This is a genomic window from Actinomycetospora sp. TBRC 11914 (genome assembly GCF_012933465.1).
Taxonomy (GTDB): domain Bacteria; phylum Actinomycetota; class Actinomycetes; order Mycobacteriales; family Pseudonocardiaceae; genus Actinomycetospora.
In genome coordinates this window covers 1-54179 of sequence record NZ_JABBND010000008.1, presented here as the reverse complement: position 1 = coordinate 54179, position 54179 = coordinate 1, and the positions used below count along the sequence as shown (strand labels likewise).

The 54179-nt window shown below is 74.6% G+C and carries 62 protein-coding genes; 31 read left to right on the top strand and 31 right to left on the bottom strand.

Annotated features, from left to right (window positions below; all coding sequences use genetic code 11):
- The first annotated feature begins 195 nt into the window (after positions 1 to 195).
- The 4 genes from HH311_RS14315 to HH311_RS14300 all read left to right on the top strand — a co-directional run bounded on the left by HH311_RS14315 (position 196) and on the right by HH311_RS14300 (position 5857).
- Entirely contained in the window at positions 196 to 1662 is a 1467-nt protein-coding gene (locus HH311_RS14315; RefSeq protein ID WP_169184346.1) for an APC family permease, read from the top strand.
- A 13-nt stretch (positions 1663 to 1675) separates the two neighbouring features.
- Positions 1676 to 3586 (top strand): primary-amine oxidase, encoded by a 1911-nt coding sequence (locus HH311_RS14310; protein ID WP_169184345.1) that lies wholly within the window; start codon positions 1676 to 1678, stop codon positions 3584 to 3586.
- A 287-nt stretch (positions 3587 to 3873) separates the two neighbouring features.
- Positions 3874 to 4872: a helix-turn-helix domain-containing protein gene (locus tag HH311_RS14305; RefSeq protein WP_169184344.1), complete on the top strand. Its 999-nt coding sequence runs from the start codon at positions 3874 to 3876 to the stop codon at positions 4870 to 4872.
- Between the two features lie 22 nt (positions 4873 to 4894).
- Complete coding sequence (locus tag HH311_RS14300; protein WP_169184343.1) at positions 4895 to 5857, top strand: TIGR03557 family F420-dependent LLM class oxidoreductase; 963 nt, start codon at positions 4895 to 4897, stop codon at positions 5855 to 5857.
- 63 nt (positions 5858 to 5920) lie between these two features.
- On the opposite strand, the gene HH311_RS14295 is transcribed toward HH311_RS14300, so the two are convergent.
- From HH311_RS14295 to HH311_RS14280, 4 genes are all read right to left on the bottom strand, one after another.
- Positions 5921 to 6724, bottom strand: a complete 804-nt coding sequence (locus HH311_RS14295; RefSeq protein WP_312030147.1) for an MBL fold metallo-hydrolase — start codon at positions 6722 to 6724, stop codon at positions 5921 to 5923.
- Positions 6725 to 6753: 29 nt separating this feature from the next.
- Positions 6754 to 7056, bottom strand: coding sequence for a hypothetical protein (locus HH311_RS14290; protein WP_169184342.1), 303 nt, complete (start codon positions 7054 to 7056; stop codon positions 6754 to 6756).
- 92 nt (positions 7057 to 7148) lie between these two features.
- Positions 7149 to 7442: a hypothetical protein gene (locus HH311_RS14285; protein ID WP_169184341.1), complete on the bottom strand. Its 294-nt coding sequence runs from the start codon at positions 7440 to 7442 to the stop codon at positions 7149 to 7151.
- Positions 7439 to 7762, bottom strand: coding sequence for a WhiB family transcriptional regulator (locus tag HH311_RS14280; RefSeq protein WP_169184340.1), 324 nt, complete (start codon positions 7760 to 7762; stop codon positions 7439 to 7441). The genes HH311_RS14285 and HH311_RS14280 overlap by 4 nt, the downstream gene beginning before the upstream one ends.
- A 221-nt stretch (positions 7763 to 7983) precedes the next feature.
- On the opposite strand from HH311_RS14280, the gene HH311_RS14275 reads away from it, so the two are divergent.
- Complete coding sequence (locus HH311_RS14275; RefSeq protein ID WP_169184339.1) at positions 7984 to 8865, top strand: Rieske (2Fe-2S) protein; 882 nt, start codon at positions 7984 to 7986, stop codon at positions 8863 to 8865.
- A gap of 96 nt (positions 8866 to 8961) precedes the next feature.
- The gene (locus HH311_RS14270) at positions 8962 to 9474 is read left to right on the top strand and encodes a nuclear transport factor 2 family protein (protein ID WP_169184338.1); all 513 of its coding nucleotides are present in this window, start codon (positions 8962 to 8964) and stop codon (positions 9472 to 9474) included.
- Positions 9475 to 9540: 66 nt separating this feature from the next.
- On the opposite strand, the gene HH311_RS14265 is transcribed toward HH311_RS14270, so the two are convergent.
- A complete protein-coding gene (locus HH311_RS14265) occupies positions 9541 to 9996 on the bottom strand; it encodes a nuclear transport factor 2 family protein (RefSeq protein WP_169184337.1) in 456 nt (151 codons plus the stop codon).
- A 94-nt stretch (positions 9997 to 10090) separates the two neighbouring features.
- Between HH311_RS14265 and HH311_RS14260 the strand changes: the two genes are divergently transcribed.
- Positions 10091 to 10642 (top strand): TetR/AcrR family transcriptional regulator, encoded by a 552-nt coding sequence (locus tag HH311_RS14260; RefSeq protein ID WP_169184336.1) that lies wholly within the window; start codon positions 10091 to 10093, stop codon positions 10640 to 10642.
- Between the two features lie 9 nt (positions 10643 to 10651).
- On the opposite strand, the gene HH311_RS14255 is transcribed toward HH311_RS14260, so the two are convergent.
- From HH311_RS14255 to HH311_RS14245, 3 genes are all read right to left on the bottom strand, one after another.
- The gene (locus HH311_RS14255) at positions 10652 to 10951 is read right to left on the bottom strand and encodes a hypothetical protein (protein WP_169184335.1); all 300 of its coding nucleotides are present in this window, start codon (positions 10949 to 10951) and stop codon (positions 10652 to 10654) included.
- Between the two features lie 29 nt (positions 10952 to 10980).
- A complete protein-coding gene (locus HH311_RS14250; RefSeq protein ID WP_169184334.1) occupies positions 10981 to 11628 on the bottom strand; it encodes a class I SAM-dependent methyltransferase in 648 nt (215 codons plus the stop codon).
- A gap of 62 nt (positions 11629 to 11690) precedes the next feature.
- Positions 11691 to 12746 (bottom strand): cation diffusion facilitator family transporter, encoded by a 1056-nt coding sequence (locus HH311_RS14245; RefSeq protein ID WP_169184333.1) that lies wholly within the window; start codon positions 12744 to 12746, stop codon positions 11691 to 11693.
- 230 nt (positions 12747 to 12976) lie between these two features.
- On the opposite strand from HH311_RS14245, the gene HH311_RS14240 reads away from it, so the two are divergent.
- Positions 12977 to 14188 (top strand): AI-2E family transporter, encoded by a 1212-nt coding sequence (locus tag HH311_RS14240; RefSeq protein WP_169184332.1) that lies wholly within the window; start codon positions 12977 to 12979, stop codon positions 14186 to 14188.
- Here HH311_RS14240 and HH311_RS14235 read toward each other — a convergent pair.
- Both HH311_RS14235 and HH311_RS32660 read right to left on the bottom strand, forming a co-directional pair.
- On the bottom strand, positions 14185 to 15711 hold the full coding sequence (locus HH311_RS14235) for an MFS transporter (RefSeq protein ID WP_169184331.1): 1527 nt from the start codon (positions 15709 to 15711) through the stop codon (positions 14185 to 14187). The two genes, HH311_RS14240 and HH311_RS14235, sit on opposite strands and share 4 nt — an antisense overlap.
- A gap of 76 nt (positions 15712 to 15787) precedes the next feature.
- Positions 15788 to 16168: a VOC family protein gene (locus HH311_RS32660; RefSeq protein ID WP_169184330.1), complete on the bottom strand. Its 381-nt coding sequence runs from the start codon at positions 16166 to 16168 to the stop codon at positions 15788 to 15790.
- Positions 16169 to 16284: 116 nt separating this feature from the next.
- On the opposite strand from HH311_RS32660, the gene HH311_RS14225 reads away from it, so the two are divergent.
- The 3 genes from HH311_RS14225 to HH311_RS14215 all read left to right on the top strand — a co-directional run bounded on the left by HH311_RS14225 (position 16285) and on the right by HH311_RS14215 (position 20201).
- Positions 16285 to 16479 carry an Lsr2 family protein gene (locus HH311_RS14225; RefSeq protein ID WP_169184329.1) on the top strand — a complete coding sequence of 65 codons (195 nt, stop codon included), beginning with the start codon at positions 16285 to 16287 and terminating at the stop codon, positions 16477 to 16479.
- A 146-nt stretch (positions 16480 to 16625) separates the two neighbouring features.
- Positions 16626 to 19403: a LuxR family transcriptional regulator gene (locus HH311_RS14220; protein ID WP_169184328.1), complete on the top strand. Its 2778-nt coding sequence runs from the start codon at positions 16626 to 16628 to the stop codon at positions 19401 to 19403.
- An 81-nt stretch (positions 19404 to 19484) separates the two neighbouring features.
- On the top strand, positions 19485 to 20201 hold the full coding sequence (locus HH311_RS14215; RefSeq protein ID WP_169184327.1) for an alpha/beta fold hydrolase: 717 nt from the start codon (positions 19485 to 19487) through the stop codon (positions 20199 to 20201).
- On the opposite strand, the gene HH311_RS14210 is transcribed toward HH311_RS14215, so the two are convergent.
- Positions 20188 to 21162 (bottom strand): alpha/beta hydrolase, encoded by a 975-nt coding sequence (locus HH311_RS14210; RefSeq protein ID WP_169184326.1) that lies wholly within the window; start codon positions 21160 to 21162, stop codon positions 20188 to 20190. The genes HH311_RS14215 and HH311_RS14210 overlap by 14 nt on opposite strands.
- A 203-nt stretch (positions 21163 to 21365) precedes the next feature.
- On the opposite strand from HH311_RS14210, the gene HH311_RS14205 reads away from it, so the two are divergent.
- Genes HH311_RS14205 through HH311_RS14195 form a run of 3 tightly spaced genes read left to right on the top strand, consistent with a single transcriptional unit; the run spans position 21366 to position 23995 of the window.
- Positions 21366 to 22253 (top strand): DMT family transporter, encoded by an 888-nt coding sequence (locus HH311_RS14205; RefSeq protein WP_169184325.1) that lies wholly within the window; start codon positions 21366 to 21368, stop codon positions 22251 to 22253.
- 41 nt (positions 22254 to 22294) lie between these two features.
- Positions 22295 to 22780: a hypothetical protein gene (locus HH311_RS14200; protein WP_169184324.1), complete on the top strand. Its 486-nt coding sequence runs from the start codon at positions 22295 to 22297 to the stop codon at positions 22778 to 22780.
- A gap of 54 nt (positions 22781 to 22834) precedes the next feature.
- Positions 22835 to 23995 carry a hypothetical protein gene (locus tag HH311_RS14195; RefSeq protein ID WP_169184323.1) on the top strand — a complete coding sequence of 387 codons (1161 nt, stop codon included), beginning with the start codon at positions 22835 to 22837 and terminating at the stop codon, positions 23993 to 23995.
- 15 nt (positions 23996 to 24010) lie between these two features.
- Here the strand turns inward: HH311_RS14195 and HH311_RS14190 are convergent, their stop codons facing one another.
- The 3 genes from HH311_RS14190 to HH311_RS14180 all read right to left on the bottom strand — a co-directional run bounded on the left by HH311_RS14190 (position 24011) and on the right by HH311_RS14180 (position 26926).
- Positions 24011 to 24250, bottom strand: a complete 240-nt coding sequence (locus tag HH311_RS14190) for a hypothetical protein (RefSeq protein ID WP_169184322.1) — start codon at positions 24248 to 24250, stop codon at positions 24011 to 24013.
- Between the two features lie 106 nt (positions 24251 to 24356).
- Positions 24357 to 26498, bottom strand: coding sequence for a DNA polymerase ligase N-terminal domain-containing protein (locus HH311_RS14185; RefSeq protein ID WP_169184321.1), 2142 nt, complete (start codon positions 26496 to 26498; stop codon positions 24357 to 24359).
- 20 nt (positions 26499 to 26518) lie between these two features.
- Complete coding sequence (locus HH311_RS14180) at positions 26519 to 26926, bottom strand: SRPBCC family protein (protein WP_169184320.1); 408 nt, start codon at positions 26924 to 26926, stop codon at positions 26519 to 26521.
- A 53-nt stretch (positions 26927 to 26979) separates the two neighbouring features.
- Here HH311_RS14180 and HH311_RS14175 point away from each other — a divergent pair, with 53 nt between their 5' ends.
- On the top strand, positions 26980 to 27765 hold the full coding sequence (locus tag HH311_RS14175; RefSeq protein WP_169184319.1) for an NAD(P)-dependent oxidoreductase: 786 nt from the start codon (positions 26980 to 26982) through the stop codon (positions 27763 to 27765).
- A 106-nt stretch (positions 27766 to 27871) separates the two neighbouring features.
- Here HH311_RS14175 and HH311_RS14170 read toward each other — a convergent pair whose 3' ends face one another.
- On the bottom strand, positions 27872 to 28276 hold the full coding sequence (locus tag HH311_RS14170; RefSeq protein ID WP_169184318.1) for a PPOX class F420-dependent oxidoreductase: 405 nt from the start codon (positions 28274 to 28276) through the stop codon (positions 27872 to 27874).
- Positions 28277 to 28324: 48 nt separating this feature from the next.
- Between HH311_RS14170 and HH311_RS14165 the strand changes: the two genes are divergently transcribed.
- The 6 genes from HH311_RS14165 (at position 28325) to HH311_RS14140 (ending at position 34672) form a co-directional block, all read left to right on the top strand.
- A complete protein-coding gene (locus HH311_RS14165) occupies positions 28325 to 28978 on the top strand; it encodes a DUF899 family protein (RefSeq protein ID WP_169184317.1) in 654 nt (217 codons plus the stop codon).
- 68 nt (positions 28979 to 29046) lie between these two features.
- The gene (locus HH311_RS14160) at positions 29047 to 29934 is read left to right on the top strand and encodes an acyl-ACP thioesterase domain-containing protein (RefSeq protein ID WP_169184316.1); all 888 of its coding nucleotides are present in this window, start codon (positions 29047 to 29049) and stop codon (positions 29932 to 29934) included.
- Positions 29935 to 29958: 24 nt separating this feature from the next.
- A complete protein-coding gene (locus HH311_RS14155) occupies positions 29959 to 30429 on the top strand; it encodes an SRPBCC family protein (protein WP_169184315.1) in 471 nt (156 codons plus the stop codon).
- A 106-nt stretch (positions 30430 to 30535) separates the two neighbouring features.
- A complete protein-coding gene (locus HH311_RS14150) occupies positions 30536 to 32020 on the top strand; it encodes an efflux RND transporter periplasmic adaptor subunit (RefSeq protein WP_169184314.1) in 1485 nt (494 codons plus the stop codon).
- Positions 32017 to 32778, top strand: a complete 762-nt coding sequence (locus HH311_RS14145) for an efflux RND transporter periplasmic adaptor subunit (RefSeq protein ID WP_169184313.1) — start codon at positions 32017 to 32019, stop codon at positions 32776 to 32778. Before HH311_RS14150 ends, HH311_RS14145 begins: the two co-directional genes overlap by 4 nt.
- Positions 32779 to 32947: 169 nt before the next feature.
- Positions 32948 to 34672, top strand: coding sequence for a DHA2 family efflux MFS transporter permease subunit (locus HH311_RS14140; protein WP_169184312.1), 1725 nt, complete (start codon positions 32948 to 32950; stop codon positions 34670 to 34672).
- Between the two features lie 50 nt (positions 34673 to 34722).
- Here the strand turns inward: HH311_RS14140 and HH311_RS14135 are convergent, their stop codons facing one another.
- Positions 34723 to 35163 (bottom strand): DUF5655 domain-containing protein, encoded by a 441-nt coding sequence (locus tag HH311_RS14135; protein ID WP_169184311.1) that lies wholly within the window; start codon positions 35161 to 35163, stop codon positions 34723 to 34725.
- 57 nt (positions 35164 to 35220) lie between these two features.
- Between HH311_RS14135 and HH311_RS14130 the strand changes: the two genes are divergently transcribed.
- From HH311_RS14130 to HH311_RS14120, 3 genes are all read left to right on the top strand, one after another.
- Entirely contained in the window at positions 35221 to 35547 is a 327-nt protein-coding gene (locus HH311_RS14130) for a YnfA family protein (protein WP_169184310.1), read from the top strand.
- Positions 35548 to 35639: 92 nt separating this feature from the next.
- Positions 35640 to 36053: a helix-turn-helix transcriptional regulator gene (locus HH311_RS14125; protein WP_169184500.1), complete on the top strand. Its 414-nt coding sequence runs from the start codon at positions 35640 to 35642 to the stop codon at positions 36051 to 36053.
- Positions 36050 to 36454 (top strand): VOC family protein, encoded by a 405-nt coding sequence (locus tag HH311_RS14120; RefSeq protein ID WP_169184309.1) that lies wholly within the window; start codon positions 36050 to 36052, stop codon positions 36452 to 36454. The genes HH311_RS14125 and HH311_RS14120 overlap by 4 nt, the downstream gene beginning before the upstream one ends.
- 16 nt (positions 36455 to 36470) lie before the next feature.
- On the opposite strand, the gene HH311_RS14115 is transcribed toward HH311_RS14120, so the two are convergent.
- Complete coding sequence (locus tag HH311_RS14115) at positions 36471 to 36653, bottom strand: hypothetical protein (protein ID WP_169184308.1); 183 nt, start codon at positions 36651 to 36653, stop codon at positions 36471 to 36473.
- A gap of 165 nt (positions 36654 to 36818) precedes the next feature.
- Here HH311_RS14115 and HH311_RS14110 point away from each other — a divergent pair, with 165 nt between their 5' ends.
- Positions 36819 to 37322, top strand: a complete 504-nt coding sequence (locus HH311_RS14110; RefSeq protein WP_169184307.1) for a MaoC family dehydratase — start codon at positions 36819 to 36821, stop codon at positions 37320 to 37322.
- An 8-nt stretch (positions 37323 to 37330) separates the two neighbouring features.
- On the opposite strand, the gene HH311_RS14105 is transcribed toward HH311_RS14110, so the two are convergent.
- Complete coding sequence (locus HH311_RS14105; protein ID WP_169184306.1) at positions 37331 to 37768, bottom strand: MarR family winged helix-turn-helix transcriptional regulator; 438 nt, start codon at positions 37766 to 37768, stop codon at positions 37331 to 37333.
- A gap of 78 nt (positions 37769 to 37846) precedes the next feature.
- Here HH311_RS14105 and HH311_RS14100 point away from each other — a divergent pair, with 78 nt between their 5' ends.
- On the top strand, positions 37847 to 38182 hold the full coding sequence (locus HH311_RS14100) for an antibiotic biosynthesis monooxygenase family protein (protein WP_169184305.1): 336 nt from the start codon (positions 37847 to 37849) through the stop codon (positions 38180 to 38182).
- A 116-nt stretch (positions 38183 to 38298) separates the two neighbouring features.
- Here HH311_RS14100 and HH311_RS14095 read toward each other — a convergent pair whose 3' ends face one another.
- On the bottom strand, positions 38299 to 40428 hold the full coding sequence (locus HH311_RS14095) for an HNH endonuclease signature motif containing protein (RefSeq protein WP_169184304.1): 2130 nt from the start codon (positions 40426 to 40428) through the stop codon (positions 38299 to 38301).
- A gap of 88 nt (positions 40429 to 40516) precedes the next feature.
- A complete protein-coding gene (locus tag HH311_RS14090) occupies positions 40517 to 41569 on the bottom strand; it encodes an aldo/keto reductase (RefSeq protein ID WP_169184499.1) in 1053 nt (350 codons plus the stop codon).
- A 90-nt stretch (positions 41570 to 41659) separates the two neighbouring features.
- Here HH311_RS14090 and HH311_RS14085 point away from each other — a divergent pair, with 90 nt between their 5' ends.
- The gene (locus HH311_RS14085; RefSeq protein ID WP_169184303.1) at positions 41660 to 42208 is read left to right on the top strand and encodes a TetR/AcrR family transcriptional regulator; all 549 of its coding nucleotides are present in this window, start codon (positions 41660 to 41662) and stop codon (positions 42206 to 42208) included.
- On the opposite strand, the gene HH311_RS14080 is transcribed toward HH311_RS14085, so the two are convergent.
- The gene (locus HH311_RS14080) at positions 42198 to 43406 is read right to left on the bottom strand and encodes a cytochrome P450 (protein WP_312030146.1); all 1209 of its coding nucleotides are present in this window, start codon (positions 43404 to 43406) and stop codon (positions 42198 to 42200) included. The two genes, HH311_RS14085 and HH311_RS14080, sit on opposite strands and share 11 nt — an antisense overlap.
- A gap of 136 nt (positions 43407 to 43542) precedes the next feature.
- Complete coding sequence (locus HH311_RS33310; protein ID WP_169184302.1) at positions 43543 to 44130, bottom strand: TMEM165/GDT1 family protein; 588 nt, start codon at positions 44128 to 44130, stop codon at positions 43543 to 43545.
- A gap of 90 nt (positions 44131 to 44220) precedes the next feature.
- Here HH311_RS33310 and HH311_RS14070 point away from each other — a divergent pair, with 90 nt between their 5' ends.
- Both HH311_RS14070 and HH311_RS14065 read left to right on the top strand, forming a co-directional pair.
- Positions 44221 to 44877, top strand: coding sequence for an HAD family hydrolase (locus HH311_RS14070; protein WP_169184301.1), 657 nt, complete (start codon positions 44221 to 44223; stop codon positions 44875 to 44877).
- Positions 44874 to 45215 (top strand): PadR family transcriptional regulator, encoded by a 342-nt coding sequence (locus HH311_RS14065; RefSeq protein ID WP_169184300.1) that lies wholly within the window; start codon positions 44874 to 44876, stop codon positions 45213 to 45215. The genes HH311_RS14070 and HH311_RS14065 overlap by 4 nt, the downstream gene beginning before the upstream one ends.
- 26 nt (positions 45216 to 45241) lie before the next feature.
- On the opposite strand, the gene HH311_RS14060 is transcribed toward HH311_RS14065, so the two are convergent.
- Positions 45242 to 46297 (bottom strand): YihY/virulence factor BrkB family protein, encoded by a 1056-nt coding sequence (locus HH311_RS14060; protein WP_312030145.1) that lies wholly within the window; start codon positions 46295 to 46297, stop codon positions 45242 to 45244.
- A gap of 95 nt (positions 46298 to 46392) precedes the next feature.
- Here HH311_RS14060 and HH311_RS14055 point away from each other — a divergent pair, with 95 nt between their 5' ends.
- Positions 46393 to 47067: a hypothetical protein gene (locus tag HH311_RS14055; RefSeq protein ID WP_169184299.1), complete on the top strand. Its 675-nt coding sequence runs from the start codon at positions 46393 to 46395 to the stop codon at positions 47065 to 47067.
- A gap of 21 nt (positions 47068 to 47088) precedes the next feature.
- Here the strand turns inward: HH311_RS14055 and HH311_RS14050 are convergent, their stop codons facing one another.
- The 6 genes from HH311_RS14050 to HH311_RS14025 form a co-directional block, all read right to left on the bottom strand.
- Positions 47089 to 47370 (bottom strand): hypothetical protein, encoded by a 282-nt coding sequence (locus tag HH311_RS14050; RefSeq protein ID WP_169184298.1) that lies wholly within the window; start codon positions 47368 to 47370, stop codon positions 47089 to 47091.
- 45 nt (positions 47371 to 47415) lie between these two features.
- Positions 47416 to 48180: a ribonucleotide-diphosphate reductase subunit beta gene (locus tag HH311_RS14045; protein ID WP_169184297.1), complete on the bottom strand. Its 765-nt coding sequence runs from the start codon at positions 48178 to 48180 to the stop codon at positions 47416 to 47418.
- Positions 48181 to 48193: 13 nt separating this feature from the next.
- Positions 48194 to 48409: a rubredoxin gene (gene rd, locus HH311_RS14040; RefSeq protein WP_169184296.1), complete on the bottom strand. Its 216-nt coding sequence runs from the start codon at positions 48407 to 48409 to the stop codon at positions 48194 to 48196.
- Between the two features lie 104 nt (positions 48410 to 48513).
- Complete coding sequence (pqqA, locus tag HH311_RS14035; RefSeq protein WP_133825024.1) at positions 48514 to 48603, bottom strand: pyrroloquinoline quinone precursor peptide PqqA; 90 nt, start codon at positions 48601 to 48603, stop codon at positions 48514 to 48516.
- A gap of 54 nt (positions 48604 to 48657) precedes the next feature.
- Positions 48658 to 50346 (bottom strand): PQQ-dependent dehydrogenase, methanol/ethanol family, encoded by a 1689-nt coding sequence (locus tag HH311_RS14030; RefSeq protein WP_169184295.1) that lies wholly within the window; start codon positions 50344 to 50346, stop codon positions 48658 to 48660.
- A gap of 12 nt (positions 50347 to 50358) precedes the next feature.
- Complete coding sequence (locus HH311_RS14025) at positions 50359 to 50823, bottom strand: MSMEG_3727 family PQQ-associated protein (protein WP_169184294.1); 465 nt, start codon at positions 50821 to 50823, stop codon at positions 50359 to 50361.
- Positions 50824 to 51349: 526 nt separating this feature from the next.
- Here HH311_RS14025 and HH311_RS14020 point away from each other — a divergent pair.
- Positions 51350 to 52093 (top strand): hypothetical protein, encoded by a 744-nt coding sequence (locus HH311_RS14020; RefSeq protein ID WP_169184293.1) that lies wholly within the window; start codon positions 51350 to 51352, stop codon positions 52091 to 52093.
- Between the two features lie 7 nt (positions 52094 to 52100).
- On the opposite strand, the gene HH311_RS14015 is transcribed toward HH311_RS14020, so the two are convergent.
- Both HH311_RS14015 and HH311_RS14010 read right to left on the bottom strand, forming a co-directional pair.
- Positions 52101 to 52958, bottom strand: a complete 858-nt coding sequence (locus HH311_RS14015) for an SMP-30/gluconolactonase/LRE family protein (protein WP_169184292.1) — start codon at positions 52956 to 52958, stop codon at positions 52101 to 52103.
- A gap of 55 nt (positions 52959 to 53013) precedes the next feature.
- On the bottom strand, positions 53014 to 53763 hold the full coding sequence (locus HH311_RS14010; RefSeq protein ID WP_169184291.1) for a hypothetical protein: 750 nt from the start codon (positions 53761 to 53763) through the stop codon (positions 53014 to 53016).
- Positions 53764 to 54179 lie beyond the last annotated feature (416 nt).

Here is a 54179-nt window from a genome sequence, read left to right as displayed (position 1 = left end):
ATCTCCCGGCGTTTCTCGTTCGACCACGGATTCCCCGCCCCGATTCTCCGTTCCGGGAACGACCCGCCGACGGGACCGCTTTCCGCGAGAACGGGTGGAGATCCGGCTCCCGCGACCGGGAACGGTCCCTTGACCGGGCGGGAATGGCGCCGCGACGGTGAGCCGCGTCATCCACCGCCCTTTCCGGGAGCCCCCATGACCCTCGCCTCCGACACCGGAGCACCGCCCCGGACGCTGTCCGGGAAACTCGGCGCCGGTTCCATCGTGTTCATGGTCGTCGCCGCGGCCGCGCCCCTGACCGTCATCGCCGGGGCGGTGCCGCTCGGGATCGGCGCCGGCAACGGCGCGGCGTTCCCCGCGATGTTCGTGCTCTGCGCGGTGGTGCTGCTGTTCTTCGCGGTCGGGTTCTGCGCGATGAGCCCGCACGTGCCCGACGCCGGGGCGTTCTTCACCTACATCCGCCACGGGCTCGGCCGCCCGCTCGGGCTCGGGGCGGCGTTCCTCGCGCTCGCCACCTACGCCGCGGTGCAGGCCGCCGTGTACGGCTACGTCGGCGCCGCGATCGACGAGCTCGTCACCGGCTTCGGCGGCCCGAGCCTGCCGTGGTGGGTCTGGACCGGGATCCTCATGGCTCTCGTCGCCGTGCTCGGCTACCGGCACATCGAGCTCTCCAGCCGGGTGCTCGGGGTGCTGCTGTGCGCCGAGATCGCGATCGTGCTCGTCCTCGACGCGGTGGTGACCGTCCGCGGGGGCGCGCAGGGCCTCTCCACGGCGTTCCTCTCGCCCGGCCGGATCACCTCGGGCGCGGTCGGGATCGCGGTGATGTTCGCCGTCGCGAGCTTCATCGGCTTCGAGGCCACCGCGGTGTTCCGCGACGAGGCCCGCGACCCGCAGCGCACCATCCCGCGCGCCACCTACCTCGCGCTGGGCATCGTCGGCGTCTTCTACGCGATCTCCACCTGGGCGGTGGTCTCCGCGTGGGGCGACGACGCCGCAGTCACCGAGGCGGCCGCGAACCCCGGGACGATGCTGCTGACGACCGTGGAGACCTGGCTCGGGCCGGTCGCCGGGCACGTCGTCAGCGTCCTGCTCGTGACCAGCATCTTCGCGGCGATCCTGTCCTTCCACAACGTCGCCGCCCGGTACTGGTACGCCCTGGGCGGGCACCGCGCGGTGCCGGCCCGCCTCGCCGCCACCCACCCGCGGCACGGCTCGCCCCACGCCGCCTCGCTGGCGCAGACCGCGCTCTCGTTCGTGATCATCGCGGTCTGCGTGCTCGCCGGGCTGGACCCGGTGGCGCAGGTCTTCGCCTGGGCCGCGGGCACCGCGACGCTCGGCGTGCTGGTGCTGCTCGTGCTGACCTGCCTCGCCGTCATCGTGTTCTTCGCCCGCAGCGGCCTCGACCGGCGTGTCTGGCACACCCGCGTCGCCCCCGCGCTGGGCTTCCTCGGCCTCGCCGTCTGCCTCGTCCTGACCGTCGCGAACTTCCCGACCCTCATCGGCGGCTCCACCGCGCTCGCGCTCGGCATCGGCGGGCTGCTCGCCGTCGTCACCGCGGTCGGGATCGTGCTGGCCGTCGTCCGCCGCGACCACGCCCCCGCCGGGCCCGGCGCGGGGGAGGGCCTCGCCGCCGCACCCGCCGCCACGACCACCCCCGCCTGAGAGGACACCGACCATGACCGCCACGGCCCCCGTCGGGACCACCGTCACCCACCCGCTCGCCCTGCCCACCGCCGCCGAGCTCGACGCCGTCCGCGAGGTGCTCGTCGAGGCGGGCCTGCTCACCGAGCGGGTGCGCTACTGCTTCGCCGACCTCGAGGAGCCGGAGAAGGCCGCCGTCCTCGCCCACCGCGACGGCGACCCCGTCGAGCGCCGCTTCCGCGCGGTGCTGCTGGACCTGGACAGCGGCCGGAGCTGGGACACCGTCGTCTCCGCGACCCGCCGCGAGGTGGTCTCGGCCCGTGAGCTCGACCCGCCTCGCGACGGCCAGCCGCCCATCATCGACAGCGAGTTCGAGCCGATGGAGGACATCCTCAACGCCGACCGCCGCTGGACCGACGCGCTCGCTGCCCGCGGCATCGACCCGGCGACGGTGCGCGCCGTCCCGCTCTCGGCCGGGGTGTACGACTACCCCGAGGAGGTCGGCCGGCGCATGGCCCGCGCGTTCGGGTTCCGGCAGGACGGCCCCGACGACCACCCGTGGGCCCACCCGATCGACGGGCTCGTCGCCTACGTCGACCTCACCGCCCGCACGGTGGACCGGGTGATCGACAGCGGCGAGGTGGCCGTGCCCGACGTGTCCGGCAACTTCCAGGACCCCGCGGTGCAGGGCCCGCCGCTGGACTCGCTGCGGCCCATCGAGATCACCCAGCCCGAGGGGCGCAGCTTCACCGTCGAGGGCAACCACGTCCGCTGGGGCAAGTGGGACCTGCGCTACGGGTTCAACGAGCGCGAGGGGCTGACCCTGCACCAGGTCGCGTTCGACGGCCGCCCGATCGTCTACCGGGCGAGCGTCGCCGAGATGGTCGTGCCCTACGCCGACCCCGCCCCGGTGCGGTTCTGGCAGAACTACTTCGACTGCGGCGAGTACATGTTCGCGCGGTACGCCGATTCGCTGCGCCTGGGCTGCGACTGCCTCGGCGACATCCACTACACCGACGCCGTGGTCGCCGACGACGACGGCCGTCCGCGCACCATCACGAATGCGATCTGCATGCACGAGGAGGACTACGGTGTGCTCTGGAAGCACACCGACCTGTTCTTCACGCAGGCCTCGGAAGTGCGTCGCCAGCGCCGTCTGGTGATCTCGTTCTTCGTGCCGATCGGGAACTACGACTACGGTTTCTACTGGTACCTCTACCTCGACGGGACGATCGAGCTCGAGGTCAAGGCGACCGGCCTGGTCTTCGCCTCGGCGACGCCGGGGCAGTACGCGAGCGAGGTCGCGCCCGGGCTCGGTGCCCCGTACCACCAGCACCTGTTCTGCGCCCGGCTCGACATGACCGTCGACGGGGTCCGCAACGCCGTCGACGAGGTCGAGGCCGAGCGGGTGCCGATGGGACCCGACAACCCCCAGGGCAACGCGTTCCGACGGAAGGTCACCCGACTGACCAGCGAGCAGAGCGCGAAGCGGCGCAACGACGGTTCGGTGGTGCGGACCTGGCACATCGTCAACCCGGAGAGCACCAACGCCCTCGGGCGCCCGGTGGGCTACGCGCTGCACCCGGAGAACAAGGCCACGCTGCTGGCCGACGAGCGGTCCTCGATCCACGCCCGGGCCGGGTTCGCCACGCAGAACCTCTGGGTCACGCCCTACCGGCCCGACGAGCGCTACCCCGCGGGCGACTTCGTGAACCAGAACCCCGGCGGCGCCGGCCTCCCGGCCTGGACGCAGGCCGACCGACCGGTCGACGGCGAGGACATCGTCGTCTGGCACACCTTCGGCACCACGCACTTCCCGCGCCCGGAGGACTGGCCGGTCATGCCCGTCGAGTACACCGGCTTCACCCTCAAGCCGGTCGGGTTCTTCGACGCCAACCCGGCGCTCGACGTCCCGCCGAGCCGGTCGGGGCACTGCCACGGGTGACCCCCCGATGGTAGCGCCCCGACCGCGTCGGAAAAGGTGTCACACGACGCGCACCCCGGACGTCGAGCGGTACCCGGGAGTCCTTCCCCCGATCCCGGGTACCGCCGCGGGTCGGTGACGCCCGCGGGGCGCCCCGGGGTGCGCGTCCCGGCTGACCGGTGGGTGTCCGGACGGTGGCCGACACGTTAACGTGTCGCTCCCGTCCCGATGTGCGTGCGAGCCACGCGGTCCACGAATCGGCCGCCCTCGTCGGATGTCCGATCGCGCCGGGGGGTGCGACGATCCCCATGACGACCACGGACGAGCGTCCGGGCCACGCCCGGCCACCGCAACGGTTCGCACTCGCGACGACGCGGCCCGACGTCGCCGAGTCCTGGCTGCAGGACGCCTACGTCGGCTACCGCCGCGCACGGCTGCGCAGCGATCCGGAGCACTTCTCGTTCACCACGACCGGGTGCGAGGTGCCGGGCCTGTCGATCGCCGCGATCCGCCACCGTGCGGCCTTCGAGTGCGAGACCGAGCCGCTGGACGGGATGCTCATCGTCAACATCCACCGCGGGGGCCGGATGCGGGTGGCGTCACCCGGGTCGACCGTCGAGCCCGACCTCGACGAGCCCTATCTCATGCCGGTCGGTGGCCCCTGGCGCGTGAGCTGGGACGACCTCGACGACGAGGCCGTCCGGCTCGACCGGGCCGTGGTGGAGCGCGCGGCGGCCGGACTGGGGTGGGAGTCCGGGCCGGTGGACTTCAGCGACTGGACCCCGGTGTCCGCGGCCGCCGCCGCGCGCATGCGCGCGGTCACCGCCCACGTCCGCGACCACGTCCTCGCCGACGACGAGGTCGCGAGCAGTCCGCTCGTCGCGGGCCAGGCGGCCCGGTCGCTGGCCGTGGCGGCACTGCTGGCGTTCCCGAACGACGCCCTCGAGGCGATCCGGGCGGCGGGGCCGGAGACCTCGAGCGGGGCGGCCGCCGTCCGTCGGGCCGTCGCCTTCATCGAGGAGCACGCCCGGGAGGACATCGGGCTCGGCGAGATCGCCACGGCCGCGCGGGTCGGGCCGCGGGCCCTGCAGAACGCGTTCCGCCGGCAGCGCGGGCACAGCCCCCTCGACCACCTGCGGACGGTGCGGCTCGAGGGCGCCCACCGCGACCTGGTCGACGCCGACCCCACGCTCGGCGACACGGTCGGCGGCATCGCGGCCCGGTGGGGCTTCAGCCACCCCGGACGCTTCTCCGTCACCTACCGGGGCCGCTTCGGCGGCAGTCCGCGGGACACGTTGCGGCGGTAGCGGGGCCGGGGTAGCCGCGCCGATGACCTCCTACGGCTACTTCCTCTCCTGCGAGCAGTACGGCCCGCACGAGCTCCTCGACCAGGCACGGCGCGCCGAGGACGCGGGCTTCGAGCGGCTCTGGATCTCCGACCACTTCCACCCGTGGAACGACGTCCAGGGCCAGAGCCCCTTCGTGTGGGGCGTGATCGGCGCGCTCTCCCAGGTGACCTCGCTGCCGGTCACCACGGCGGTGACCTCGCCGATCATCCGCATCCACCCGGCGATCCTGGCCCAGGCGACCGCCACCGCCGCCGTGCAGCTCGACGGCCGGTTCGTCTTCGGGGTCGGCACCGGCGAGGCGCTCAACGACCACGTCCTGGGCGACCACTGGCCCCCGATCGGCCAGCGCCTCGAGATGCTGGAGGAGGCGATCGGGCTGATCCGTCGGCTCCACGAGGGCGGGACGGTCAACCACCGCGGTCGGTACTACCGCGTGGAGGACGCCCGGATCTACACCCTTCCCGAGAACCCGGTCCCGATCTACGTCTCGGGCTTCGGCGAGCAGGCCACCGAGCTGGCCGGGCGGATCGGCGACGGCTACTGCGGCGTCGCGCCGGACTCCTCGCTGCTCGACACCTTCCGGCGCGCCGGGGGAGCGGGGAAGCCGACCCAGGGCGGCACGAAGGTGTGCTGGGGCGCCGACCGCGAGGAGATGATCGACGTCGCGCACCGCACCTGGCCCAACGACGCCTTCCCCGGGCAGCTCGCGCAGACCCTGCCCCGGCCCGCCGACTTCGAGGCCGCCGCACAGCTGCTGCGTCGCGACGCCGTGCCCGACCTGTTCGCCTGCGGCCCGGACGTCGACGAGCACGTCGCGCAGCTGCGCTCCTACGCCGACGCCGGGTACGACGAGGTCTACGTCCAGCAGATCGGGCCGGACAAGGAGGGCTTCTTCGCCACCTACGCGAAGGAGGTCCTGCCGGCGCTGGCGGACCGCGCCTAGGAAGGTCCGCGTCACACGGGACGGCGGACGTGGACGGTGCCGGCCGGGCCGCTCGGCCGGCCCCTACAGGGCGATCGTGTCCCCCCGCGCGACGAGGTCGACCCGGTCGACCCAGCCGTGCCGCTCGACCTCGGCGACGAAGTCGGACAGCGGTGAGCGGAACACGGTGTAGTCGTCGTAGTGCACCGGCGTCGCGCGGCGCGGCTCGATCATCCGCAGCGCCTCCATGCCCTGGCGCCCGTCCATCGTCACGACGAGCCCGCCCGGCAGCGTCGTGCCCCCGAGGTGGAGCACCGCCCGGTCGACCTCACCGACGTGGCCCCGGATCGCCTGCAGCCCGTCGAAGGCCAGCGTGTCGCCGGAGAGGTAGACCCGGCGCAGCACCGTCCCGTCGCCCGCGGTGAACTCGAGCAGGCTGCCCATCACCGGCGGCAGCAGACGCCCGAGCGGCCGGGGTGCGTGGCGCCCCGGCAGGGCCGTGACCCGCAGCGTCGCGCCGTCGGGCCCCGCGACGGTGTGGGTCTCCCACGTGTCCAGCCCGATCGCCCGCGGGAAGCCGTGCCGGGTCTGCAGGCGCTTCGAGGCGTGGCGGGTGGTCACGATCGGCGTCGTCCGGGGCAGACGCCGCCGGCTCTCCCGGTCCCAGTGGTCGCCGTGCAGGTGGGAGAGCACGACGACGTCGACCGGCGCGAGCTCCTCCGGCGACCACGCGGGATCGGTCAACCGCGCCGAGGAGAGCCCGTGCCCGAGGTAGGCGCGCTGGCCGCGGTGCAGGAAGTTCGGGTCGGTGAGCACCCGCATCCCGCCACAGCGCAGCAGGACCGTGGCCGTCCCGACGAACGAGAGGGAGGGGTCCGGTTCGGTCACGACGTGCTCCTCCTGGTCCCGGTCCGGGGTCAGTACGGGGCCAGCGCGTCGCCGGCGCAGGACAGCGCGAGGAACGCGTCCTCGGCCTGGCCCGCGGCCAGGTGGGCCCACGCGGTGCGGATCGCGGCCGCAGCGCGGCCACCGGTGCCGTCGTTCTCCTCGGCGGTCGCCCGGGCGCGGGCGAGGACGTGGGCGGTCGCGGCGTCCTCGCGGACGGCGCCCGGCGCGGCGGCGACGAGCGCCTCGGTGGCCGCCTGGACCATCGAGAGCAACGCCTCCCGCCGCTGCGCGGCGGCGTCGAGGGTGCGCGGGGGAGCTTGGGCAATCGTCATGGGGGCCTCCCGGCCGTCGGGTCGCACGACGGCTGGCAAGGTCAACCGATGAGGGCGGGTGCCCGCGTGGTGGCGCGGCCCACACCTGGATCTCAGGACGGGGGCGGCGTCGAGCGCACCACGTCGCGCAGGGTCGCGCCGAACAGGAGGGCGCCGAGCAGCACGGCCGTGAGCTCGAACCCGCCCGCTCCCGCCAGCACCGCGACCACGACGAGGCCGAGCACGACGACGACGGCGGCCGCGACCGTCCCGAGCGCGCGGCGCAGGCGACGGCGGGGATCGGCACGCAGGCGTGGCACGGCGTCGAGGGAGCGGGCCAGCGCGGCGAGCTCCACGTGCTCGCGCCACGAGAGCGGACGGGCGGGGCGGTAGGAGGGCGGGCTCACCGGGCCAGCGCCCCGGCCCGGCGCTCCGCGAGCCGGCGCTCCCGGCGCTCGGCGCGGATGACCGCGCGCCGCTCGTCCTCGGACTCGCCGCCCCACACCCCGAACGGCTCCTGCACGTGGTGGGCCCAGCGCCGACAGGCGTCCATCACCGGGCAGGTCGCGCACACCCGCTTCGCGCGGTCCTCGCGCTCGCGGCGCTCGTGGCCGCGCTCGCCGGTCGGGTGGAAGAAGGCGTCGAGATCCATGCCCCGGCACGCGGCGAGACCCTGCCAGCGCCAGTGGTCGTCCGTGGGGGCGGGGAGTCGGGTCACCGCGGCCATGGCGGCTCCTCTCGGCGGCCCCCGGCCGCGGCCCGCGCGGTCGGGAGGAGGCGGAACCGGCTGCGAGGTCAACCCTGGACCGCGGCGTCGGCGCCGACGGCGCGGTGACCGGCGGGTTCCCGACGGCGTGGGCCGTGAATCCACCTCGCGCGCCGGAGGAGTTTCCGGCCCGGCGCGAACGGCGATCTCCTCCTCGCCCGATCCCCACCGCGGAGGTCCCCGTGCGCCCGTTCGACGACATCGACCGGCTGGCCGCCTGGCCGGCACTCGACCGGATCGCGGCGCCGGCCCGCGACCTCGTGAACCGCGTGCTCACCGACCGGAAGGTGGCCGACGTCCTGCACGGGGTGCCGATCGGGCACCCGCTGCACCCGGTCCTCGCGCAGCTGACCTTCGGCAGCTTCCTGTCCGCGGGCATCCTCGACCTCGTCCCCCGCACCCGCCGGCCGGCGACGGCCCTCATCGGGGTGGGGCTGCTCTCCGCGGCCCCGACCGCCGCCGCCGGGTGGGCGGACTACGCGCAGGCCCACGAGGAGCAGCAGCGCGTGGGGATCGTCCACGCCGCGGCCAACATCACCATGCTCGCCGGCTACGTCGCCTCGCTCGCCGCCCGGGCGCGCGGCCGCGGTTTCCGCGGCGCGCTGTGGGGCTGGGCGGCGCTCGCCGTCGGCTCCGCCGGCGCGGCGCTCGGCGGGCACCTGAGCTACCACCAGTCGCTCGGCCCGAACCACGCCGAGCCCTACGCGCACATCGGGCCCGAGGACTGGGTCGACGTCGGCGCGGTCGCGGAGCTGCCGGAGGGGACGCCGGTGCAGCGCACGACCGGCGACGTCGGGGTCGTCGTCGTGCGCCGCGGGGACGAGGTGCTGGCCCTGGGGGAGCGGTGCCCGCACGCGTCGGCGCCGCTCTCCGACGGCGAGCTCACCACCGCCGACGGTGCCGAGTGCGTGGTGTGCCCGTGGCACGGCAGCGTCTTCCGGCTCACCGACGGCGGCGTGGTGCACGGCCCGGCGACGGCGCCCGCGGCGGTGTTCCCGACGCGCGTCCGCGACGGGCGCCTGGAGCTGCGGGTCGCGACGTGGCCCGGGGTGCCGGCGGGCTGACCCGGCGGCGGTGCGGCGCGGCCGACGTTTCGGGCCGGTCGTGCACGGCCGACCCCGTCCGCGGGAGATCACCGGATCTCTCGGAGAGGACGGACGATGAGTTCTGACCAGGGCACCCTCGACGCCGGCACTCCCGCCGAGAGCGTGCTGGAGTCGGCGACGGCCCGGCAGTTCGTCACGGCGCTGCGCACCCTCGAGGAGCGCGGCGAGCTCGACGACATGGTCGCGCTGAGCACGGACGCGACGCGGTGGTGGAGCGTCGGCCCGGATGACGAGGCCACCGGCCCGGACGGCGCCCGGCAGTTCTGGGAGCGCTACCGCCGCTCCTTCGCCGAGATCGGCTCGGAGTTCTCCACTGTCACCGAGACACCGAACCGGGTCGTGCTGGAGTGGACCAGCCGGGGGAGCCACCACAACGGCTCGCCGGTGCGCTACACCGGCGCGACGGTCCTGGAGCTCGACCGGGCCGACACCCTCGCCGGGGTGCGGCTCTACTACGACACCGCCGCGACGATGGTCGCCGCGGGCCGTTCCTCCTCGGGCGAGGGCGAGGGGATGCTCGACGAGTCGACCACCGCCTCGGGCCGGAACTCCGGGCTCTCCTCCTAGCGGGTCCTCGGAGCGGGCGCGGCCCGGGCATCCCGCGCATCCGGGTCCCGGGCGGCGACCGGCTCCCTACTGCAGCGGGATCTCCGCCGTGTCGCCCTCGGCCCGCGGGCCGAAGATCCGGCGATCCGCCTCGGTGATCTCCAGGTCGTTGATGCTCGCCTCCCGCCGGCGCATCAGGCCGTCGTCGGCGAACTCCCAGTTCTCGTTGCCGTAGGAGCGCCACCACCGGCCGTCCGCGTCGCGGCACTCGTACTGGAACCGCACCGCGATGCGGTTGCCCGCGAAGGTCCACAGCGACTTGCGCAGCGCGTAGTCCAGCTCGCGCTCCCACTTCTGCGCCAGGAACGCGACGATCTCGTCCCGTCCCCGCACGAACGTGTCGCGGTTCCGCCACACCGAGTCCTCGGTGTAGGCCAGCGACACCTTCTCGGGGTCGCGGGTGTTCCAGGCGTTCTCCGCCGCCTGGACCTTCTGGGCCGCCGACTCGGCGTCGAACGGCGGGTAGGGCGGGCGGCCGGCCATGGGGGACCTCCACGGGTCGCGGATCAGAACGGGCGTTCTCGGCTAGCCTAGAACGGTCGTTCTCGATGCGGAAGCGACGGGTCGGGGAGGTGCCGTGGAGCACGACGAGGCGCGAGAGCGGCTGCTCGCCGCGGCCGAGGCGCTCTACTACGCGCGCGGTATCCACGCGGTCGGGATGGACGAGGTGCGCGACCGGGCCGGCGTCTCACTGGCCCGGCTCTACCGGCTCTACCCGTCCAAGGCGCACCTCGTCGCGGGCTACCTGCGCGCCCGCGACGCCCGCTGGCGCGCCCGGCTCGCCGGCTGGGTCGAGGCCCACGCGGCCGACGCCGGGCCGCGCGCGCGGCTGCTCGCCGTCTTCGACTGGCTCGGGCGGTGGTTCGCCGAGCCGGACTACCGCGGGTGTGCCTTCATCAACGCCTGGGGCGAGATCGGCCCGGCCGACGACCTCGTGGCCGCCGCGGTCCGCGAGCACAAGGAGCTCTTCCGGGACTACCTCGTCGGGCTCGCCGACGGACTCGAGCAGCCCGTCGACGTGGCCGAGCAGATCCAGACGCTGGCCGAGGGCGCGATGGTGACCTCGGCGATCCTCGGCGGGCAGGCGGCGGTCCGCGCGAGGTCGGCGGCCGAGGCCGTCCTCCGCTGACGACCGCGCTCACTCCTCGTCGTCCAGGTCGTCGGCGCTCTCCGCCGCCTCGTCGTCGTCGCGCGACCCGCTCACGGTGGCGGCCCGGACCTGGTCACCCCCCGCGTGCAGGGCGTCGAGCACGGCGTTGACGGCGTCGGTCAAGGCGTCGGCGAGCCGGTCCGCCTCGACGTGCAGCACCACGTCGAGGCCCTCGGCGCCGACCGTGCGCACCGTCGGCGTGTACTGCGCCATCGCCGAGCGGAGGAAGTCCGCCGAGGAGCGCACCGGGCTCGTCGTCGTCGCCGACGTGTGGATGTCGAAGATCATGACCGGCCCTTCTCGGGGACGGGCGGGGATCACCCCGCCGCGTCGGCACCCGCCCGGCGGACCCGGGCGAGCAGCGCCGGCAGGTCGACGAGCTCGCCGAGGCCCCGACCGGTCGCGGCCGCCTGGGACTCGTGCGTGACCCGACCACGGTAGATCGACTCCCGCAGATCCTCGACGGTCCAGGCCGGGCCGGTGAACGCGGCCGGCACGGCGTCGTCGTCGATCTGCGGCCCGAACCCCGGCCCCCGGGTGGACAGCGCGAGGACGAGCACCTGGCCGCCCGGCGCGACGACCTCGGTCAGGGCCCGGGCGTAGCGGGCCTGGTCGTCGGCGCCGAAGACGTGGAAGAGGGCGCTGTCGAGCACCGTGGCGAAGCATCCGAATGCGGCCGGGTCCATCGCGTCGCCCACCGCGAAGTCGGCCGCCACCCCGGCGAGGCGCGCCCGCTCCCGGGCCCGCTCGACGGCGGCGGGGGCGGCGTCCACGCCGAGCACCTCGTAGCCGAGGCGGTGGAGCAGGATCGTGTGCTCGCCGACCCCGCAGCCGAGGTCGAGCACCGGGCCGGTGATCGCGCCGTCCCGGGCGAGCTCGACGACGGCGGGCTGCGGCTCGTCGATCACCCACGGCGGCTCGCCGGTGCGGTAGGCCTCGTCGAAGGTGTGCGGTGAGGTCGTCACGGGTCCTCCAGCGCTCGGGTCGGGCGATCCGTCCCAGCCTCCGACCTCGATCTCGGTCGAGGTCAAGCCTCCGCGGCGGGCGAGTGGTGCGACAGGACGCCGTGCGGGTCGGTCCCGAGGTGGTCGGGCGCCGGGTCGGTGTGCACCGTCGCGCCGGTCAGCCGCGGCACCGCGTGCAGCAGGGCGTGCTCGGCGGCCACCGCGATCGCGTGCGCCTCGACGACGGTGTTCTCGGCGGCGACCACGACGTCGGTCTCGGCCCGCAGCTTGTGACCGATCCAGCGCATCCGCACCCGCCCGACGGCCTCGACGCCCGGGACGGCGGCGAGCGCGGCCTCCGCGTCGTCGACGAGGCGGGGGTCCACCGCGTCCATGAGCCGGTGGTGGACCTCGCGGGCCGCGTCGCGCAGGACGAGCAGGATCGCGAGGGTGATCAGCAGGCCGACGACGGGATCCGCCCAGCCCCAGCCCACGGCCACACCGCCCGCGCCCAGCACCACCGCCAGCGAGGTCAGCCCGTCGGTGCGGGCGTGCAGCCCGTCGGCGACCAGCGCGGCCGAGCCGATCCGGCGCCCGACCCGGATGCGCAGCCTCGCGACGGCCTCGTTGCCGACGAACCCGACGACGCCGGCCGCCGCGACCGCCACCAGGTGCGAGACCGGCTGCGGGTGCAGCAGCCGGTCGACCGCCTCCCAGCCGGCGACGACGGCCGACGCCGCGATGACGAGGACGACGGCGACCCCGGCGAGGTCCTCGGCGCGCCCGTAGCCGTAGGTGTAGCGGCGGGTGGGCGGGCGCCGCCCGAGGACGAAGGCGATGCCGAGCGGCACGGCGGTCAGGGCGTCGGCGACGTTGTGGACGGTGTCGCCGAGCAGCGCCACCGACCCGGACACCACGACGACGACCGCCTGCGCCACCGCCGTGACGCCAAGCAGCGCGAGCGACCACCACAGGGCGCGGAGCCCCTCCCGGCTCGTCTCGAGCTCCTGGTCGACCCGGTCCGCGGCGTCGTGGGAGTGGGCCGGCAGGCGGTGGAGGAGGCGCCGCCACCAGACCTCGCGGACGTGGCCGTGCCCGTGCCCGTGCCCGTGACCATGACCGTGCGCCGTGTCGTCCACTGGGGTCCTCTCCCGATCCGACCGGTGTGGACGGTAGAGATCGCCGATACGGAAAGCGAATCAGCATTCACTGACAGGTGCCAGCGGTGCGTAGCAGCGGATCCGTCGCGGTTCGGCGCCGGACCTCAGGTCCCGTCGGCCCGCGTCCTCGGGACGTAGTCCCCTGGGCAGCGCGGCGCCGGTGTGGCGGGGTGGGAGACGTACCGCCCGCCGGAGGGGAGCCGATCCCGATGCGCGCTGACGAATCGTCGAACGGGGACGTGCCGCCTCCGACGGTGCCCCCTACCCCCGCGCCGCCGCCGCCGGCGGACCTCACCGGTGACGCGATCGGGACGCCGGCGCTGGTGCCCCGCGGCGTGGTCCTGCTGGTCGGCGCGGCCGCGACCGTGGTCGTCGTCGCGGGGATGTCCCAGGTGGCATGGCTGGCCGGGCCCATCCTGCTGGCCCTCATGATCGTCATCGCGGTGTACCCGGTGAAGACCTGGCTGCAGCGCCGGGGCTGGCCGTCGTGGGCGGCGGTGCTCGCGCTCGTCGTCGTGATCTACGGCGCGCTGGTGGTGCTGGTGGCCTTCCTCGTCGCGTCGGTGAGCCAGCTCGCGTCACTGCTGTCCCAGCACACCGGGCAGGCCAAGCAGCTCGTCGACTCGCTCACCGCACAGCTGGAGAAGATCGGGATCTCCCCACCCGACGCGAGCAACGCGGCGAACTCGGCGAACCTCACCAAGGTGGCCGGCGCGGTCGGGGACGTGCTCTCGGGCCTCGGGTCGATCCTGACGAGCCTGGTGTTCATCCTGGCCCTGCTGCTGTTCCTGACCGCCGAGTCCGGCGGCACCGACCGGCGGATGACCCTCATCGCCCAGCAGCGCCCGCACATGGTCGCCGCGCTGGGGAACTTCGTGCACGGGACCCGGAACTACCTGCTGGTCACCACCGTGTTCGGCGGGATCGTGGCGGTGCTCGACACCGTGGCGCTGTTCATCATGGGCATCTCGCTGGCGCTGCTCTGGGGCGTGCTCGCGTTCCTGACCAACTACATCCCCAACGTCGGGTTCATCATCGGGCTCGTCCCGCCGGCGCTGCTCGCGCTGCTGACCGGGGGCTGGCAGACCGCCCTCGCGGTGGTCGTCGTCTACTGCGTGCTGAACCTGGTCATCCAGTCGCTCATCCAGCCCCGCTTCGTGGGCGACTCGGTGGGGCTCTCCGCGACCGTCACCTTCGTCGCGCTGCTGTTCTGGGCGTGGATCCTCGGGCCCCTCGGCGCACTCCTGGCCATCCCGGTGACGCTGCTCGCCAAGGCGATCCTGGTCGACGCCGATCCCCGCGCCGCCTGGGTGGAGGCCCTCCTGGGCGCCGAGCCCTCCAAGCCCTCGACGCCGCGGAAGGAGCGCCGCGCCGCCCGGAAGGCCGCGGCGGCGGCCCCCGCCCCGGCCGAGGCGTCCTAGTCGGGGGTGTCCCGGTCGGGCGGCCGGGCCCCGGCCTGGGGCAGCGTGTGGGTGGTCGACGCCGCCGCCGCGGCGAGGTCGATCGCGTGTGGGCGGCGCACGTCGCGCCCGACCCGCCAGGCCAGCAGGATCCCGAACGCGGAGAAGATCGCCAGGACGAGGCAGGCGTGGCCGAAGCCCGTCGCGAGCGCATCGGCACCGGGTGCCCCGGCGTCCACCTTGCCGGAGGCGACGCGGGCGACGATGCCGGCGGCGACCGCCGTCATCACCGCGCCGCCGACGTAGCGCGCCATGTTGGAGATGCCGGACGCCGCCCCGACCTGGCGCGGGGGCACGCAGGACGTCGAGAGCGACGACGCGGGCCCGTTGGAGAGCGCGAGCCCGACCGCCACGCCGAGGAGGGGGAACAGGAACGCCCCGTAGCCCCAGCTGGGTCTCACGGCGGCCAGCACCGCGAACGACGCGGTGAGCACCACGAACCCGACGAGCACCACGGTGCGGCCCCCGAACCGGTGGGCGAGCGGGGTGACCAGCGGCGCGACCACCACCACCGCCGCGGCGACCGGCAGCGTCGCAATGCCGGCCTGCAGGCTCGTCCAGCCGAAGGCCAGCGGGTTCTGGAAGTACAGGCTGATGAGGAAGCTGATCGCGGCGATGGCCCCGGCGCCGATGAGGATCGCGGTCGTCGCCCCGACGAGCATGCCGTTGCGCAGCAGCGCGAGGTCGACCAGCGGCGCCCGCACCCGGCGCTCGACCGCCACGAAGGCGACCGCCGCCACCACGGAGGCGACGAGGCACCCGATGGTCCTCGCGGACGCCCACCCCCACGAGGACGCCTCGGTCACCGCGAACACGAACGGCACCAGCGTGGCCGCGACGAGCACGGTGCCCGCCAGGTCGATCCGGCGGGGGCGGTCCGGGTCCGACGACTCGCCCACGCTCGCCCAGGTGGCCGGGATGCAGACGGCGGCCACCACGGCGTCGATCCAGAAGAGGCCCTGCCACCCGGCGACCTGGTCGAGCACGCCCCCGACCACCGGGCCCGCCGCCGCGCCGACCGCCGAGGCGCCGCCCCACAGCGAGACCCCCCAGAGCTGGCCCTGCCCGGAGGAGGAGACCGAGAGCAGGCTCAGCCCGCAGGCGAGGATCGTCGCGCCGGACGCGCCCTGGATGACCCGGCCGAGGACCACGATGCCCCCGGTCGGCGCCAGGGCGATGAGCACGCACGAGGCGACGAAGAGCACCAGCCCGGCGACGAACACGCGGCGCCGGCCGAAGACGTCACCGAGCGCCCCGGTCGTGATGATCGTGGCCGCGCCCATGAGCAGGTAGCCGGTCACGGCCCACTGCAGGACGTCGATGGGGGTCCCCAGGTCGGCGCTGATCGACGGGATCAGGATGCTGACCGCCGAGGTGTTCGCGTTCACCACGAGCGTCGAGACGCACGCGACGAGGAGCACCCCCTTCCCGGGCCGGACACCGGGTCCGTCGGTGGTGCCGGACGCGGTGTCGGTGCTCGCCATGGCGTCCAGACTCGGCGATCACCGATCGCGGTCACCAGTGCCGGAGGGCCCGCACTCGCCGCCCGGAGGGCCGTGGTCAGCCTCCCGACGGCGCGCGGCTGAGGTCGACGACGCAGAAGAGGTTGTCGTCCGGGTCGGCCAGGACGACGAAGTCCGGGTCGGCGGGGTAGCCGTCCCAGTCCGGCCGCGTCGCCCCGAGCCCGAGCAGCCGCTCCACCTCGGCGTCCTGCTCGGCGGTGGTGTCGACGAACAGGTCGAGGTGCACGCGCGGGTGGGACTCGGCGGGGGAGCCGCTGTGCATGAGGGCCAGGGTGCGCGCGCCGTCGCCGTCGACGAGGTTGCGCCAGGTCGGGCTCGCCCACTCCTCGCTCGCGGTCAGCAGGAGCGCGGCGGTCCAGAACGCGACGGCGCGGTCGAGGTCGGTCACGCCGAGGACGGGGAAGCCGAGGCGGAGCACCGGCCCAGCCTGGCGCCCGGGTGGCAGGCGTCCCGCGGATGACGCGCGGGTGTGACGCGAGTAACGTCCGGCCCACCACGACGACGGTGACGACGAGGTCATCGGAGGTGCGCTCGATGTCCGACGCGAAGCACAACGAGACGACGACGCCGCGGGGCGCGGCCCGGGAGACGGTGCGCCGCGGCGACGTGCGCGGCCTCACGGAGTCCGCCCGCCAGTGGGCCCGGCAGCAGGGGCTCTCGGTGCCGACCCACGGCCCGTTGCCCCCGGAGGTCGTCGCCCAGTACCGGCGCCGGCAGACCTTCGAGTAGTGGGGTCACGCCCCGTGCCGGAGCAGGCACGGAGGTGAGTGCGGTCATTCGGCGGATGCCGCCGGGGTGAGGCGCCCCTAACCTCGGGGTCCCCGAGAGGAGACCGCCGTGCGCCCTCGTGCCCTCCCACCCGGTCCGACGCCGGGGTGAGCACGCTGGTCGGGCGCGCGCCCGAGCTCCGGGTGCTCCACGGGCTCGTCGACGAGCTCGCGGACACCGCGTCCGCCCACCCGACGACCGGCCACGCGACCACCGGCCACGCGACCACCGGCCACGTGACGACCGGCCTCGTCGTCGTCGGCGAGGCCGGCACCGGCAAGACGGCGCTCCTCGACGCCGTGGCCGGACGCGCACGCCTGGCCGGGGTGCGGGTGCTGCGGGCCGACGGCTGCCGGCACGAGGCCGACGTCCCCTTCGCCGCGCTCTCGCAGCTCCTCGACGAGCTCGGCCCGCTCGTCGGCGACCTCCCCGAGCACCAGCGCCGGGCCGTGACGGCGCTGCTCGAGCTGGACACTGACGCGTGCCGCGACCAGCTCCCCGCGCTGCGCACCGGGGTGCACCGACTGCTGCGCGGCCTCGCCGCCGCCGGGCCGGCCCTGGTCACGGTCGACGACGCCGACCGGCTCGACGTCGGCTCGCTGCACACCCTGCTGTTCGTCGCCCGCCGCCTGCACGCGCGCGACCGGCTGGGCGTGGTGCTGGCCGGCCGCGGGGACGCCCGCCCGGTGCCCGGGGACGCCTCGCTGCCGACGCTCGGGCTCGGGCCCCTCGACGGCCCGTCCGCCGAGGCGCTGCTGGACGGCCTGGCCGCCGCGCCGGCCGGCCGGGTCCGCGAGGAGATCCTGCTCGCGGCGCGGGGGAATCCGCTCGCGCTCCGGGAGCTCGGTGCCGCGGGCACCGACCGGCCGCTCGCGGTGGCCGGCGGGGCGCTGACCGCGTTCGCCGGCGAGGTGCGCGACCTGCCCCCGCGCACCCGGCGGCTGCTACTGCACGCGGCGGCGGGCGATGGCGAGCCGACGGCCGCGATCCACGCGGCGGCGGGGGAGCCGGACCTCGAGCACTGGGCGCCCGCCGAGCGCGCGGGGCTGGTGACCGTCGGGCGGACGACCGTCTTCCGGCACCCGCTCACCCGCGCCGCGACCTACGCGCTCGCCACCGCCGACGAGCGCCGCGACGCCCACCGGGCGCTCGCCGCGGCGGGGGACGACCCCGACGCGGCCGCCCGCCACCGCGCCCACGCGTGCCCGGGCACCGACGAGCAGGTGGCGTCCGCCCTGGCCGCGGCCGCGGACCGCACGCTCGCGCGGGGCGAGCACCGCGACGCGGCCCGGGACTTCGAGCGGGCGGCGGAGTGCTCCCCGCACCCGCGCCTCCGCGTGGCCCGCCACCACGCCGCGCTGCGGGCCGCCTACGCGGGCGGCGACGCCGCGTGGGTCGCCCGGCAGCACCGCCTCGTGCGGGAGCTGACCGACGACCCCGCGGTGCTGGTGCGCACGACGCTGCTGCACGCCGCCGCGCTGATGATGCGCGCCCGCCACCGCCACGCCGTGCGGGCGCTGCAGGAGGTCGCGCCGCTGCTGGGTGCCGTCGACCGCGGCTCGGTGGTGCTCCTCGCGGCGTTCCTCGCGACCGCGGCCGACGAGTCCGGCGTGCCCGAGCACCGCGACGCCGCCCAGGAGGTCCTGGCGCACCCGGTCGTCACGGAGTCCGTCCGGCAGGTCCTCGCCGCGCGGGAGTCGCCGGCCGATCTGCTGTGGCTGCGCAGCGGGGCCGCGCTCGACCGGCCCGCGGCGGCGGCCGCGCTCGCGGAGGCGCTGCGCGCGGGCCGGGCGGGACCGGGCGCCGGCGCCGACGACCTGCACAACCTCGGCCTGCTCGCCGACCGGGCCGACGACGTCCGGGCCACCGTGGACCTCCTCACCCGCTCGCTCGAGCTGATGCACCACGACGGGCCCGCCGCCTGGGGCGCCGGGGCACTGGTGGCCCTGCTCGTCGAGCACGGCCGGTGGAGCACCGCGGACCGCGCGATCGAGAACCTCGGGGTGCTGGCGGGCCGACGGCACCTGGACCGGCTCGGGGTCGAGGTCGCCGCGAGCCGCGCCGTCCTGCTCGCCCTGCGCGGCGACCCCGCGGCGGCCGAGGAGGAGCTGGCGCGGGCCCGGTCGCGGGTGGACCTGGCCGACGCCCTGCTGCTCGACGTGCGCCTGCGGACGGCCGCCGGGACGACCGCGAGCGTGGCGGGGGAGCACGCCCAGGCCTACCGCCACCTGCGGGGCGCGTTCGAGGCCGACGGTGCCCCCCGCCACGCCGTGCTCTCGCCCCGCCTGGTCGCCCGGCTCGCCGCCGAGGTGACCGGCCCGGAGGAACGGGCCGACGCCGCCGTCGTCGTGGCGGCGGTGCGGGCGGCGGTGGGGGAGCGCCCCTCGGTGCGGATGCGGCTGCTGCTCCACCACGCCGACGCGCTGGTCGGCCCGGACCGCGACGCCGAGCACCACTTCCGGCTCGCCCTCGCCGACCCCACGGGGGAGGACTGGCCGGTCGAGCGGGCCACCGTGCGCCTGGACTACGGCGGGTGGCTGCGCCGCCGGCGCCGGGCCCGCGAGGCCCGGGAGATGCTCTCGGCGTCGCTCGAGGGGTTCGCGGCGATCGGCGCCGTGGCCCTGGCCGAGCGGGCCCGCGCCGAGCTCCGCGCGGCGGGGTCGGCCGAGCACGTCGACCGGGAGCCCGCCGCCGACCCGCTCGCCGGGCTCACCCCCCAGCAGCGCGAGATCGTCCGGCTCGCGGCCGCGGGCCTGCGCAACCGGGAGATCGGGGAGCGGCTCTTCCTGTCGCCGCGCACCGTCGGGTCGCACCTGCACCACGCCTACCCCAAGCTCGGGATCAGCGGGCGCCACCAGCTCGGGGCGCTGCTGCGCACCTCCTGAGGGGCGGAACGGTCGTTCGACCGATACCGGGCGCCCGCGGCCGGTCGGAGGCTGGATCCACCGATCCGAGGGAGACGATCCATGCCCACCAACCCCACCGTCGTGCTCGTGCACGGCGCCTTCGCCGACGCCGGCAGCTTCGCCGCCGTGGTCCCCGAGCTGCTCGCCGACGACATCCCCGTCGTCGTGCCCGCCAACCCCAACCGGTCGCTGTCCGGCGACGCCGCCTACATCGCCTCCGTGGTCCGCCAGATCGAGGGCGACGTGGTGCTCGTCGGGCACTCCTACGGCGGGGCCGTCATCACCGTCGCCGGGGTGGAGGACAACGTGCGGGCCCTGGTCTACCTGGCCGGCTACGCGCTGGAGGAGGGCGAGAGCCTCGGCGAGCTGCAGGGCCGCTTCCCCGACTCGCCGCTGGCCACCGCGCTCGTCCAGACCACGTTCCCGCTGCCCGACGGCTCGACCGGCACCGACGTGTCCGTCGACCCGGCCCGGTTCCCGCAGATCTTCGCGGCCGACCTCGACCCCGAGCTCGCGAAGGTCCTCGCGGTCTCCCAGCGCCCGCTGGCGGCCGCGGCCTTCGCCGAGCCCGCCTCGGCGGCCGCGTGGCACACGAAGCCGTCGTGGGGGTCGGTGTCCTCCTCGGACACCACGATCAACCCCGACGTCGAGCGCTTCGGCTACCAGCGAGCCGGGGCGACGGTCGTCGAGATCGACTCGTCGCACCTGGTGATGCTCTCCCACCCGAAGGAGGTCGCCGACCTGATCCGCGAGGCGATCCGGGTCACCGACCGGTGAGGTCGATCCCGCACCGGGAGGTGCCGAGCGCGTCGGCGAGGAACCCGATGCCCTGGCGCAGGGCCGCCCGCGCGGCCGGCATCTCCTGGAGCGGGCGCAGCGTGACGAAGTCGTGTACCACGCCCAGGTAGCGCGTGCAGGTCACCGCGACACCGGCCTCGGTCATGGCGCGGGCGTAGGCCTCGGCCTCGTCGCGCACGACGTCGACCTCGGCGGTGACCACCAGGGCCGGCGGGAGCCCGACGAGGTCGGCGCGGGGCGCGCGGGCCGGGGCGAAGGCGGGGTCGTCGAGGTCCTCGACCCGGCCCGCGTACTGCTCCCAGTACCAGCGCGTGGCCCCGCTGGGCAGCACCGGGAGGTCGGCGAACTCCCGGTGCGAGGGCAGGTCGCAGCGCGGGTCGGCCCACGGGTAGAACAGTAGCTGGGCGACCAGGCGCGGCCCGGCCCGGCGGCCCGCGAGGACCGCGAGGACGGTGGCCGTCGTCGCGCCCGTGCAGTCGCCCGACACCGCGACCCGGCCCGGGTCCAGGCCCAGGTCGCCGGCGTGGTCGACGGCCCACAGCAGCGTCGCGTAGGCCTCCTCGACCGCCACGGGGTAGCGGGCCTCGGGGACCCGGGTGAACTCCGGGACCACCACCGCCGCGCGCACGCCGGTCGCGAGGGCGCGGATCAGCCGGCCGTGGGTGTCGGCGTCCCCGGCGGTGAAGCGGCCGCCGTGCAGGTGCAGCACCGCCGGGAGCGGGCCGGGCACCCCGGCCGGGCGCACCACGAGGAAACCGACCAGCCCCCGGGGCCCGGCCGCCGCGGTGTGGAGATCCGCCTCGACACCCGGCCCGGCCACGACGTCGTCCTGCAGCTCCCGCAGGGCCTCGCGCCCGTCCTGGGTGCCGAGCTGGTGCAACTGCGGAGGGCCCTGGAGGGCGTGGACCAGCCGCGCGCAGGCCGGGTCGAGCACCGGCACGGGGTCGGCTCCCTCTCCGGGCGTTCCTCCCACCGCGTCCCTCCGGCTCCGTCACGACACGACGGCCACGCCGTCGCCCGATCACGCTATCGGTGGTCCACCACCGCAACCACGGCGCCGGGAGAGAAGCGGTCGAACGACCGATGGGCGGGGCCGGGAACGGGCACTCACCCGCCGGGGCGAGGCGAGGAGGACCCGCGGACATGCTCCTGACCGGACTGGGTGTGGCGACGGCCGCGGCGGCCGCCAACGCCCTCGGGTCGGTGCTGCAACGGTCGGCGTCGCGCCACCACGACCCGGAGGCGGGCCGCCGGCGCGCGGTGCTCGACCTGCTGCGCCGCCCGGCGTGGACGGCCGGGATCGCCGGGCACGTCGTGGGCTTCGTCCTGCAGGCCGTGGCGCTGACCCTGGCGTCCATCTCGGTCGTGCAGCCGATGCTCATCACCGAGCTGCCGTTCACCCTGGTGCTGAGCGCGGTCCTGCTGCACACCCCGATGGGCCGCCGGGCGTGGACCGCGATCGCGGTGATGGCCCTCGGCCTCGCGCTCCTGCTGTTCTGCCTCGTGCCCTCGGGAGGCGACCCGGCGGCGACGTCGGGCCCGGCCTGGTTCGTCGGGAGCGCGATCGTGGTGGCCGTCCTCGTCGTCCTCGCGCTCCTGGGCCGCGGGGGCCGCGGACGACGCCGGGCCCTGTGGTTCGGGCTCGGCGCGGGCGTGACGTACGGGTACAACGCGGCCCTGCTCGCCGGGCTCGGACCGGCCTACGCCCACGGCGTGCTCGCGGTGCTCACCACCTGGCAGACCTACGGCGTGCTCATCGGCGGCATCGTCTCGTTCGTCTTCCTCCAGCAGGCGCTGCAGGCCCACGACCTGCTCTGGGCCCAGCCCGGCATCACGCTGGCCAACCCGCTGGTCGCCATGACGTGGGGCTTCGCCGTGTTCGGGGACCGGGCCCCGCTCGACGCCTGGACCCTCGGCGGGCTCGTCGGCGCGGTGGGCATCGTCGCGGGCACCGTCGTGCTCAGCCGCGTCGAGCACGCGGTGGTCGAGACCGACGGGGCGCCGTCCCCGGCCCCCCACGGAGCCGGCTGAGCGCCGGTTTCGGCGGCCCCGCCGAGCGTCGATCCGCAGCGATGACCTCACCGACCGATCGGCCCCTGCTCTCCGGGGCGCGCGGCGTGCTCGCGGGCCTCGCGGGCACGGCCGCCATGACGCTGTCCCAGACCGTCGAGCAACGGCTCTCGGGCCGTTCCGGGAGCACCACACCCGCCGACGGCGTCGCCACCGCCACCGGGATCGCGCCGAAGGACGAGGCCGCCCGGAACCGGCTCAACGTCGTCGCGCACTGGGCCTACGGCACCGGCTGGGGCCTCGCGCGCACGCTGCTCGACCTCGCCGGGGAGCGCGGCCCCCTCGCGACGGCGGCCCACCTGGCCGCCGTGCTCGGCGCCGAGCAGGCGCTCACCCCGGCCCTCGGGCTCGGGAAGCCGACCCCGGCCTACGGCGCCACCGCCACGCTGACCGACCTCGGCCACCACCTGGTCTACGCCGTGGCCGCCGGGACGGTGTACGACGCGCTGTCCGGCGACCGTGCCGCGGGCTGGACGCGGGCCGCCTGACCGGGCCGGGGAGAAACGAGGGAGAGAGCCCGGCCCGGGTGGGCAGCCCCCGGCATGGCTCCTCGGACCGACCAGCCGGAGATCGGCCTGCTCGCCGACCCCGACCTGCCGGTGGAGGTGGCGCACGCGCTGGCGGACTCCTCGTTGCCGCGCGCGCTCGCCGCCCACCGGAGCTGCGCCGAGGACGACCCCGGCTGCCGCCTGCAGGTGCGCCAGTCGGCGATCGCGGCCGGTCGCTCCCACATGCCCGGGGTGCTCGACGCGGTCGCCGACCACCGCGAGCGGGAGGGCTGGGACGTCGCGGTCTACCTCACCGAGGTCCCGGTGCTGCACGGCCACGAACCCGTGATCGCCGACGTCGGCCTCGACCGCCGGGTCGCCGCGGTGTCCCTGCCCGCCCTCGGCGCGTGGCGGCTGCGCACCCGGGCGGTGCGCGTGGTGGCCCACCTCGTCGTCGGGCTGCTCGAGGCCGACGGGGACGGGCCGGAGACCGCGACGGACGACAGCTCACCGCGCATCGCGACGCTCCTGGGCTCCACCCGCCGTCGGGAGCCCCGGGACTCCCGGATCGACCAGCGCCTCACCGGCCCGGTGGTGTCGGGCCGGCTGCGGCTCCTCGCCGGGATGATCCGGACCAACCACCCCGGGCGGCTCGTCGCCGGCATGGCGGCCGCGTTCGCGGCCACCGTCGCCGCCAGCGCATTCATGATCTTCAACTCGTCCACGTGGTACATCGCGCTGACCGCCGGTCCGTGGCGGCTGGTCGGCGCGGCGGTGGCGTCCGCGGTACTGATGACGGCGTGGATCGTCGTGCGCCACGGGCTGTGGGAGAGACGCCGGCGGGCCCAGGCCGAGGCACGCGTCATCCGGCTCTACAACCTCGCCACGCTCGCGACGATCGGGCAGGCGGTGGTCGCCCTCGTCGTCGTGACCTTCGCCGTCGACCTCGGCGCCGTCCTGTTCCTCATCTCGCCCGGCGCGCTCGCGAACACGGTCACCGCGACGTTGCACCGGACCCCGGTCGTCACCGACTGGATCCGCATCGCCTCGCTCGCGACGGTGGCCGCCACCCTGGCCGGGGCGGTCGGGATCGTCCTGCAGCGCGACGAGGACATCCGCAACGCCGCGTACGGCTACCGGCAGCGCGAGCACCTGCGGGGCAACCCGCCGGCCCGGATCACGGACCGCTCCGACGACGAGTCCGACGCGGCCTGAGACCGGGCGCCCGCCTCAGCGGGCGCGGGTCGGCACCGGGCGCCGGGCGCCCCGGTCGGACGTGCCGCGCCCGTCGTCGGGGGACGACCCGAACAGCAGCGGCGGCACGCTGAGGACGAAGAGGGCCCCGCCGATGATCAGCAGGATCCAGTTCGGCGGACTGGCCTGGGTGGCCCGCGCGAGGCCCATCGCGAGGACGACCAGGGATCCCGGCAGCGCGGTCAGGAGGCCGAGGGTGCGGACGATCTCGGGCACGGGAGCTCCTCGTCTCGTGGGACGTGGTGGGTCTCCCCACACCCGACCCCGCGCGGCCCGACGCGTCCAGACCCCGCGGTGGTGACGTGGCTGCCGCGCCCCTGCCCTACAGGGCCGGCAGCGTCTGTGCCTGCCCGAGCAGCGGTCGGAGGGGATCGCCCGCGGTGGCCAACCGGTCGGGCAGGGTGCGGATCGTCCAACGGTCCGGTGCCAGGTCGGGATCGTCGAGCTCGTCCCAGCGCAGGGTCGTCGACACCGGGGCGTCGGGCGCGGGGCGGGGGCTGAACGGGGCCACGAGGGTCTTGTTGATCGCGTTCTGGGTGTAGTCGAGCCGGGCGAGCCCGTGGCGGCGGTCGGTGTGCCACTCCCACGACACGAGCCCGGGCGCGGTCTTCCCGACGGCGCGGGACAGCTTCTCGACCCAGGCGCGGGTGTCGTCGAAGGTGTAGCCGTCGGCGATGGGCACCCAGATCTGGACGCCGCGCTTGCCGGTGACCTTGGGCGCCGCCGCGACCTGCAGGTGCTCGAGCGCGGTGCGGTAGAGCCGGGCGAGGAGCAGGACGTCGTCGAAGCCGACGGCGGGCCCGGGGTCGATGTCGATCAGCGCCCACGTCGGATGGTGGACGTCGGGCAGCCGCGAGGTCCAGGGGTGCAGCTCGATCGCGCCGTGGTTGGCCGTCCAGACGAGCGCGGCGGTGCTGTCGAGGACGACGTAGTGCTGGGTCTCGTCGGGCGCGGCCTCCGGGTTGTGCCAGCGCCGGAGCCAGTCGGGGGCGTGGCCGGGGACCTCCTTCTGCCAGAACCCCGGGCGGGCGACGCCGTCGGGGAAGCGGTGGAGGTTGACCGGGCGCCCCGCCAGGTAGGGCAGCAGGAACGGCGCGATCCGCGCGTGGAACCGGACGAGGTCGCGCTTGGTGAGCGGCGGCCCGGCCTGCCCGGGGAAGAGGACCTTGTCGAGGTTGCTCAGCACGACCTCCCGGCCGCCCACCGACCACGGGCCGCCGTCGCCGAGGGCGTCGAGCGCGGCCAGATCGTCGTCGGTGGCCGCGACCTGCAGTCCGGGGTCCGACGCGGCGAGCGGCACCTCGGCCTGCGCGGCGGGGGCCTCGCTCTGCCACATCGCCGCCGGTGCCGCGGCGACCTCGTCGTTCGTGCGTCCGGTGAGCACCGAGCGCGGGTGCTCCTCGGGGTCCCAGCCCTCCTGCGCGTGGTCGTCGTGCTTGTGCACGAGGACCCACTGCTCCGCGCCGGGCCGCTCGCCGTCGCGGGCGCGGCGGCGCACCAGGACGAAGCGTCCGGCGAGCTTCTCGCCCTCCAGGTCGAGGTGGATCTCCCCGGCGCGGACGGCGGCCGCCGGGTCGTCGGTGTGCGCCGGGTGCCACACCCCGCGGTCCCAGACGATGACGTCGCCGCCGCCGTACTGGCCCTTCGGGATCACGCCCTCGAACAGCGCGTAGTCCATGGGGTGGTCCTCGGTGTGCACCGCCAGGTGCCGCGCGGAGGGGTCCAGCGTCGGGCCGCGCGGGACGGCCCAGCTCGCCAGCGCGCCGTCGATCTCGAGCCGGAAGTCGTAGTGCAGCCGGCGGGCACGGTGGCGCTGGACGACGAAGATCGGCGCGCCCGCGGATGGGGAGCCGCCCGTGGGCTCGGGGGTCGCGGTGAAGTCGCGCATCCCCGTGTAGGTGGCCAGCCGGTCGACCCGGGTCTCCACCCAGTCGCCCGACCGCACCCCGAACACGTAGGGGGAGGCGCGGCGCTTCGCCACGATGCCGCGCAGGCCGTACCCGCGCGCGACCTCGAGCACCTCGGCGGGGGTGGAGTCGGTGAACGACGGCGGCACCTCGGCGCGGGACCCGAGGTCGAGCGCCTCGAGTCGCGCACGGCGCTCGTCGTACGGGCGATCGTGCAGCTCGTCGCCGTCGACGGACGGCAGGTCGGTGGCGTACAGCGTCACCGGGGCGGCGGAGCGCAGCTCCTCGTCCGGGGTCGCGGCCGCCGCGCGCCGGGCGAGGCGGGCCGCGTCGGGACGACCGTGGGCGTCGAGCACGACGACCTCGCCGTCGAGGACGAGCTCCCGCCCACGGCCCACCTCGGCCAGCTCGGGGTAGACCGCGGAGAGGTCGGCGCCGTCCTCCCCGGTGACCACGGCACCGTCGGGACCGGTCCGCAGCAGGACCCGCACGCCGTCCCACGCGAACTCCACCGCCCAGCCCGCGCCCTCCGGCGGGTCGCCGGGGGTCGCGAGCATCGGCCGCGGGGTCACGGTCGTCAGCCGGCGGGCTCGGTGCTGCTGCCGTCCAGCTGCGTCTTGAGGTTGGCCAGGGTCTGCTCGAGCCCGGCGCGGATGCCCGGACCGTCGGCGTGCTCGGTGTGCAGGGTGACCGTCACCTTCGACTCCTCGTCGCCGATGCCGGTCACGAACAGTTCGCCGTGGTAGCCGCTGGCGGACTCGGCACCCCACCGGACGTGCTTGGCGTCGGGGTCGGCGTGCATCCACGCCTCGCCCTCGTAGGTGTGCCCCTCGACGTCGGCGACCACGTGGACGTCGTCGCCGCCCTCGGCGTGGGCGTCGCGCATGCTGTCGAAGAACGACGGCAGGTTCTCCACGGCGGACACGTAGTCGAAGACGACGTCCGGCGGGCGGCGGATGGTGGCGGTGTGCTCGTAGTCACCCATGCCGGCGGCTACCCCGGGGCCGGGTGCGGCGAACCCGGGCACGATGTCGTCCCGTGACCGAGACCCTGCTCATCACGGGCGCCGCCGGGCGCATCGGCGGCATGCTGCGCCCCCGCCTCGCCCGCGCCGACCGGACCCTGCGCCTGCTCGACGTCGCCGCGATCGACGACCCGGGGGAGGGCGAGGAGGTGGTGACGGCGTCGGTCACCGACCTCGACGCGCTCACCGCGGCGTGCCGCGGGGTCGACGCCGTGGTGCACCTCGGCGGGATCAGCGGCGAGGCGGCGTGGAGCGAGATCCTCGACGTCAACATCCACGGGACGTTCACGGTCTTCGAGGCCGCGCGACGGGCCGGGGTCGGGCGGGTGGTGTTCGCCAGCAGCAACCACGCCGTCGGGTTCCACCCGGCCGTCGACCCGGTGCCCGACGACGTGCCGCCCCGCCCGGACACGTTCTACGGCGTGGCCAAGGTGACCGACGAGGCGCTCGGCAGCCTCTACCACGACCGGTACGGCCTCGACGTCGTCTGCCTGCGCATCGGGTCGTGCTTCGAGGCCCCGCCCGACGCCCGGGCGCTGGCCACCTGGCTCTCGCCCGGCGACGTCGCGCGGCTCGTCGACGCCGCGGTCACCGTGCGGTCGCCGGGCTTCCGGATCGTCTGGGGCGTCTCGGACAACACCCGGCGCCGGTTCTCGCTGACCGCCGCCGCGGAGCTCGGCTACCGCCCGGCCGACGACGCCGAGGTGTTCGCCGACCGCGACCTCGCCGCCGACGCGTGGACCGACGTCTTCGTCGGGGGCGGGTTCTGCGGCGCGCGGTACGACGAGCCCGGGGTGTGACCGCTGCTCGGCCCCTCGCGCGTGATCAACAGACCTGGACGGCGGTGGTGGGCCTCGGAACACCACCACCGAGGTCCGCTGATCACGGGCCCGGCCGCTCCGGCCCTCAGTGCCTGAAGGGCAGCTCCTGCACCTTCACCCGCTCCGGTTCGATGACCTCGACGATCGAGGAGCGGACCGGGAAGTCCGCGCCCGTGTAGCGGCGGCTCATCCGGTCCATGATCTCGATCGCCTCGTCGCCGTGGATCTCCTCGACGACCCGGCCCCGGATGATCACCGAGCGGTACGGGTTGTGCTCGTCGGCCACCGAGATGCCGATCCGGGGGTCCCGCCGCAGATTGCGGATCTTCAGGTGGGCCTGGGTCGAGAAGATGGCGAGCCGGTCGTCGTCGAGCACCTCGATCCAGACCGGCGAGACGTGCGGCGAGCCGTCGGCCATCAGCGTGGCCACGTGGGCCATGTTGCGGGCGCTCAGCAGCTCCCTGACCCCGGGGTCCAGCGACGCGACCATGGCTCGACCCTAGACGCACCTCGTAGTCCTTTTCTAGGATCAGTCGGTATGACGATGACGGTGGTGTCGCAGCAGGAGTGGGACGAGGCGTCGGCCGCGTTCCGGGAGCGCGAGAAGGAGGCGACGCGGGCCCGCGACGCCCTCGCCGCGGCCCGGCGCCGGCTGCCGGCGGTGGAGGTCGACCCCGGGTACCGCTTCGTGGGTCCCGACGGCGGGGCCACCCTCGCCGACCTCTTCGACGGCCGCCCGCAGCTGGTCCTCTACCACCACATGCTCGGCCCGGGCGACGACGACCCGTGCGCCGACTGCTGCCTGTTCACCGACAACGTCGGGCACCTCGACCACCTGCGCGCCCGCGACGTGACCTTCGCGCTGTCCTCCCGGGCGCCGATCGCCGAGATCGAGGCCTTCCGGGCCCACATGGGCTGGGACGTCCCCTGGTACGAGGACGTGGACGGCTTCCGGGACGCGATGCGCGTGCCGGGGTTCCAGCTCGACGTGTTCCTCCGCGACGGTGATCGGGTGCTGCGGACCTACTCCACCTCCGGGCGCGGCGTGGAGGCGCTCGGCAGCACGTGGACCTTCCTCGACCTCGTGCCCTACGGCCGTCAGGAGACCTGGGAGGACACCCCGGCGGGCCGCCCGCAGTCGGCGCCCTACGTGTGGTGGCGCCGGCACGGGCAGTACGGCCCCGCCGTGTGACGCGGCGCGCCTGTGACGCGGGCCCGGCCCGGGAGCGCCGCCGGCCTCCGCACCGCGACGATGTCCCCATGTCGGACTCCGCCGCCGTGCCCTGCGCGCTGACCCACCCCGGGGCCTACCCGGTCCTCCGGGACGTCGCGCCGCGCTACTCCGACCTCGGGCCGGACGGGATGATCTCGGCGACCGGGCTGGCGCGCTGGTTCGAGGACGTCCGCGTCGCGGTCGAGCTCCCGGCGTTCCGCCGGCTCGTCGAGGACGGCGAGTTCGGCCCGTTCCGGGTGCTGCTCGCCGCCCAGCACGTGGACCGGCGCGCGCCGATGCGCTGGGATGGCAAGTACCGGATCGGCGTCGGGATTCGCCGGGTCGGCAACTCGTCGTTCACCTACGGCTACGGCGTCTTCTGCGACGACCGCTGCGTCGCCCTCGGTGACACCGTCACCGTCTTCGCGACGGAGGCCGGGCCCGCCCACCTGCCGGACGCGCTGCGCTCGGACCTCGCCGGGATGGTGCTCGACGAGCCCGACGCGCCGACGTCCCTGCGCCCGGGCCCGGAGCGGCGCGATCGCGCCACCTACCCCTTCGCCGTGTCGCTGCGCGCCCGGGTCGGCGACATCGACACCAACCGCCACGTCAACAACGTCGTCCTGCTGTCCTGGTACGCCGACGGCGTCGCGTCCCTGCAGGACGAGGTCCTCACCTCCGGGTGGGGCGGCCCGCCGCCGGAGATCGCCCCGCACGCCTTCCGGGTCCAGTACGTCGCCGAGGTGGGCTACCCCGCGGAGTACGAGATCGGGGTGGCGGTGCTCGGCCAGGACGTCGACGACGACGGCGTCCCGACGGTGCACTACGGCCTCGGCGTCTTCCTCGGGGACCGCTGCGTCGGGCTGGCCGACGCGACCGGGCGCCGCGGGGACCTGCCGGCCGACGTCCTCGACGCCTGGCGCCCGGCGCGCTGACGGGGCCGCTGCCACGATGCGGCCATGGCCGATCGCATCGAGGTCCAGCGCACCCTCCCCGCCGCGCCGAGCGAGATCTTCGCGGTGCTCACCGACCCGGTCGGCCACGTCGCCGTCGACGCCGCGGGCATGCTGATGGACGCGACGGGGGAGCGGGTCACCGCGGTCGGGGACGAGTTCGTCGTGCACATGGACCGCGAGGCCCTCGGGGACCGCCCGCTCGGCCGCTACGACGTCACGGTGACGATCACCGCGTTCGAGCCGGACCGCGAGATCGCGTGGACGGTCACCGGGGTCGCGCGGCCGCCGATCGGCCACGTCTACGGATACCGGCTCGAGCCGGTCGACGGCGGCACACTGGTCACCTCGTCCTACGACTGGTCCGACATCCACCCGGAGTGGCGCGAACGCGACATCTTCCCGGTGATCCCCGCGCAGGCATTGCGGGCCACGCTCGGCATCCTCGAACGCGTCGTGCGACGGGGGTATCGCTGAGCCGGGGCGTGATGATCACCTCGTGAGATGACTTCCGGACCGGGAGTCGTATCCCAGATCATCCCGACGCGTTGTCCTGGGCGTGACCCGTTGCTCCGTCCGACGGATGACGCTCCCCGTGCTGGCCCTGGTCTCCGCCCTCGTCCTGGCGGCCTGCGGCGGTTCGCAGAGCGCCGGCCCACCCAGGACCGCCCGCGTGGAACGCGCGGCCGTCAACACCGGCGTGGAGTCGAGCGGCTCGGTCTCCGCGCTCGGGTCCACCAACCTCGGCTTCCCGACCGGCGGGCAGCTGACGTCGGTGCGGGTCTCGGTCGGCGACCAGGTCACCCCCGGGCAGATCCTGGCCACCATCGACGACTTCTCCGCCCGCCAGCAGCTCCGGCAGGCGCAGTCGCAGCTCGCCGCGCAGCAGGCGAACTACGACCGGGTCGCGGACGGCACCTCGGTCGGCGGCGCCCAGAACTCCGTGGACGCGGCCGCGTCGGTGGTCTCGGCGACCAAGCGGCAGGCCGACGCCACCCTCGCCGCGGACGACGCCGCGATCCGGGCGGCCCGCGCGGCGGTCAGCCAGGCCCAGGCCGGCGTGGCCCCGGCCCAGGCGGCGCTCACCGCGGACAGCGCCGCGTGCGCGCCCACCTACGGCACGACGCCCCCCGCGCCCTGCCAGCGCATCCCGGTCGACCAGTACGCCGTGCTCCAGGCCCAGCAGGGCGTGCAGACCGCCCAGCAGCAGCTCGCACAGGCCCAGCAGAAGCGCAACGTCGACGCCGCCGCCGGCAACCTCCAGGTGGCCAGCGCCCGGCAGGGCCAGGTCAGCGCGCAGAACGGGCTCGACTCGGCCAGCGCCGACCGTCCCAACAGCCTCGATGCGGCCCGGGCCGCCCTGGACGGCGCCCGCACCCAGGTCGCCCTGGCGCAGCGGGGCCTCGACAACACCACGCTGCGCGCGCCGGTGGCGGCCACGGTCTCGGCCCTCAACGGGGCGGTCGGGGAGTTCATCACGCCGTCCTCGGCGACCACGCCCTTCGCGCCGGGGGCCGACGCCCCGATCCCGGGCGCGGCGCAGGCGGCGGGTGCCGCCGCGGGCGCCGCGGCCGGCGCCGCGTCGCCCTCGCGCCCGGGTGGCACGCAGTTCCTCGTGCTGCAGAACCTGGCCCACTTCTCCGTCGTCGCGCCCTTCCAGGAGGTGGACGCGGCGAAGATCGCCCCGCAGCAGCACGCGACGATCTCCCTGGACGCGATCCCGGACCACACGTTCGACGGCACGGTGCTCTCGGTGGCGCCCTCGTCCACGGCCCTCGGCGGCAGCGTCGAGTACTACGTGACGATCGCGCTGCCCGACGGCGACCCGCGGGTGCACGACGGGCAGTCCGCGCGGGCCACCGTCATCACCGCCTCGTCCGATCAGAAGATCAGCGTGCCGAATGCCGCCTTGCACCGGCAGGGGGACAAGGCCACGGTCACCGTCGTGGAACCCGATGGCAGACAGGTACCGACCCCGGTGACGACCGGACTCGTCGGTCCCGACCGGACCGAGATCACCAGCGGCCTCTCCGAGGGCCAGCAGGTCCTGCTGGGCGGCGGGGCGTGAGCGCCCCCGAGGCCCCCGAGGGGAGCGCGGGCACCACGGTCGAGGACGGGACGCCCGCCGAGGGCACCGCGACCGAGGAGGGCACGAAGCGCCGCGGTCTCAAGCGCTCGACGAAGATCGCCCTGGCGGTCATCATCATCCTGGCGCTGCTGGCCGCCGCGGCCTTCACGGCCAACTACTTCATCAACTCCAGCAAGGTCGTCTCCACCGACAACGCCCAGATCGACGGCACCCAGATCCCGATCGTGGCGCCCACCAGCGGCACGCTGGTCGGGTGGACCGGCTCGATCGGGACGGTGCTGCGACGCGACCAGGTGGTCGGCCGCGTGCAGCAGCAGGGCGCCTACGTGCAGCCCCAGCTGCCGATCCGCGCGCCCGCCGCGGGCACCATCGCGAACTCCGACACCACCGAGGGCGCCTACGTGACCGCGGGCGCCCAGCTCGCGATCGCCTACGACCCGGCCAACGTCTACGTGACCGCCCGCGTCGACGAGACCGACATCAACGACGTCGAGGTCAACCGGCCGGTCGACTTCACGGTCGACGCCTACCCGGGCAAGAGCTTCCACGGCACGGTGCAGGAGATCCAGGGCGGGGCGGCGGCGGTGTTCTCGCAGTTCCCGCAGTCCAACTCCGGGGGCAACTTCCAGAAGGTCACCCAGGTGATCCCGGTGCGCATCGGCATCGACGACGACCAGGGCCTCGACCTCATCCCCGGCATGAACGTCACGGTGAGCATCCACAAGCCGGGCGACTGAGGGTTCGCTCAGCGATTCTGGGAGACGTCTCCCACATCACTGAGCGCTCTGGTCCGCCTCGTCCTACGGTTTCGATCGGGTGACGTGACGCTCCTCGCGAGCGACGCGTGACGCCGAGGCCCCCGGGCATCCCCGGGGGCCAGCCGTCTGCGAGGAGGAGAGCCCCCGCATGTCGACCGAGACCGAGGTCGGGGCCGGCCCGACCACGCTCGACGACGGACACCCCGGCTCGACGCTCCCGGACACCCGGGAGAACGGTCACGCTCCCGCCCGACCCACCACCGAGGAGCCGCGCGACGGGGCCCGCCGTGACGGCGCCGCGGCCGCCACCGCTCCCGCGAAGCCGGCCCGGCCGGCCGCCCCGGAACAGCCCGGCCCGCAGTCGAACTGGCTCGTCCCGCTGCTCGTGCTCGTCGTCGGCATGTTCATGTCGGTGCTCGACATCAGCATCGTCAACGTCGCGATCTCGACGATGCAGAACGACTTCGGGGCGACCACCGACCAGATCCAGTGGGTCTCGACGTCGTACTCGCTGGCGGAGGGCGTCATCGTCCCGGCCAGCGCCTGGCTCGGGGCGCGGCTCGGGCTCTCCCGCGCCTACATCTTCGCGATGATCGGCTTCGCGATCTTCTCCGCGTTCTGCGGCCTCGCGTGGGACGTCCACAGCATGATCGTGTTCCGGATCCTGCAGGCCATCCCCGGCGGCATCATCCCCGTCGTCGCGCTCTCGATGCTCTACAAGATCGTCCCCAAGAAGAGCATCGGCGGGGCCATGGGCATCTACGGCCTCGGGATCGTCTTCGCGCCGGCCATCGGCCCGACGTTCGGCGGCTACCTCGTCGAGTACGTCGACTGGCGCCTGATCTTCTTCATCAACGTGCCGGTCGGCGTGCTCGGCGTCCTGGGCGCGGTCTTCCTGCTGCCGCGCTTCCGGCCGGAGACGGGCCAGAAGTTCGACGTGCCCGGCTTCCTCGCCATCGCCGTCGGGGCGTTCTCGCTGCTCCTCGCGCTGTCCGAAGCCCCGACCTGGGGCTGGACCTCCTACCCGACGCTGATCCTGCTCACGGTGGGCGTCCTGTCGCTGGCGCTGTTCGTCGTCATCGAGCTCGAGGTCGACCAGCCGCTGCTCGACGTCCGGGTCTTCACGAGCTGGGCCTTCACGAACTCGCTGATCCTCATCGCGATCGTGTCGGTCGGCCTGTTCGGTGTGCTGTTCTACATCCCCGTCTACCTGCAGCAGTTCCAGGACATGGGGGCCTTCGACACCGGCCTGCTCCTGCTGCCGCAGGCCCTCGTCATGGCGGTGATCATGCCGCTGGCGGGGCAGATCTACGACCGCTTCGGCTCGCGGTGGCCGGCGGCGATCGGGCTCGCGATCGTCGCCTGGACCACCTGGGACATGGCGACGCTGACCACCGACACGCCCCACGGCCACCTCGAGCTGATCCTCGCGATCCGCGCCGCGGGGATCGGGCTCGCCATGATGCCGATCATGACCGGCGGCATGGCGTCGCTGCCCCCCGAGTTCACGTCGAACGGGAGCGCGTTCAACACCGTCGTGCAGCGCACCTCCTCGGCGATCGGCCTCGCGGCGATGACCGCGCTGATGACCCTCCAGCAGGCGCAGGGGCTCGCCGACCGGTCGGGGCTGATGTCGTCCGCGACGACCTCGGGCACCGGCTCAGCCGCGTCCGGCGCCGCGGGCGGGTCGAACAGCGCGTTCGTGCAGCAGTACTCGATGTACGAGAGCCTGCAGAGCCAGGTCTTCATCACCGCGCTGAACGATCTGCTCATCGTCACCGCGATCCTCACCGCGATCGGTGTGCCGCTCGCGCTGCTGCTGCCCAGCGGGAAGCCGGCGGCCCAGGAGGGCCCGCGGGTGATCGAGGGCTAGCGGGGAGGGCGCCGCCCTCGCGGAACTGTTCGTGCGGGGGCTCTGAGCGCTCACCGCCGGTGGTGCTGCACCCCGACGAGGTAGGCCTCGGCGAGCCAGCCCCGGAACTCGTCGTCGAGCTCCGCGGTCGAGGTCAGCCGGACCGCGTGCAGCACGTTGTGGGCCGAGTAGACCTCCACGCGGCGGAACCGCGCGCTGTCGACGACCCGCGCGAGGACGAGGTGGCCGTCGAGCCAGCGCCGCCGGGGGACGAAGGCCGCGAAGCTCATCCGCGCGTGCAGCGCCACGCGGGTCCTCTCCGGCAGCACCTCGACGGGCCCCAGGGCGCGGACCGCCGCCACGACGCCGTCGAAGACGGCGCGGACCGCGGGCTCGCAGCGGGCGAAGTGGGCGTCGAGGTCACCGAGCGCGCGACACGTGTGGACCTGCCCGGTCGCGGCGAACGTCCGCCCGCACGACGGGCAGCGCCACATCGCGCCCGGAGCCGTCACGGGATCAGCGTCCTCCTCGCCGGACGGTGCCGGGAGGCCCCGACTACGGTCCCGGCCGTGACGCTCCGGTCGATCGGGCTGTTCGTCGTGGCGGCGATCCTGGAGATCGGCGGCGCCTGGCTGATCTGGCAGGCGGTCCGGGAGCACCGCGCGTGGTGGCTCGCCGGGCTCGGCATCGTCGCGCTCGGGCTGTACGGGTTCGCCGCGGCGCTGCAGCCGGAGGCCTCGTTCGGCCGGATCCTCGCCGCCTACGGCGGGGTCTTCGTCGCCGGCTCCCTGCTCTGGGGCGTCGTCGTCGACGGTTTCCGGCCCGACCGCTTCGACCTGCTCGGCGCGCTCGTCTGCCTCGTCGGGGTCGGCGTGATCATGTACGCCCCGCGCTGAGCCCCTCCCGCGACACCGTGGCGGGAGGGGAGGATGGCGCCGTGGGCCCCGACCTCGACGAGCTGCGCCGCCTGCGCCGTGCCCGTGACCGGATGGACCGGGAGTACGCCGCGCCGCTCGACGTCCCGGCGCTCGCGCGCACGGCGCTGATGTCGACGGCGCACTTCAGCCGGCGCTTCCGTGAGGCCTACTCGGAGACGCCGTACTCCTACCTGATGACCCGGCGCATCGAACGGGCCCAGGCCCTGCTGCGCCGGGGCGACCTCACGGTCACCGAGGTGTGCTTCGCCGTCGGCGCCACGAGCCTCGGCTCGTTCTCGAGCCGGTTCACCGAGCTCGTCGGGGAGACGCCGTCCGCGTACCGCGCGCGGGCCCACGACGCGCTCCGGGCGCTGCCGACCTGCCAGACGATGGCGGTCACCCGGCCCCGGAAGGGCGACCCCGCCCAGGTGAGCAGTTTCGGAGAAGCCGCCGCGACCGACCCCGGCCTAGCGTCCCGGCCATGACGATTTCCCTCAGCGGGGTGCACGTGGCGGTCGACGACGTCGACGCGGCCCTCGCCTTCTACCGCGACACGCTCGGCATGACGGTGCGCAACGACGTCGGGAACGACTACGGCCGCTGGGTCACGCTGGTCACCGACACCCAGCCCGAGATCGGCATCGTGCTCTCGCCGCCGCACGCGGGCCGGTCCCGGGAGGACGGGGACGCGCTCGCCGCCCTGCTGGCGAAGGGGTCGCTCGGCATGGTCCAGATCCGCTGCGACGACCTCGACGCGATGTTCGACAAGATCGCGTCGGCGCCCGGCGTCGAGGTGCTCTCGGAGCCCACGAGCCAGCCGTGGGGCGTGCGGGATGCCGCGGTGCGCGACCCCGCCGGCAACATGGTGCGGATCGAGCAGGCCTGAGGGTCCGGCAGAGAGCTCAGCGGGACGGGCCGCCGAGCCGCTCGAGGTCCAGCGAGCTCCCGTGCAGCGGGCAGAGCGGGTCCACGAGGGCCTCGTCCTTGAACAGCACGGAGCACCGGCACCCGTGGTGCACGGCCGCGTCCAGGCCCGGGGCCATCGCCGGGTCGACGCGCGCGGCCTTCCTCGCGAGCTCGTCCATCGTTCCTCCTCCACCGCGCGGGACCGGCTGTACGGACCAACGCGTTGGGGCACGAGGAGTGACGGTCCGGTTCGCTCGGGTGAGCGCGCCCATCCCCCGAGCGGACCAGCGGCACGGTGGCTCCTGCCCGCGCCCACTCGGGACCCACGCGGCAGGATCGAGCCCATGGTCTCCGCCCCCGTGACGACGCGCGCCCTCGGTGAGCACGACTTCACGAGCCCCATCGACGACCGGTGGTTCGAGGACTACCGCCCCGGTGAGACGTTCGAGTACGGCTGGCGCTCGCTCACGAGCGACGAGATCGTCGAGTACGCCGAGCGGTACGACCCGCAGCGCCTGCACACCGACCCCGACTGGGCGGCGACCGGGCCGTACGGCGGGCTGATTGCGAGTGGCTGGCAGAGCGCGGGCCTGATGATGAGGCTCTACTGCGACCACTACATCTCCGCCGTCGCCAGCCTCGGCTCGCCCGGGGTGGACGAGCTGCGCTGGTCGTCGCCGCTGCGGCCGGACGAGCCGGTGCGGCTGCGGGTGACCGTCGCCGAGGCCCGCCCGTCGCGCTCCAAGCCCGACCGCGGCATCGTCCGCACCGACGTCGCCCTGCTCACCGAGGACGACCGCTGCCCACTGGCGCTGAAGGCGCTGAACCTCGTGCTGCGCCGCCCCTGACGCGCGGGTCAGGCGAGCGCCGCCGCCATCGCGTCCAGGTCGGCCAGCAGCCGCGCACGCCGCTCCTCCGGCACGGCCCGCAGCATCCGGGCGTCGAGGGAGTAGACGACGTCGCGTGCCGCCCCGAGGCGGCGCCGGCCCTCGTCGGTGAGGTGGGCGGGGAGGGCGCGTCCGTGCTCGCTGGTCGACGGACGGTGCACCAGCCCGGCCTCCTGCAGCCCGCGCAGCACGACGTTCATCGACTGCCGGGTCACGAACGCCCCGCGGGCGAGCTCGGCGTTCGACAGCCCCGGGTGCTCCTCGAGGAGCTCGAGCGTGGCGTACTGCGGCACCGTCAGCCCGTGCGGGCGGAGCCCCTCGTCCATCCGCGCGCGCAGCGCCGACGCGGCGCGCTTGACCCGGTAGCCCAGCTTCTCGGTGGCGGTCCCGACGACGGGTTCGGTCATGTCAGGAGTTTGACATACGACGCGGTGGCGCTCTACCGTTCTTGGTGTCAGGACATTGACACACCTCGGGAGCCCACCATGCCCACCACGATGATCGCGGTCGACACCGACGGCGAGCAGGTCACCCTCGTCAACGTGTTCACCGTCGCGCCGGAGCGCCAGGACGAGCTGGTCGACGCCCTCGACCGTGCGACCGGCCAGGTCTTCGTGGGCGATCCCGGGTTCGTCTCCGCGAACCTGCACGCGAGCCTCGACGGCACCCGGGTCGTCAACTACGCGCAGTGGACGAGCCGCGAGGCGTACGAGGCGGCGCTGGCGCGCCCCGAGGTCCGCGAGCACATCGGCGAGGCCGCCGCGCTCGCGGAGTCCTTCGACCCGACGCTCGTCCGGGTGCGCGCGGTCCACCACGCCTGACGCACCCGGCATCCGACGCCGGTCCGGCCAGCCCACGAGGCCGACATCGCCGCGGTGACGGTCGCCGTCCGGTGGGTGGCCGACCACCTCGCCGAGTTCCGCTGACGTGGTCGGCCTCAGAAGTCCGGGTCGTGGTCGTAGCGGCCCGGTGGTCGTTGCTCGTGTGCGCGCCGGCGGCGGGCGAGTCGGGCGACGGTGTCGTGGGCCTGCCGGGTGATGCGACCGTCGCGGGTGCGTCGGGGCTTCCAGTCCTCCTGCGGTGGTGGGGGCGGCTGGTCCGGGGCGACCGCGTAGCCGGGATCGACCCGGGCGATCCGGGGGTCGGTCACGCGGCTCTCGACGAGGTGGCGGGTGCCGGTGGGGTCGGTGATCACGAACCGGCCCGGTTCCGGTTGCTGGTAGTCCCAGCCGCCCTCGTGCTTGCTGCGGTGGTCGTGACGGCACAGCGCCTCCAGGTCGCCGGCCTCGGTCGGGCCGCCGAGGCTCCGGTCGAGGGTGTGGTCGAGGTCGCAGGTCTCGGCGGGTCGGCTGCAGCCGGGAGCCACGCAGGTCTGGTCGCGGGCGATCACCCACGCGGCGAGGCGGGCGCCGGGGAATCGCCGGTCCCGGTCGCGGGTGGTGGTGGCCGGGTGGTCGTCGGGGTCGGCGGTCTCCGAACGCACGAGGGCCTCCCGGAGGCGGGCCAGCCATGCGGAGGTGGCGGCGTCGCACAGCACCGCCCGGGGACCGGGGAGGTCGAGCTCGCCGACCTCGCCGCCGTCGCTGCCGCCGCGGGCGCGGGTGGCGAGGGCGTGCAGCAGCTCCGCCGGGGCGGTGACCTGGACGGTCTGGCGGCGGTGGCGGGGGTCGCGGGCCGCGCCGGGCGGGCCGCGCAGGACCAGCAGGTGGGTCAGGTGGCCGTCGTCGTCGTGGACGAGGACCTGCCAGCTCGCCGCGCCGCGTGCGAGGGCCGCGGCGCGGGCGGTGGCGGTGGGGACCGGACCGAGGCCGGTCAGGGTTCCGGGGGCGTCGTCGAGGCCGAGCAGGGTCGAGAGCCGCAGACCCACCGCGGTCCCGGGCGCGAACTCCACCGAGTGCTCGGGCGAGCCGCGGCGTGCGCCGGAGTTGTGCTCGGGGCCGCTGTTACCCGGGCAGGAGTCATCCGGGCGGGGGTCATCCGGGCCGCCGGCACCGGGGGCGCCGTCACCACGGCCGCTGTCTTCTGAACCGTCGTTGCCCAGACCGTCGTCGGGCCCGTCCTCGTCAGGGCCCCGCTCGTCGCTGCCGTCGCCAGGCGTGCGGCCTGGGCCACCGTCGTCCGGGCCACCGTCGTCCGGGCCACCGTCGTCCGGGCCACCGTCGTCCGGGCCACCGTCGTCCGGGCCGCCATCGCCTGGGCCGCTGTCGCCCGGGCCGTCGTCGGGGCCGGGGTCGGTCGGGCCCTCGGCCGTGGTGAGCTCGGCGGCGACCGCGTCGATGACTGCGGCGTCGTCGGCGCCGGCGAGGGTGCCGTCGATGAGCCGCACGAACACCCGGGCCTCGACGAACCCCAGCGCCGGCTTCCGCCCCGCGCGCCGCACCCGGGCCCGCACCGCCAGCGCCAACGCCCGCAGCCGCGCCGTGGCGTCCTGGGCGAGCGCGGGGTCGAGGTCCCGGCCGCAGACGTTGACCGCCCCGGACGGGTTGGTCTCGGTCGAGACCCGGGCCCGCGCCGTCGCCGCCGCCAGTCGGTTCGCGCCCCACACGTGGTCGACCTCGTACCCGGCGGCAAGGATCCGGTCGCGCAGCTGCCCCAGCGGCAGCTCGGGCGCCTCGCCGAGCAGCATGGCGAGCACCGCCGCGCACTGGGCGTCGGTGAGCCCCTCCAGCCCGGTGACGAACGCGGCCGCCTTGACCAGCTCCAGCTCGCCGCGGCGCATGAGCTCCCCGAGCGCGGGCATCCGCTCGAGGATCCCGACCGCCAGGTCGAGCTTCGAGCAGGCCATCGTCGCCGACCACCCCAGCGAGGCCGCGGCGATCTTCGGGGCGAACTCGTCGAGATCGACCCGCACCGTGGTCCCCGCCCGCGCCGAGCAGGCCTCCCGGATGCTGCGCAGCAGCTGGAAGTCGGCGTGGTTGCGGGTACGGAACCACGCCCGCATCCACGCGGCGGCCTCCTCGCCGGTCAGCCTGGCCGGGTCGACCTCCTCCAGCGCGGCGGACAGCACGGGACCGGCAGGCAGGGCATCGAGCCCGCCGAGCACCGCGTCGTCCACCACCACCGTCATGAATCGAACACTAGTTCGACCCCCCGACAGTCACGGCCGGAATCGGGCATCCCGCACTGGGCCGGACGAGTGAAATCACCGGGCATGCTCACGCCGCCGGCGTCATCTGCGGGATCCGCGCCCGGATGCGCTCCAGCTCGGCCTCGTCGGACACGCCCTGCCAGTCGGCCCGCGGCGTGTACGGCGCCTCGAGCGCCTCGATCTCGGCCGGGGTCAGCTCGACGTCGAGCGACGCCACGGCCTCGTCGATCTGCGCGGTGCTGCTCGCCCCGACCAGCGGCGCCGCCACCACCGGCTTCGTCCGCAACCAGGCCAGCGCGACCTGGGCGCGGGACACGCCGCGCGCCGCCGCCACGGCGCCCACCGCCTCGAGGATCCGACGGTCGGAGTCCGCGGTGGCCGGCGGGTAGAGCAGGTCGGCGTAGGCACCGTCGTCCGCGCCGCGGGCCGTCGCCCGGGCCTCGTCGTACGGTCGGGCGAGCCGGCCCCGGGCCAGCGGGCTCCAGACGATGGTGCCCACGCCCTCGTCGGCGCACAGCGGCAGCATCTCCCGCTCCTCCTCGCGGGCGAGCAGGTTGTAGTGGTCCTGCATCGCCACGAAGCGGGCCCAGCCGTGCCGTTCCTGCAGGTGGAGGGCCTTCGCGAACTCCCAGGCCGGCATGGAGGAGGCGCCCAGGTAGCGGACCTTGCCCGCCTTGACCACGTCGTGCAGCGCCTCGAGGGTCTCCTCGAGCGGAGTGGCGTGGTCGTTGCGGTGGACCTGGTAGAGGTCGATGTGGTCGGTGCCGAGGCGGCGCAGGCTGTGCTCGACCTCGGTCATCACCGCCTTGCGGGACAGCCCCCGACCGTTGGGCCCGGAGCGCATGGGGTGGCGCAGCTTGGTGGCGACGACGACGGCGTCCCGGTCGGCGAAATCCCGCAGGGCGCGTCCCAGGATCTCCTCCGAGGAACCCTGGGAGTACATGTTGGCGGTGTCGAAGACGTTGATTCCCCGGTCCAGCGCGTGCTTGATCAGGGGTCGGCTGGCCTCCTCGTCCAGCGACCAGCGCGGGTGCCCGCGGGCGGGATCGCCGTAGGTCATCGCGCCGATGGCGACGGGGGAGACGTCGAGGCCGGTCGCCCCGAGCTTGACGTAGTCCATGATCGGTCCCATCGTGGCTCCGAAGACCGGAGAGTTCTCCGGCTACGGGTGACAGTACCGGAGAACTCTCCGTTTGCGCGAGGAGGCGGCATGGCCGAGCGCGCCGACGCACGCCAGAACCGCGCCCGCATCCTCGAGGTCGCGACGCAGGCCCTCGCCCGGGACGGCGACGCGTCGCTGAACTCGGTCGCGAAGCTGGCCGGCGTCGGGGCCGGCACGCTCTACCGGCACTTCCCGAACCGCGAAGCCCTCGTGCTGGCCGTCTACCGCACGGAGGTCCAGCGCCTGGTCGACCGGGTGCCCGAGCTGCTGGCGGCCGAGCCGCCGCTGGCGGCGCTGCGGACCTGGTTCGCGCTGCTCGCGGGCTACATCCGGCTCAAGCGCGGGCTGGGGGAGGCCCTGACCGCCCCGAACCACGAGGCCGCGACCGCCCAGACGTACGGCCCGGTGATCGGCGCGATCCGGACGCTGCTCGAGGCGGGGCAGACCGACGGCACCATCCGCCCCGGCCTCGACCCCGACGACGTCCTGCTGCTGATGGGGGCGGTGTGGCGGACCCCCGACGACGACGCCGGCCGCGAGCAGGCCGAACGGCTCCTCGACCTGGTGGTGGAGAGCCTGCGGCCGGTCACCAGCTGACCGGCAGCTCCAGCAGGCCCCCGGTCAGGCTGTCGGGCCGCAGCCGGAGCTCGTCGGCCGGCACCGCGACCCGGAGCGTCGGGACCCGCGCGGGCAGCGCGGTGAACACCGCCCGCAGCTCCACCCGCGCGAGGCTCGCCCCGACGCAGTGGTGCACCCCGTGCCCGAAGCCCAGGTGTGGGTTCTCGCGGCGGGCCCCGTCGAGCTCGGCCGGCGCGTCGAACACCGCCGGGTCCTGGTTGGCCGCGCCGATCGAGAGCACCACGGCGTCGCCGGGGGCGATGACGACGCCGTCGACGACGACCTCCTCGTGCGCGTAGCGGATCAGCCCGCCGCCCCGTCCGCCGCCGGGCACCGGGAGCCGCAGGATCTCCTCGACGGTGCGGGCCAAGTCGTCGGGATCGGTCGGGAGGCCGGGGGACCGGCCGTCGTGCGGGAAGAGGCGCAGGACGCCGGCGTCGATCCGGGTCATCGTGGTCTCGTGGCCGGCGAAGAGCAGGCCGGTCGCGATCCCCGCCACCACCAGGTCGGAGAGCTCCGGGTCGTCCTGCTGGGCCGCCACGAGGTCGGAGAGGACGTCCTCGGCGGGCTCGCGCCGCTTCGCGTCGACCAGACCGGCCACGTAGCGCCCGAGGGCGGTGATGCCCGCGCGGCTCGTCCCGGCGTCGTCGATCGCGGCGGCCTGACCGGACCAGGCGCGGAAGGCGTCCCGGTCGGCGTAGGGCACCCCGAGGAGCTCGCAGATGACCAGGGCGGGCAGCGGCTCGGCCAGCACGGCGTGGAGGTCGGCCGGCCGCTCGCGGGCGAGCAGGTCGTCGAGCAGGCCGTCGACCAGCTCGCCGACGTGGTCGGCCAGGCGTCGCATCCGGCGCGCGGAGAACGCCGGGGCGAGCAGCCGGCGCATCCGCTGGTGGGAGGCCCGTTCGTGCTCGTGGTCGCCCATCGGGCCGCCCAGGAGCATCCCGTCGTGCAGCCGCGCCGCCTTCTCGGGCTCGGGGTGCGAACGCCCCAGCCAGGGGTCGGCGAGCAGCGCCCGCACCGGCGCGTACCCGGTGACCAGCCAGGCCTCGTCGCCGACGCGCGTGCGCACCCGGGTGACCGGTGAGCGCTCCCGCAGCGGGCCGAGCGCCGGGGCGAGGCCGAGCGGGTCGGGGGTCGGGAAGGGGAGGCGGGGCAGGTCGGTGGCGGTGTCGGGCACGCCGCCATCGTCGTCCCCCGGAACGCGCCGGCGCCTCCACCGACGGGTCGAGACGGGGTGGAGACCGTTCACCCCTCGGGACCGCCCCGCATCCCGAGCCCCGCGCGCCCAGGACGATCCCGAACTCCAGCACGCCTCACCCCGTGATGGCCTCGATCGCCGTGAGCACGGCGAGGATCACCAGGATCGCGGCCGCGGCCCGGGTCAGCCACTGGGCGGGGACCACGCGGCGCAGCCGGTCGCCGCCGTACACGGCGACCGCCGAGACCACCCAGAGCGCGAGCGCGCTGCCGACCCCGACCGCGATCGGGTCGTCGTAGCGGGCCGCGAGGGTCGCGGTGATGATCTGGGTCGGGTCGCCGAGCTCGGCCAGCAGCACGACCGTGAAGGACGTCAGCACCACCTTGCGGCGGGTCCCCGGACGTCCGTCGAGCCGGGGCTCGTCGTCGTCATCGTCGTCGTCGTCCTCGCGCAGGACCAGCACCGCCGCGACCAGGAAGATCACCACCAGCGCGAACTCGAGCGGCCGCCGGGGGAGCAGGGCGACGACGCTCCCGGCCGCCACCGAGACGACGGTCTGCACGGTGTGCGCCAGGATCGCGCCGATCAGCACGAACCGCGGGGGGTAGCGGCTGCCGAGCACGACCGCCGCCAGCGAACTGGTGTCGGGCAGCTCCGCGAGCGCGACGATGCCGAACACGATCCCGGCGACGGCGAGGTCCACGGTGAAGGGCTATCGGTCCCGGGCCCGGAACACAACCGCTGGCCCCGACCGGCGATTGGCGACGCCCGCCCACCGGGCAACCAGCCCGCCATGCCGGACACCGCGATCCTCGACGTCGACGGCACGCTCGTCGACTCGAACTACCAGCACGCCCTCGCCTGGTACCGGGCCTTCCGCCGGTTCGGGACCACCCTGCCGATCTGGCACCTCCACCGTGCCGTCGGGATGGGTGGCGACCAGCTCGTCACCCACGTGGCGGGGGAGCAGGCCGAGGCCGAGTACGGGGACGACGTGCGCGCGGCGCACGGTGAGGAGTTCGACGCCCTCATCGACGAGGTCGCGGCGTTCCCGGACGCCCAGCGGCTGCTGGCCGGCCTGCGCGAGGACGGGCTGCGGGTCGTGCTCGCCACCTCCGGCTCCAGCGGGACCGCCGAGCACCTGCTCGGGCTGGTCGACGGCCGGACCTACGCCGACGACGTGGTGACCAGCGCCGACGTCGAGGCGAGCAAGCCCGCGCCCGACCTCGTCGAGCTCGCGCTGCAGCGCGCCGGGGCCACCGACGCGATCCTCGTCGGGGACTCGGTCTGGGACGGTCGGGCCGGGGTCGCCGCCGGGGTGCCGTTCCTCGCGGTGCGCACCGGCGGGTTCTCCGACGACGAGCTGACCGAGGCCGGCGCGCGCCACGTCGTCGAGTCTCTCTCCGAGCTGCTCGAGCTGGTGCGCGGGCAGGGGAGGAGCGCGGCATGAGCACACTGACGACCCGGACCCGGGCGACGACACCGCCGACGGGCGGGGTGCGCGACCGCGAGCGGTGCGACACGCTCGTCCTCGCGGCCCTGGCCTCGGCCGACCGCGACGGCTACGGCGTGCTGGAGCGGCTCCGGGAGGGCGCCCGCGGCACCCCGACGCCCTCCGCCCAGCAGGTGTTCGCCGCGCTGCACCGGCTGGCGCGCAACCGGCTCGTCCGACGGTCGCCCGCCGATCCGCGGGCCTACCGGCTGACGACCACCGGGACCCGGGTGCTGGCGGCGCGGACGAGTGCCGCGGACGCCTACGCCCGGGCCCTGCACACACTGCAGGGCTGAGGCCCCGCCCGGCCCTCCGCGCCCCGTCAGCCGTTCCGCCCGGCGACGACGTCGTCGGCCTTGGCCGCCCCGCGCGAGCCCATCGGCCGCGGGGGGCCCTTCGTGGTGTCCTGCACCGTCTGCAGCTCGGACTCCGCGTTGATCTCGGCGCCGAGCAGCACGACATAGCTGGACAGGTACATCCACAGCATCAGCACGATGACCCCGGCCAGGGCGCCGTAGGTCTTGTTGTAGCTGCCGAAGTTGTCGACGTAGAGGCTGAAGACGACGCTGCCGACCACCCAGAGCACCGTCGCGGCCACCGAGCCGAGGGTCACCCAGCGGAAGCGCGGCGAGTCGCGGTCGGGTGCCACCCGGTAGAGCACCGCGAGCCCGACGACGACGAGCAGCACCAGCAGCACCCAGCGCACCACCTGGCCGATCACCCGGCCGACCGTGCCGAGGTGGTCGAGCACGAACGGGGCCACGGCGACCAGCGCGATCGAGACGATGACGAACACGACCGCGCCGAGCGTCAGCGCGAGGGCCAGCAGGCGCAGCTTCACCGCGCTGCGTGTCTCGGTCTCGTCGTAGGCGATGTTCACCGCCGCCATGAGGTTCTGGGTCCCGCTGGAGGCGCTGAACAGCGCGGCGAGCGCGGAGATGATGAAGCCCGTCGTCAGGCCCCCGCTGCTGCTCGTGACCACCGCCTGCAACTGCTCGGCGACCAGCGGGCGGGCGGACGCGGGCAGGGCCGACGTGACGCTCTCCAGGGTCTGCGCCGCCTGCGCCGGGTCGGCGACGAGGCCGTAGAGCGACACCAGCGCGATCAGCGCCGGGAAGATCGCGAGGAACCCGAAGAACGCGACCCCGCCGGCGAGCATGCTGACGTTGTCCTTGCTGCTCTCCGCGAACGCACGCCGGATGATCTGCCACCACCCGGCCGGCGGGATGTCGGTGGGGGTCGCGGCGCGCGACCCGGGCGGGGTGTCGGGCGTCGCGGGCTCCCGGCGGGGCCGGTGGTCGGGGTCCTGCGGATGGCGGACGCCGCGGACCACGCTGCGCGCGACGAGACCGGCGGAGAGCAGTTGGGCGGGCTTCACGCGCGCTGGTACCCACGTCCGCGTCGTGACGATCCCCGGATCCGCGGTGACGCCGTCGACGATTGCGTCGTCGCGACGGCGGGGCACCACCGCCCATGAGCACACGCAACACCGGATTCCGGGCCCTGCACGACGTCGGTCTGGCCGCCTGGTTCGGCGGTTCGCTCTTCGGCGTGGCGGGCCTGAACGCGGCGGCGCAGGAGGCCGACCAGGAGCGCACGAAGGCCCGCGTCACCAGCATCGGCTGGGCGAAGTGGAGCCCCGTCAACGCCGCCTTCATCGGGGCGCACCTCATCGGCGGGGCCGGCCTGCTCGCCACCAACCGCAAGCGCGTGAAGTACCAGAAGGGCGTTACCGGCACCACGGTCGCCAAGCTGGTCCTCACCGGTGCCGCGCTGGCGACGACCGCCTACACCCGCGTGCTCGGCAAGAAGGTCGAGGACGCCGTCATCCACGCCTCGCCGAACATCTCGTCGAGCACCACGACCCACCTCGACCGCGGCACCACGCAGGAGGGTCGCGGGGGCGCGGCCCAGGCTGTGCAGGAGGTCGACAAGCAGGCCGGGCAGGCGCTCAGCCAGGCCGCCGAGCAGCTGCCGATCGGTGCCGCCGAGGCCAAGCGCCAGTTGTCCTGGTTCCAGCTCGCGGTGCCCGCCCTGACCGGCGCGCTGGTCGTGCTCAGCGCGCAGGCCGGCGAGCAGCAGCGTCCGGGCGATCAGGTGCTCGGGGTCGCCCGTCGCGTCGGGTCGGCGCTCGGCGTCGCGGCCTGACGACCGCTCTCCCGGGGCGGGTCAGGCGCGGGGGCGCGGGCCCACCCCGGGGGCGACCCGGGCGAGCACCATGCACAGCGGGCACAGCACCCGCTGCCGGGCCGCGTCGTGCCCCGCGCGCCACGCGAGCGCGCACACCAGCGGGATCGCCGGGCCCGCGTGGTCACGGTGCGCGTGCAGCGACCCGTCCTCGCAGGCCCGGCGGACCCGGCTCGTGAACACCCGGACGATCCCGGCGGTCGCGACGGGGTCGTGCAGCTCCGCCGTCTCCGCGGCCCCCGCCACCTCGCAGCCCAGCACCATGCCCGTCCAACGAGCACCTGGCCCGGGGGACGCGCGGGAGGCGGGCTACCAGAACTTGATGCCGACGGACTTGAGGCGCCGGCGGTGCAGCTGGTCGACCTTGTCGACGGACTTCGCGGAGATGAGGTCGCCCCAGGCGGACGCCGCCTTGGTGCCCTGCGTCAGCAGCTCCTCCATCTCGTCGTCGACGACATCGGCGCTCTGGATGACCCGGGACCCGAAGCCGATGTGCCAGCGCTCGTCGCGCAGGACGAGCTCCATCCCCTTGCGCATCCCCGGCATGTTGATCGAGCAGCCCTCGAGCGTCTCGAGCAGCGCGTGCTGGCCCGCGGTCAGCACGACCCCCTCGAGGATCATGTGGTACAGCCCGACCGCCGCGGTGAGGTTCTGCGCGTCCTGCGCGACCCGCTCCGCCATGGCCGGGAGCCGCTCCTCGAACAGCTCGACGAGGTCGGGGCTCACCCGGTCGCGCAGCGCGTCCATGCGCTCGGTGAGGTTCTCGCCCGGGACCTCCACGACCTCGCGGACGACGCGGTCGAAGAACCGGGCGTGGCGGGCCTCGTCGCGGGCCTGGGCCTCGAACACCTTCGCCATCGCATCGTCGGTGCTCGCGGCGGTCTGGAAGTTCTTGAGGTGCGTCGCCACGGACGTCTCCCCGACGACGAAGCCGGCGAGGAGCCCGAGGATCTGCTCGTTCTCCTCGTCCTCGAGCTTCGCCCAGGCCTCGACGTCCGTCGAGAGGTCGATCGCGGTCTCGTCCCACTGCAGTGATTCGGCGAGCTGTGCGAAGTGGCCGTACCCGGTGATCATCTGTACAGATCCCTCACATCTCCGGGAACTCTCCCGGCTCCAGCGCACGGAAGTCCGACTTCTCGGCTCCGCAGATCGGGCACATCCAGTCGTCGGGGATGTCCTCGAAAGGCGTCCCGGGCGGGATACCGCTGTCGGGATCACCCTCCTCAGGATCGTAGATGAATCCGCACATCTCGCAGAGCCAACGCGTGGCCTGCGGTCTGGCCTCGGTCTGCTCGACGGTCATGTCGCCTCCGGAGATCCTCGGTCAGGGGCACGGTGCACGGTATCGGTGCCGAACACCGCGAAGGGGCGCCGGAACCAGTCCGGCGCCCCTCCGCGCGTTCTCGATCAGTCGTCCATCTGTGCGACGTACATCGTCACCTCAGGAGCGACCCCGATCTCCTCGAACTCGGGGGCCTCCCACACGTGGAGCTCCACGGACTTTCACCTCCTCGTGAACGACGGTGATGCGGATCGTGCGTCCGGCCGCCGTCAGGCTTCCGGCAGCGCGAACACGAACAGGGCGTCACCCGCGGCGGCGCCGAGCAGACCGGGGAGGAAGCCCTCGATCCAGCCGCCCCAGCCGGTGGGCACCGCGACGTACTGGCGGCCGTCCACGCTGTACGTCGACGGGCTGCTGTGGTGCCCGCTGCCGCACTGGAACGACCACAGCTTCTCGCCGGTCTCCTCGTCGAGCGCGACGAACTCGCCCGTCGGCGTCCCCTGGAAGACCAGGCCGCCGCCCGTGGTGAGGGTCGAGGAGCACATCGGGTACTCGTTGCGCCAGCGCCACTTCTCCTCGCCGGTCAACGGGTCGATGGCGGCCACGAACCCGTAGTGGTCGTCGAGGTCGACGGCCACGCCCGCACCCCAGTAGGGGATGCTCTCCTTGAACTCACGACGACGGCGGGTGGCCGTCGCCCCGACCTCCTGGACGGGAACGTAGATCAGCCCGGTGCGCGGGCTGTACGCCATGTGCGTCCATTCCTTGCCGCCGGCCGGACCGGGCCAGAAGTGGACGGGGACGCCTTCCTCGTCCGGGTAGACCTTCGGCGTCACCTTGCCGTCGGGCGTGATCTCGCCCCAGGTGATCCGGTCGACGAACGGGAAGACCCGGACCAGCTCGCCGTTGGTCCGGTCGAGGACGAAGAAGTACCCGTTCTTGTCCGCGTGCGCGAGCAGCTTGCGCCCGTCGGGCGCGTCGAACAGGACGTTCTCCATCGTCGAGTCGTAGTCCCACAGGTCGTGGGGCGTGAACTGGTAGTGCCAGCGGATCTCGCCGGTGTTCACGTCGACCGCGATGGTCGAGTCGGTGTAGAGGTTGTCGCCGGGGCGCACGCCGCCGTCGAAGTCCGGCGCCGGGTTGCCCGTGCCCTGGTACAGCAGCTCGAGCTCCGGGTCGTACGTCGGTGTCACCCAGCAGTTCGCGCCGCCGCGCTGCCACGCCTCGCCGTCGTCCGGCCACGTCTCCGACCCGGGCTCGCCCGGCTTCGGGATCGTGTAGCAGCGCCACTGGCGCTCGCCGGTCTGCGCGTCGAAGGCGTCGAGGTGGCCGCGGAGCCCGAACTCCCCGCCGGAGCTCCCGACGATGACCTTGTCCTTGACGATCAGCGGCGCGACGGTGCCGCTCTCGCCGGCGCGCACGTCGCCGTTGACGACGTCGAAGACGAGGTCACCGGTCTGGGCGTCGAGCGCGATGAGGTGGGCGTTGAGCGTGTACAGGTACACCTTGCCGTGGCCCACGGCCACGCCGCGGTTGACGTTGCCGCAGCACAGCGAGACGTCGTACGGCGAGGCGTGCTTGTAGCGCCAGAGCTCCTCACCGGTGGTGGCGTCGATCGCCCACAACTTGCCCTCGGGGCCGGAGACGTACATGACGCCCTCGACGACGAGCGGTGAGGACTCGAACGAGTAGGTCGACGCGCCGGAGTGCAGACCCGCCGAGCCGGCCTGGAAGACCCACGCGGGCGAGAGGCGCTTGACGTTCTCGCGGTTGATCTGGTCGAGCGCGCTGTGCCGCTGGCCGTCGTAGGTGCCGTAGTAGGTGAGCCAGTTCTCCGGCTCCGAGCGGGCGTTCTGGATGCGCTCGTAGTTGACGTCGCTGGTGGCCGGGGCGCTGCCCTTGGTGGCGCTGAGCGTCTTGTGGGGGACGGCCTCGCCGGCGTCCACGTAGTCGGTCATGGGTGCTCCTCCTTACGGGCGCGGCTGCGGGGGACGGTCGATCTTGGCCGAGTCGGGCACCTCGCCACCGAAGACCAGCGCGGCGGTCAGCCCGCGGCCCTCGTCGTTGCCGGTGGTGGAGCCGTAGTAGTAGGTCCCCGGTCCGCCCAGGTTCAGGCGGGCGATGCCCTTGGAGTGGTTGACCAACCAGATGATCTTGGGATCACCGTTGTTGGGCAGCACTGCACAGTGGGTGTTCTTGTCGTCGTTGATGAGCGTCAGCTCGACCTCGCCCCCGTGCGGGAAGACGAGGATCGACGGGTCGAAGATCAGTTCGTCCTCCGGGATGCGGACCGTCGCCCGCATGACGCCGTCGGAGCCCTCCTCGGCGTGTCCGACGTTCCCGGTGCCGAGCAGCCGGCCCAGTGCCGTCCGGTTCTGCCCGTCGAGCCCAGCTTCGTGGAGCTGGGTGTCTCGATCACCTGCGGTGGCCGTCATCGGCCATCCCTCCTCTTCTCGGTCGTCCGGGCGGGCCACCGGTGGTGCCCGTCGCTCCGGGGAGCGGGCGGTCGTCGGACCACGGTCACGACCGCGGGGAGAGGCGCACTTGCACCTGCCGCCACGGGCCTGTCGACCGTTCGTCCGATCTCGGTGACCACTGGGCGGCAGGACACGACGTGGTCGGCCGTCGAGACAGCGTCGACAGTCGATCAACGGTGTGTGCTGAGCCACAGTCGACCATAGGGAGGTGACCTTGGGTCGGCAAGGGGGAGCGCGGAGTGATCAGATGTCGATCATCGCGACCTGCAGATCTCCACCTCTACGTTCCGGATGACGGAACGGGGAACCCGAAGGACCTGGGGGAGACGGAGGGGGCACCTACCGTGAATCGGGGAGGTGCCCCCGTCCGACCGCCCAGGTTCGGCATCGAACGCTGCCGCCGCCTCCGGACGGCGGCTAGGGTCGCGGCCGGGTGGCGTCGTCGCCGGGGATTCCGCGCCGCCCGGCGGGAGGTCGAGAGGACGTGCCGAGGTTCGGACCGCCCGAGGCGCTCGCCCGGCTCTGCACGGGGGGCGCCCACGCCGACAGCGTCGAGCTGAAGGCGCTGCTCCGGACCCCGGCCGACCGCGCCGCGGAGGTGCTGACCGGCCGCCCCTCGCCGACGTGGAGCGAGCGCCGGACCTACCTGCTCGACACCGAGGCACTGGACCTGCTCCGGGCCGGCGTCGAGATCCGCCTGCGCCGCCGGGCCCGCGGCCGCTACGACCTCGCGGTCTCGGCGCGCCGCACCGGCACGACGCCCGACCGCACCGCCCCCCGGGGCGTGCGGGTCGAGCTCGACGTGGTCCCCGGGGAGGTCTGGCAGGACATCGAGGTCCGCCGCGAGGTCGACCCCGGCGAGGCCTCCCACGTGGTCGCGCGCGCCTTCGACCCCCGTGAGCTGCTCTCCACCGCACAGCGCGCCTGGGCGCTGCGCGGCGGCCACGAGCCCGTCGACGACGGCGCCCTCAAGGAGCTGACGGTGCACGGGCCCCTGGTCGTCCACCGCGTCAAGGTCACCGCCGCCGCGCCGGGTCTGCGCGCGGACCTCGAGCACTTCCGCTTCCCCAGCGGCCGGGAGATGGTGGAGCTCTCCACCCACTGCGACCCCCACGAGGTGTCGGCCGCCGCCGCCGCGTTCGAGCGGCTCCTCGACGACCGGGCCCTGCACGTCGCCGACGGCTACCGGACGAAGACCGAGGTCTGGCGCGACGAGCTCGGTCTCTGACGCCGGGTCAGGGCGCGGGCACCTCGGCGACGAGCACGCGGGCCGAGCGCCGCTCCTGGACCTCCCGCGCCCGCTCGATCCCCTCGAACTCGTTGCACAGCAGGAACAGGTGGCGGCCCTCGGGGCCGCCCAGGACGCAGGAGAAGCAGGGCAGCTCGGTCTCCACGCGGTGGGTGACCTCGCCGCCGTCGAGGACCCGCACGCACGCCCCGGCGGGGGCCCCGGCGTCGCCCGTGTGCGCGAAGGTGTCGGCGGTCTGGGCCCAGATCGCGCCCTCGGCGTCGACGCAAATGCCGTCGGGGCCCAGGCCCTCGGCCCACGTCCGGCGACCCGTCAGGCCGCCGTCGTCGGCGATGTCGAACGCGGTCAGGCGCCCGGCGAACGACTCGGCGACGACGAGGGTCGTGCCGTCGGGGGTGACGACCATGCCGTTGGGGAACTGGACGTCGCCGGCCACCCGGCGGGAGGTCCCGTCGGGCCCGAGCAGGTCGATCCAGCCCGGCTCCGGGGTCCCGCCGCCGAGGAAGTCGAAGTCGAACCCGTCGACGTAGCGGTGCCCGCGCGGGTCGGTGACGATCTCGTTGGCGGCCCGGTCCCACAGCGTCGTCGTGCTGCCGTCGGCCTCGTGGCGGCGGATCGCGTCGCCGGTGGTGAGCAGGCGCCCGTCGGGCAGCCAGTCGAGCGACCAGCCCATGCGGTGCGGGCCGGGCGCCACGACCTCGGCGGTGCCGTCGAGGTCGACGGCGATCACCTCGCCGGCGCCCCAGTCGGCGAACCACAACCGGCCGTCGTGCCAGCGGGCGGACTCGACCATGGCCAGCCCGGTGAGCAGGGTGCGGGTGGGGGAGAGCTGCTGGGTGTCCATGGCCCCTCCACGCGGGAGGCCCTGCCGGATCGACACCGCGATCGGGTGAGCCGGGTCACACCTCGTCGGCTCCGGCCCGGACCGCGTGCGGCCATCGCAGGGTGGTCGCGAGCCAGAGCAGGATGTCGTGCAGGCGCAGCCGGGTCGGTCGGGCGCCCTCCAGACGGTCCGCCACCCGGCGCTCGAGGACGGCGAAGGCCGCGTCGTTGGCGACCAGTTCGCGCCGCACGACCGCCTCGACGCCGCTGTCACCCTCCTCGAGGTGGGGGAGCAGCGTACGCCGGGTCGACCGCGCGAGGTGGGGGATCAGCTCCGGGTGGCGGTGCTGCAGCGCGGCGAGCACGTGGGCCGGGTGCCGGCCGGCCACCGCCGCGACCTCGCGGAGCAGCGCCCCGACGGTGCCGGGCTCCTCGAGCACCGAGAACTCCTCGGCGGGCAGCGTCCACAGGGCACGGCCGGCGGCCCGACGCCGGACGTCGTCGACGAGCGGCGCGACCCGGGCGAGCGCGTCGTGCACGTCCTGCCAGCCGTCACGGTCGAGCCGTCCGTGCAGCGCCTCGCCGAGCAGGACGTCGCCGTCGGGGCCGGTGCTCGCCGCGACGGTGTCGAACCGGGACCAGCCGTAGGCCGGGACCCGCACCCAGCGCCCGTCGGGGACGCCCGGCGAGCGGAACCGCAGCGGGCGCCGGGCCAGCGCGTAGCCGGTCACCGCGGCGAGGGCGTCGGCGAGGGGGATCGGGTCGGGGCCGGTGCTGGGCAGGACCAGGACACCGTCGTCGTGGTCGTCGTGCCCGTCCCGTGCCACGGGACGGAGTACACCACCCGGGCGAACCGGGCGGACCACGCCCGGGCGCCGCCGTTCGGTTGCGCGCCATCGACATCGGGCGCGCCTCGGTTCCTCGATCATCAGCACACCGGGCAGCCGGTCGCGCGTCAGCGCCCGCCTGGTGTGCCCGTCGTCCTGGCGCGCCGTGGGCGACGGGCACACCAGGCAGCGAGGGAACGCGCGCGGCCGGCCTCACGTACTCCTGACCAGTGGGGAGGGGTTCTCCGGTCCATCTGACATAATGTCGATTATCGGATCGACGGATCGGGCCGCTGGTGAGCCGGGTCCATGATCACGGGCACGTCAGCCATGAACAGGACCCGCCGACCTGCCAGGTGTGCCCCTCAGGGCCTGCCGACGCCGATCAGTCGTTGCGCGGGAACCCGAGGTCGAGC

Coding starts and splice junctions, on each gene's coding strand:
- HH311_RS14315 (WP_169184346.1), top strand. CDS start 196: ATGACCCTCGCCTCCGACACCGGAGCACCGCCCCGGACGCTGTCCGGG.
- HH311_RS14310 (WP_169184345.1), top strand. CDS start 1,676: ATGACCGCCACGGCCCCCGTCGGGACCACCGTCACCCACCCGCTCGCC.
- HH311_RS14305 (WP_169184344.1), top strand. CDS start 3,874: ATGACGACCACGGACGAGCGTCCGGGCCACGCCCGGCCACCGCAACGG.
- HH311_RS14300 (WP_169184343.1), top strand. CDS start 4,895: ATGACCTCCTACGGCTACTTCCTCTCCTGCGAGCAGTACGGCCCGCAC.
- HH311_RS14290 (WP_169184342.1), bottom strand. CDS start 7,056: ATGACGATTGCCCAAGCTCCCCCGCGCACCCTCGACGCCGCCGCGCAG.
- HH311_RS14280 (WP_169184340.1), bottom strand. CDS start 7,762: ATGGCCGCGGTGACCCGACTCCCCGCCCCCACGGACGACCACTGGCGC.
- HH311_RS14270 (WP_169184338.1), top strand. CDS start 8,962: ATGAGTTCTGACCAGGGCACCCTCGACGCCGGCACTCCCGCCGAGAGC.
- HH311_RS14265 (WP_169184337.1), bottom strand. CDS start 9,996: ATGGCCGGCCGCCCGCCCTACCCGCCGTTCGACGCCGAGTCGGCGGCC.
- HH311_RS14255 (WP_169184335.1), bottom strand. CDS start 10,951: ATGATCTTCGACATCCACACGTCGGCGACGACGACGAGCCCGGTGCGC.
- HH311_RS14240 (WP_169184332.1), top strand. CDS start 12,977: ATGCGCGCTGACGAATCGTCGAACGGGGACGTGCCGCCTCCGACGGTG.
- HH311_RS14235 (WP_169184331.1), bottom strand. CDS start 15,711: ATGGCGAGCACCGACACCGCGTCCGGCACCACCGACGGACCCGGTGTC.
- HH311_RS14225 (WP_169184329.1), top strand. CDS start 16,285: ATGTCCGACGCGAAGCACAACGAGACGACGACGCCGCGGGGCGCGGCC.
- HH311_RS14215 (WP_169184327.1), top strand. CDS start 19,485: ATGCCCACCAACCCCACCGTCGTGCTCGTGCACGGCGCCTTCGCCGAC.
- HH311_RS14205 (WP_169184325.1), top strand. CDS start 21,366: ATGCTCCTGACCGGACTGGGTGTGGCGACGGCCGCGGCGGCCGCCAAC.
- HH311_RS14200 (WP_169184324.1), top strand. CDS start 22,295: ATGACCTCACCGACCGATCGGCCCCTGCTCTCCGGGGCGCGCGGCGTG.
- HH311_RS14195 (WP_169184323.1), top strand. CDS start 22,835: ATGGCTCCTCGGACCGACCAGCCGGAGATCGGCCTGCTCGCCGACCCC.
- HH311_RS14185 (WP_169184321.1), bottom strand. CDS start 26,498: ATGCTCGCGACCCCCGGCGACCCGCCGGAGGGCGCGGGCTGGGCGGTG.
- HH311_RS14180 (WP_169184320.1), bottom strand. CDS start 26,926: ATGGGTGACTACGAGCACACCGCCACCATCCGCCGCCCGCCGGACGTC.
- HH311_RS14170 (WP_169184318.1), bottom strand. CDS start 28,276: ATGGTCGCGTCGCTGGACCCCGGGGTCAGGGAGCTGCTGAGCGCCCGC.
- HH311_RS14165 (WP_169184317.1), top strand. CDS start 28,325: ATGACGATGACGGTGGTGTCGCAGCAGGAGTGGGACGAGGCGTCGGCC.
- HH311_RS14160 (WP_169184316.1), top strand. CDS start 29,047: ATGTCGGACTCCGCCGCCGTGCCCTGCGCGCTGACCCACCCCGGGGCC.
- HH311_RS14155 (WP_169184315.1), top strand. CDS start 29,959: ATGGCCGATCGCATCGAGGTCCAGCGCACCCTCCCCGCCGCGCCGAGC.
- HH311_RS14150 (WP_169184314.1), top strand. CDS start 30,536: ATGACGCTCCCCGTGCTGGCCCTGGTCTCCGCCCTCGTCCTGGCGGCC.
- HH311_RS14140 (WP_169184312.1), top strand. CDS start 32,948: ATGTCGACCGAGACCGAGGTCGGGGCCGGCCCGACCACGCTCGACGAC.
- HH311_RS14125 (WP_169184500.1), top strand. CDS start 35,640: ATGGACCGGGAGTACGCCGCGCCGCTCGACGTCCCGGCGCTCGCGCGC.
- HH311_RS14120 (WP_169184309.1), top strand. CDS start 36,050: ATGACGATTTCCCTCAGCGGGGTGCACGTGGCGGTCGACGACGTCGAC.
- HH311_RS14115 (WP_169184308.1), bottom strand. CDS start 36,653: ATGGACGAGCTCGCGAGGAAGGCCGCGCGCGTCGACCCGGCGATGGCC.
- HH311_RS14110 (WP_169184307.1), top strand. CDS start 36,819: ATGGTCTCCGCCCCCGTGACGACGCGCGCCCTCGGTGAGCACGACTTC.
- HH311_RS14105 (WP_169184306.1), bottom strand. CDS start 37,768: ATGACCGAACCCGTCGTCGGGACCGCCACCGAGAAGCTGGGCTACCGG.
- HH311_RS14100 (WP_169184305.1), top strand. CDS start 37,847: ATGCCCACCACGATGATCGCGGTCGACACCGACGGCGAGCAGGTCACC.
- HH311_RS14095 (WP_169184304.1), bottom strand. CDS start 40,428: ATGACGGTGGTGGTGGACGACGCGGTGCTCGGCGGGCTCGATGCCCTG.
- HH311_RS14090 (WP_169184499.1), bottom strand. CDS start 41,569: ATGGACTACGTCAAGCTCGGGGCGACCGGCCTCGACGTCTCCCCCGTC.
- HH311_RS14085 (WP_169184303.1), top strand. CDS start 41,660: ATGGCCGAGCGCGCCGACGCACGCCAGAACCGCGCCCGCATCCTCGAG.
- HH311_RS14070 (WP_169184301.1), top strand. CDS start 44,221: ATGCCGGACACCGCGATCCTCGACGTCGACGGCACGCTCGTCGACTCG.
- HH311_RS14065 (WP_169184300.1), top strand. CDS start 44,874: ATGAGCACACTGACGACCCGGACCCGGGCGACGACACCGCCGACGGGC.
- HH311_RS14055 (WP_169184299.1), top strand. CDS start 46,393: ATGAGCACACGCAACACCGGATTCCGGGCCCTGCACGACGTCGGTCTG.
- HH311_RS14050 (WP_169184298.1), bottom strand. CDS start 47,370: ATGGTGCTGGGCTGCGAGGTGGCGGGGGCCGCGGAGACGGCGGAGCTG.
- HH311_RS14045 (WP_169184297.1), bottom strand. CDS start 48,180: ATGATCACCGGGTACGGCCACTTCGCACAGCTCGCCGAATCACTGCAG.
- rd (WP_169184296.1), bottom strand. CDS start 48,409: ATGACCGTCGAGCAGACCGAGGCCAGACCGCAGGCCACGCGTTGGCTC.
- HH311_RS14030 (WP_169184295.1), bottom strand. CDS start 50,346: ATGACCGACTACGTGGACGCCGGCGAGGCCGTCCCCCACAAGACGCTC.
- HH311_RS14025 (WP_169184294.1), bottom strand. CDS start 50,823: ATGACGGCCACCGCAGGTGATCGAGACACCCAGCTCCACGAAGCTGGG.
- HH311_RS14015 (WP_169184292.1), bottom strand. CDS start 52,958: ATGGACACCCAGCAGCTCTCCCCCACCCGCACCCTGCTCACCGGGCTG.